The organism is Streptomyces sp. NPDC003248, assembly GCF_055563235.1.
Genome location: NZ_JBVHDT010000016.1, coordinates 113562 through 161388, shown reverse-complemented (window position 1 = coordinate 161388; position 47827 = coordinate 113562). Strand labels below are relative to the sequence as shown.

Sequence of the window (47827 nt, the reverse complement as noted above, 5' to 3'; positions counted from 1 at the left end):
GCCGCCTTCGCGATCTCCTTGACCTTGTCGTCGAACTGCTTGATGTTGCCGGGATTGACCCGCACCGCCGCACAGCCCGCCTCGATCGCCGCGAACACGTACTTCGGCTGGAAGTGGATGTCGGCGATGACCGGGATCTGCGACTTGCGGGCGATCGTCGACAGCGCGTCGGCGTCGTCCTGCGTGGGGCACGCCACCCGCACGATCTGGCAGCCCGACGCGGTCAGCTCGGCGATCTGCTGGAGCGTGGCACCGATGTCCGACGTACGGGTCGTCGTCATCGACTGCACGGACACCGGGGCGTCCCCGCCGACCGCCACCGAGCCGACCTGGATCTGCCGGCTCTTCCGGCGCTCGGCGAGCTTGGTCGGAACGGACGGCATGCCGAGAGAAATCGCAGTCATCTGCTGTGCAACCCCAAGTCGTGGATCAAGGTCCGGTCCCGTGAGCAGCGGGCTCCGGCCTCCGAGATTACGGCACGGGCACTGGCCGGAGCACATCCCGCCGGTCAAACCCACTCGATGGAGGCCGCCGGTGCCGGAACGGCGGACGGCCGGGCACCCCAGGGTGCCCGGCCGTCCCGAACAGCGTGTGGCTAGGAGATTCTGACGGGGTTAACCACGTCCGCGATCAGTACCAGGATCGTGAAGCAGACGAAGATACCGGCGACCACGTAGGCCACCGGCATCAGCTTCGCCACGTCGAACGGGCCGGGGTCCGGACGGCGCAGCACCTTCGCGAGGTGGCGCCGCAGGGATTCCCAGAGGGCGCCCGCGATGTGACCGCCGTCGAGCGGCAGCAGCGGCAGCATGTTGAACAGGAACAGGGACAGGTTGAAGCCCGCGACCAGCATCAGCGCCATGGCCAGCTGCTGGGTGGGCGGGATGTCCAGGGTGAAGATCTCGCCGCCGACGCGGGCCGCGCCGACCACGCCCATGGGCGAGTCCGGCTCGCGGGGGGCGCCGTCGAAGGCCGCGTTCCACAGGGCCGGGATCTTGCCGGGCAGGGCCGCGATGGAGTCGACGGCCTCGCCGATGCGGTCGCCCATCCAGGTCAGGGACTCCCCGAAGTCCTGCCGGACGATGCCGGTGGCCGCGCTGAAGCCGAGGAAGCCGGCGGTGACGTACTCGCCCTGCACGATCTGGCCGTCGGCGTCCTTCTTCGCCACCTGGTTGGTGGCGATCGTCGCCTGGAGGGTGAGGTCCTCGCCGTCGCGGGAGACGACGAGGGGGACGGTCTTGTCGGGGTTGGCGCGGATGAGGTCGGACAGCTCGTTCCAGTCGTCCGTGCGGACGCCGTCGAAGGAGACGATCTTGTCGCCGGCCTTCAGGCCCGCTGCCGCGGCCGGGGAGGCCGGGTCCTTCGCGGTGCAGTCGTCGCGGTTCTCGCTCTGCTTGATGACGCACTGGGAGACGGAGCTGACCGTGGTGGTCTGCTGGGAGATGCCGAAGCCCATCAGGACGGTGAGGAACAGTCCCACCGCGAGGACCAGGTTCATGAACGGGCCCGCGAACATCACGATGACCCGCTTCCACGGCTTGCGCGTGTAGAAGAGGCGGTCCTCGTCGCCGGGCCGGAGCTCCTCGAACGCGGCGGAGCGGGCGTCCTCGATCATGCCGCGCCAGGGCGAGGTGGAGCGGGCGGTGATCCGGCCGTCGTCGCCGGGCGGGAACATGCCGATCATGCGGATGTAGCCGCCGAAGGGGATGGCCTTGACGCCGTACTCGGTCTCGCCCTTGCGGCGCGAGAACAGGGTCGGGCCGAAGCCGACCATGTACTGCGGCACGCGGATGCCGAAGAGCTTGGCCGTGGACAGATGCCCCAGCTCGTGCCAGGCGATCGAGAACAGCAGGCCGACCGCGAAGACGACTATGCCGAGGATCATCATCAAGGACGTCATCAACGCGCCTCCGCGGTCGTCGTCTGTGCTGTCAGTTCCCGGGACCGGGCCCGTGCCCAGGTCTCCGCTTCGAGGACGTCCGGCACGGTCAGTGAAGTTCCCGTGACCGGCGTGCCGTGCTCCTCCACCACCCGTGTCACCGTCTCCATGATCCCGTTGAACGGCAGCGCGCCACGGCGGAACGCCTCCACGCACTCCTCGTTGGCGGCATTGAACACCGCCGGGGCCGTCCCCGCGAGCTCCCCCACGTGCCGGGCGAGGCCGACCGAGGGGAAGGCCTCGCCGTCGAGCGGGAAGAACTCCCACGTCGACGCCTTGCTCCAGTCGAAGGCGGGCGCCGCGTCGGGCACCCGTTCGGGCCAGCCCAGGCCGATGGCGATGGGCCCGCGCATGTCGGGGGGCGTCGCCTGCGCCAGGGTCGATCCGTCCGTGAACTCAACCATCGAGTGGACATACGACTGGGGGTGTACGACGACCTCAATGCGGTCGAAGGGAATGTCGTAGAGCAGGTGCGCCTCGATGACCTCCAGGCCCTTGTTGACGAGGGTCGCGGAGTTGATCGTGATCACCGGGCCCATGGCCCAGGTGGGGTGGGCGAGGGCGTCCTCGACGGTGACGTGCGCCAGCTCCTCCCTGGTCCGGCCGCGGAAGGGGCCGCCGGAGGCGGTGACGACGAGCTTGCGCACGTCGGCGCGGGTGCCGGCGGCGAGGGCCTGGAAGAGGGCCGCGTGCTCGGAGTCGACCGGGATGATCTGGCCGGGCTTGGCGAGCGCCTTGACCAGCGGGCCGCCGACGATGAGCGACTCCTTGTTGGCGAGCGCGAGGGTGCGGCCCGCCTCCAGGGCGGCGAGGGTCGGGGCCAGGCCGATGGAGCCCGTGATGCCGTTCAGGACGGTGTGACAGTCGGAGGCGGCCAGCAGGGTGGCCGCCTCGGGTCCGGCGAGGATCTCGGGCAGCGGCTCGCCGGTGCCGTACTCCGAGGCGAGCGCCTCGCGCAGGGCCGGGACGACGTCCTCGCGGGCCACGGCGACGGTCCGTACCCGCAGCCGGCGGGCCTGCTCGGCGAGGAGCGCGACCCGGCCGCCGTTGGCGGACAGGCCGGTCACCCGGAAGCGGTGCGGGTTGCGCAGCACGAGGTCGACGGCCTGGGTGCCGATCGATCCGGTGGAGCCGAGGATCACCACGTCCTTGGGGCCGTCGCCCGCGACGGGGTCGTAGACGAGGTGCGGGTCGGCGAGTGGGGCTGGACTGTCGCTCATTCCCCCATTGTGGCCGGAACGGCTGTGCCGGTGGACAGGGTGTCCCCCGGGAAGGTGCGGCGCCCGCCCGCACCGCCCGGCGCACGGGGCGCGCACAGGGGCGGGGCGGGGCGTGCGGGGCGCGCCTCCCGCCCCAGGGGGCGGGAGGCGCCGCAGGGCCGTGCGGTCGGGTCACCTGATCGGACGGTGGACGTTCTCCCGGGCGCTGGGGCCGGGGGTCGCGTCGGCGATCCACGGGCCGTCGCCCGAGGGGTCGACGACGCCCTGCTCCAGCCACTCGTACGTCCCGGCGAGGACGCCCTCGACGACCTTGCGGTCCAGGTCGTCGGTGTTGTCCCACAGGCGGGTGAAGAGGGCGTCCACCCGCAGCCGGGCCTGCCGGCAGAAGGCGTCGGCGAGCTGGTAGGCCTCGCGGCCGTGCTCGCCGCGGGAGCGCAGCAGCTCGGCGCGCACACAGGCCGCGCTCATCGCGAAGAGTTCCGCGCCGATGTCGACGATCCGGCCGAGGAAGCCCTGCTTGGTCTCCATCCGGCCCTGCCAGCGGGACATGGCGTAGAAGGTGGAGCGGGCGAGCTTGCGGGCGTGGCGCTCGACGAAGCGCAGGTGCGGGGAGAGGTCGACGCCGTGCCTGAACTCGGCGTACGAGGTCGGCAGCTGCCCCGGTCCGGCGACCAGCCTGGGCAGCCACTTGGCGTAGAAGACTCCCGCGCTCGCGCCCGCCCTGGCCTTGTCGGGGAGGCTCTTGTCGGGGTCGATGAGGTCGCCGGCGACGGAGAGGTGGGCGTCGACGGCCTCGCGGGCGATCAGCAGGTGCATGATCTCCGTGGAGCCCTCGAAGATGCGGTTGATGCGCAGGTCGCGCAGGAGCTGCTCGGCGGGGACCGCGCGCTCGCCGCGGGCGGCGAGGGACTCGGCGGTCTCGAAGCCGCGGCCGCCGCGGATCTGGACCAGCTCGTCGGCGATCAGACAGGCCATCTCGGAGCCGTAGAGCTTCGCGAGGGCGGCTTCGATGCGGATGTCGTTGCGGTCCTCGTCGGCCATCTGGGAGGAGAGGTCGACGACGGCCTCCAGGGCGAAGGTGGTGGCCGCGATGAAGCTGATCTTGGAGCCGACGGCCTCGTGGAGGGCGACCGGCTTGCCCCACTGCTCGCGGACGGCCGACCACTCGCGGGCGATCTTCAGGGACCACTTCCCGGCGCCGACGCACATCGCGGGCAGGGAGAGCCGGCCGGTGTTGAGCGTCGTCAGGGCGATCTTGAGCCCGGCGCCCTCGGGACCGATCCGGTGGGCGGCGGGGACGCGGACCCGGTGGAAGCGGGTGACGCCGTTCTCCAGGCCGCGCAGGCCCATGAAGGCGTTGCGGTGCTCGACGGTGACGCCCTCGGAGGCGGTCTCGACGACGAAGGCGGTGATGCCGCCCTGGTGGCCCTCGGACTTCGGCACCCGGGCCATGACGACCAGGAGGTCGGCGACGACGCCGTTGGTCGTCCACAGCTTGACCCCGTCGAGGACGTAGTCGTCGCCGTCCGGGACGGCGGTGGTGGCCAGGCGGGCGGGGTCGGAGCCGACGTCGGGCTCGGTCAGCAGGAAGGCCGAGATGTCGGTGCGGGCGCAGCGCGGCAGGAAGAGGTCCTTCTGCTCCTGGGTGCCGAACATCTTCAGCGGCTGCGGTACGCCGATCGACTGGTGGGCGGAGAGCAGCGCGCCGAGCGCCGGGTTCGCGGAACCGACCAGGGCGAGGGCCTTGTTGTAGTAGACCTGCGTCAGGCCCAGACCGCCGTACTTGGGCTCGATCTTCATGCCGAGGGCGCCGAGCTCCTTGAGGCCGTTGACGGTCTCGTCGGGTATGCGGGCCTCGCGTTCGATGCGGGCCGAGTCGACCTGCGTCTCGCAGAAGTCCCGCAGTTTGGCGAGGAAGGCCTCGCCGCGCCGGGCGGCCTCGTCGGCCGGCAGGGGGTGGGGGTGGATGAGGTCGAGCCGGAAGCGGCCGAGGAACAGTTCCTTGGCGAAGCTGGGCTTGCGCCAGTGCTGTTCCCGCGCGGCCTCCGCCACCCGGCGGGCCTCACGTTCGGTGACGGCGGGCCGGGACGGAGACGGGGAGGGGGTGGAGGGTGGTGCGGACATGAGGCTCACCTCGCCGCGAATCGGGATCAGGGACCTTTTTGGTTACCGACGGGTGCTACTCGATCGTTGGTACCCGATCCGGGGCAACCCCACCACCCCTCGCGCGCCGTCCGGCCGCCGGTGACCGCTCGGGGCCCGGTCGCGCGGGCGGCTCCTTGCAGGGGCTTCGCGTCCCGGCGGACGGGGGCGCGGGTGTTGCCCGGGGGAGCCGTCCGAGGGGACCGTTCGGGTAGCGCGCTCCCCCGCCGGCGGGCGGTCGGCGGGGCAGTCGGCGGGCGGTCGGCGGGCGGTCCGCTCCCCCGTTGCCGAACAGCCCGCAGATTGCTGTCGAAGCGCTTCGACAACCTATGGACACCCACCCCCGCTAGAGCTACTGTCGAACCACCCTCACCCGCCCCTGTTCGCAATGCGCACTGTCGAAGCGCTTCACAAAGCTTGGAGAGCTGGATGGTCACCCTCGCCGAGGTCGCCCAGCACGCCGGAGTCTCGGCGAGCACGGTGAGCTATGTCCTCAGCGGCAAGCGGTCCATCTCCGCGACCACCCGGCAGCGGGTCGAGCAGAGCATCCGCGTCCTCGGCTACCACCCCAACGCGGGCGCCCGCGCCCTGGCCAGCAACAGGTCCAACATCATCGCGCTGATGATCCCGCTGCGCACCGACATGTACGTGCCGGTGATGATGGAGATCGCCATCGCGGTCGCCACCACGGCCCGCACGCACGGCTACGACGTCCTGCTGCTGACCGGCGAGGAGGGTCCCGACGCCGTCCGCCGGGTCACCGGCAGCGGGCTCGCCGACGCGATGATCCTGATGGACGTCCAGCTCGACGACGAGCGGCTGCCGCTGCTGCGGGGCACCGACCAGCCGTCCGTCCTGATCGGACTGCCCGCCGACACCACCGGACTGACCTGCGTCGATCTGGACTGGAGCGCGACGGGCGCGCTGAGCGTGGAGCACCTGGCGACGCTCGGCCACCGCGACGTCGCCGTCATCGGCGAGGCGCCCGCGGTCTACGAGCGGCACACCGGCTTCGCCGAGCGCACCCTCGACGGACTGCGGTCCCGTGCGCGGGAGCTGGGGCTGCGGCTGCTGCACCGGCCCTGCGAGGGCGGGTACGACGCGATGGCCGTGACCCTCGCCCGGATCCTCGACGAACGCCCCGGCACGACCGGGTTCGTCGTCCAGAACGAGTCGGCGGTCGAGCCGCTGCTCGCGCTGCTGCGCCAGCAGGGCCGGGCCGTGCCCGAGGACGTGTCGGTGGTCGCGATCTGCCCCGAGCAGGTCGCCGTCCAGGCCTCGGTGCGGCTGACGTCGGTCGCCATCCCCGCGCCCGACATGGGACGGCACGCCGTGGAACACCTCGTCGCCAAGCTCGACGGCCGGGGCGAGGACGACGTGGTGCTGCTGGCACCCGCGTTGACGGTCCGGGCGAGCACCGGCCCGGCGCCGGCCGCCTCCTGACGAACCCCTTCACCCGCACTGCCCCCGCTCCGGCGCGGGGCGGCCCTTGTCTGCACTCCTCCAGGAGCCAGGGAGCACCCCACGTGAATCAGCCTGCCGAAAACCAGACCGGTCTCAGCACCGTGAGCCTCGCGCAGTCCTCCCCCACCGTCGGCACCTTCCGTGAGCGGGACGGCGCCCTGGAGTGGAGCGGCCGTCAGGAGACCCTGCGCATCGAGCCGTGGGGTCCGGACGCGGTCCGGGTCCGGGCGCGGCTCGGCGGTCCCGTCCTCGACGGTCTGCCGGGGGCGCTGCTCGCGGACGCCCCGCCGGCCACCGCCACCGTCAAGATCGAGGACGGCCGGGGCCGGCTGACCGTCGGGGCGCTCACCGTCGAGGTGGACGCCGAGGGCACGGTCCGCTTCCTGCGCACGGACGACCTCGGTGAGCTGCTCGCCGAGGAGCGCGCCCACTTCTGGTGGCCCGGACCGCGCCTGTACACGGCGGTCGGCAACGGCCACCACCGGCTGGAGCAGCGGTTCGCCGCCTACGACGACGAGAAGCTGTACGGCCTGGGCCAGCACCAGCACGGCCGGCTGGACCAGAAGGGGCTGGTCCTCGACCTGATCCAGCGCAACGCCGAGGTCGGCATCCCGGTGCTCACCTCCAGCCGCGGCTACACCCTGCTGTGGAACAACCCGGCGATCGGCCGGGTGGAGCTGGCCGGCAACGGCACGCGCTGGGTGGCGGACTCGGCCCGTCAGATCGACTACTGGATCACCGCGGGCGCCCCGGCCGAGGCGCAGCGCCGCTACAGCGCGGTGACCGGCCGCACGCCGATGCTGCCGGAGTGGGCGGCGGGCTTCTGGCAGTGCAAGCTGCGCTACCGCACGCAGGACGAACTCCTCGCCGTGGCGCGGGAGTACAAGCGGCGGGGGCTGCCGCTCGACGTGATCGTCTGCGACTTCTTCCACTGGACGCACCTGGGCGAGTGGAAGTTCGACCCGAAGGAGTGGCCGGACCCGGCCGCGATGGTCCGCGAGCTGGACGAGCTGGGCGTGAAGCTGGTGGTGAGCGTCTGGCCGTCGGTGTCGCCGCTGAGCGAGAACCACCCGGTGATGGAGCAGCGCGGCTACTTCATCGGCACCCAGTACGGGCCGCTGGCGCACGCCGACTGGCCGGACAAGGAGGTCGCGTCGACGGTCCAGGTGGCCTTCTACGACGCCACCAACCCCGAGGCCCGTGATTTCGTGTGGTCGCGCGTCCGCGACAACTACCTGGCCCCGTACGGCATCAAGGCGTTCTGGCTGGACGCCTGCGAGCCCGAGCTGAAGCCGGGCTTCCAGGAGAACCTGCGCTACTGGGCGGGTCCGGGCCTGGAGGTCGGCAACCTCTACCCGGCCGACAACTCCCGCACCTTCTACGAGGGTCTGCGCGCGTCCGGCGAGGACGAGATCATCACCCTCAACCGGTCGGCGTGGGCGGGCAGCCAGCGCTACGGCGCCGCCCTGTGGTCCGGTGACATCGGCACCGACTTCGCGACCCTGCGCCGCCAGATCGCGGCCGGCCTCAACACCGCGCTGTCGGGCATCCCGTGGTGGAACACCGACATCGGCGGCTTCCACGGCGGCGACCCGGACGACCCGGCCTACCGCGAGGTGATGGTCCGCTGGTTCCAGTTCGGCGCGCTGTCGCCGCTGATGCGCCTGCACGGCTTCCGCGACCCGGGCATGCCGCTGGGCCCGGAGATGACCGGCGGCCCGAACGAGGTGTGGTCCTACGGCGAGGAGGCCGGGGCGATCCTGGAGCGCTACCTGCGGCTGCGGGAGCGGCTCAAGCCGTACGTGCTGGACGTCATGCGGGAGGCGCACGAGGAGGGCCTGCCGGTCATGCGGCCGCTGTTCCTGGAGTTCCCCGACGACCCGGCGGCCTGGGCGGTGGACGACGCCTACCTCTTCGGCCGGGACCTGCTGGTCGCCCCGGTGCTGGCGGCGGGCGCCACGGACCGTACGGCGTACCTGCCGGCGGGCGCGTGGTGGACGGACGCGTGGACGGGTGAGACGTACGAGGGCGGTGCGGCCGTGACGGTCGACGCCCCGCTGGACCGGATCCCGCTGTTCCTGCGGGACGGGGCGCGGCTGCCCGTGGCGGAGGAGCCGCTCCGGTGAGACGGGTGCGGCCGGTCCCCCGGGGAGGGACCGGCCGCACCGTGCGCCGGATCAGCTGCTGCTGACCGTCAGGTTGTTGGTGACGAAGTCCAGGCCGCCGGCCGACGAGGTGATCTCGTAGCCGAACTGCACGTCACCGATGGTCTCGTTGCCGAACCAGCCCTTGGTGTCCTTGATCCACGTAAGGATCGGCAGGATGTTCACCGTGCCGGAGCTGGAGTCGGAGGTGCGCAGGAACGAGTAGACCTCGTTGGCGCCGTTGTTGCCCTTGTAGACGGTCCAGGTGTGGCCGCCGAGGGTGACGTTGCCCTGCGAGGTGCCGAGCGGGCCGACCGCGCCGTTGTAGTTGACCCAGAGCATGATCTCGTAGTCGTAGTCCGTGTCCCAGATGTCGTACGACGTGTTGTACGCGCCCGAGGACGGGACCGTGACGTTGTAGCTGCTGGTGAGCGAGGCGATGGAGGTGATCGTCTTGTTGATCACCTTCTTGCTGTTGGGGTACGACTTGATGCCGCCGGTGTCGGGGTGGTCGGCCCAGACGCCCCAGTTGGTGCCGGAGTTGGCCCAGGTGCACTGGCTGCCGGCGCCGGAGCCCCAGATGTTGTTGTAGAGCGTGTAGCCGTTCAGGGTCGTGTTGCCCCACTGGTCGCAGGTGCTCCAGACCGCGGCGGAGGCGGGGGCGGAGGCGAGGCCGACCGTGGCGCCGAGCGCCAGGGCGGGGGCCAGCAGGACCTTGGCGAGCCTGCTCAGGGTGCGTGTTGCCATGGTGTCCCTTCCATGGGTGGGGGGGAGGTGCGGGGAGTCACCACGCCTCCAGACGGAGGACGTGGTCTTCTCCGGCGACGAGGTCGAGCGGCTGTGCGCCGGAGGAAGTCCGGACGTCGACGCGGTGGCTGCGCGTGGGGCGGATCACCGCGGTGGCGCCGTCGGGGTTCCAGGTGAGGTCGATCTCGGCTCCGAACCGGGTACGGACGCCCCGCAGCCGCCCCCGCCGGTACGCCGCCGGCAGCGCGGGCAGCAGGACCAGGCGGTCCGGGGTGGACTGCACGAGCATCTCGATCAGCACGCCGGGCAGGGTGTGCGCGGCGTCCGCGTTGTAGACGTCCCGGTCCGGGTAGTGCGCGCTCATCAGCGAGGCGTGGAAGAAGTCGCCGTCGAGGACCTGGCCGAGGGCGTGCGCGACCCGTTCGCCGTCGCGCAGCCGGGCCGCGACGAGGGCGTGGTGGAGGTGGCCGTGGGCCGAGTCGTTCTCGGCGCCGCGCAGTTCCAGGGCGCGGTGGGCGGCGGCCGCGAGGTCCGGGGTGTCGTAGGGATTGATCTCGTCGAGGGGCCAGACCGCGTAGAGGTGGCTGAGGTGGCGGTGGTCGTAGGTGTCGCCGAGGCCGGGCCAGGCCCATTCGGCGAGGGCGCCGTCGGCGTTGGTCCGGTGCGCGGGGAGCCGGTCGGCGAGGGCGCGCAGCCGGGCGGCGTCGGCCGGGTGGTAGCGGGCGGCGGTGAGCAGCGCGTGGCGGGCCGCGGAGAGGTCCATGGCCGCGTTGAGGGCGCCCCAGCTCGCGTTCGCGGGCCGGTTCTCCGGCGAGTAGGAGGGGACCACGACGAGCCGCCCGTCCTCGTCGGTGCGGGTGAGGAAGTCCTCGTAGAAGGCGGCGACCTCGGCGAGCGCGGCGGCGGTGCGCGGATCGCGCTCGCCGCGGGTGTCGTCGTGGTCGACGAGCGGCGCCAGCAGCCAGTCGGCGCCGGCGGTCCACAGGTGCAGCGGGTACTCGCGGCTGAAGTGGTACGTCAGCCCGGACTCGCCGTCGGTGTGCGGCGGGGCGACGACGCCCCGGGCGCCGAAGATCGCGCGGGCGTTCTCCCTCCAGTCGGGGAGCTGGCCGTGGATCAGGGAGGCGAGCGCCTCGGTCACCTCGGGCAGGGCGGCGGCGGCCGCGGACGCCGTCTGGAGGTTGACGTTGGCGTCCGTGGTGAACGCGCCCGCCCAGGCGGTGTCCCAGTCGCCCGTCCACAGGCCGGTGAGCCGGGGCGGGAACAGGCCGCTGGCGCTGAGCAGGTGGTAGCGGCCGGCCGCGAAGAGCCGCTCCAGCAGGGCCGCTCCGGGCGGCCGTTCCAGCAGCTCCGAGCCGGGCAGGGCGCGTTCCCCGGCGTCGCCGCCGAGGTCGAGCGTGACCCGTTCGTAGGCGGTGCGGTGCTGTGCGGTGTGGCGGTCGAGCAGGTCGTCGTACGTGTGCTCCGCGAGGAGGGCCCGCAGGGCGCGGGTCTCCTCGGTGACGTCGCCCTCGCCGGTGTGGCGGCGGACCCGGGTGAGGAGGAGGACGGCGCCGGCGCCCTCGACGCGGGCGCCCGGCGCGGCGAGGGACACCCGGCCGCCGGTGACCGCGAGGACGGTGACGCCGGTGTAGGCGCGGTCGCTGTCCGGGTAGCGGGCGCGCAGGGTGAGCACGGCGCCCTCGGGGGTGAGGAGGGTGCCGTGGCCGACGGCCAGTCCGGCCGGTGCGCCGGGGAGCCGGTGGTCCAGGGTGAGGTCGAGGGTGAGGTCGCTGCCGGTGACGTACTGGACGATCACGTCGTCCGCGCGGGAGACGAAGACGCGGCTGGTCCGGTCGCCGTGGCCGGCGGTGTACTCGGCGGTGGTCTCGCCGGTGGCGAAGTCGACGGCACGGCGGTAGCCGGTCCGGTCCTCGGGCGGGCGGCGCAGACGGGTCTGGAAGGCGGGGTGGAAGGGCTGCACCCACTGGAGCGGCCGGCCGTCCGTGAAGCCCTCGGCGGCCGTGAGGTCTCCGGCGAGCAGCCGGTCCTGGAGGGCGCGCAGGCCGGCGGCGAGCTCCGGGGGCCTGGCGTGTTCGCCGCCGTTGGGGCGGACCAGGGTGTGGTGCGTGACGACGACACGGTCGTCGTCCGGGTCTCCGAACACAAGGGCGCCGTGCCGGCCGTTGCCGCTCAGGAAGCCGTCCTCCCAGCGGGCGGCGGGGTGGCGCTCCCAGGTGCCGTGGACGGGGCCGGCGTGAGGGCCGGGGCCGGACGCCGGGCCGGCTTGAGGCGTCGCGGGCGGGGCGGGCGTCGCGGGTCTCGTGGGGCTGGTGGGTCTGGTGGGTCTGGTTGGTCTGGTGGGTCTCGTGGGTGTCATGGGCGCAGTACCGCCGCTCCGTAGCGGCCGAGGGTGAGGGTGTCGGTGACCGTGGTGCCGCTGAGGAGGTCGGTGTGGGTGCCGGGCACCTCGACCGTGACCGGCTCGCGTCCGTGGTGCAGGAGGAACAGCAGCTCCCCGCGGCGTACGGCCTCGACGTCCGCCGGGAGGCCGTCGAGCACGGGGCGGACGCCCGTCCCGGCGGCGATCCGGGCGAGCAGGGCGCGCAGGGTGTCCGGCTCCGGCAGCGTGGAGAGGTACCAGGCGCGGCCGGTGCGCAGGACGGCGGGCAGTCCGTCGAGTTCGCCGCCCTTGTAGGGGATCGTCTCGTCGACGGTGTCCTCGTCGGCCTCGATCTCCTCCGACCACAGGGTGCCGGTGAAGCCGTCGCAGGCGACGGTCTCCCCCTGCTCCAGCGGCCACCACTCGTGCAGGGTGCGGATGCCGAACAGCTCGCGCAGCCGGGCGTCCATGCCGCCGGTGCGGACCCGGTCGTCCTCGTCGGCGACGCCGGTCAGGAAGCCGCTGACGAGGGTGCCGCCGCCCCGGACGTAGGCGAGGAGGTTGTCGATCGCGGTGTCGGTGAGGAGGTAGAGCTGCGGGACGACGACCAGCCGGTATCCGCTGAGGTCGTGTTCGGGGTGGGCGAAGTCGGTGGTGAGGTCCGCCTCCCACAGGGCGCGGTGCCAGGCGTGCAGGACGACCGGGTGGTCCACGCGGTCGGAGAGGCGGCCGGGCTGGGAGCTCGCCCACCAGGCGTGCCAGTCGTGCAGCACGGCGATGTCCGCGCGGACGCCGGCGCCCGCCGCCTCCGGGCCGATCCGGGCGAGGTCGGCGCCGAGCTGCCGGGTCTCCTGGTAGGTGCGGCCCCGCTCCCCCGCGTGGCCGACCATCCCGGAGTGGAACTTCTCCGCTCCCTGGCGGGACTGGCGCCACTGGAAGTAGCAGACGGCGTCGGCGCCGCGGGCGACGGCCTGGAGGGACCACAGGCGGTTCAGGCCGCGCGGCTTGGGGTGGTTCACGGGGCGCCAGTCGACCGCGCCGGCGGCCTGTTCCATCAGCATCCAGGGTCCGCGGGCCTGCGAGCGGGTGAGGTCCTGGACGAGGGCACCGTGCTGGGGGCCGAGCGGGTCGCGCGGGTCGGGGTAGAGGTCGACGGAGACGACGTCCTCCTCCTCGGCCCAGCGCCAGGCGTCAACGCCGAAGAACAGCGGCATGAAGTTGGTGGTGACCGGGATGTGCGGGGTGTGCCGGGCCACGATGTCGCGTTCGGCGGTGTAGCACTCCAGCAGCATGTCGGAGGTGAAGCGCCGGAAGTCCAGCACCTGGGTGGGGTTGCTCAGGTAGTGCGGGGTGCGCGGGGGCAGGACGCCGTCCCAGGTGTCATAGCCCTGGCTCCAGAAGGCGGTGCCCCAGGCGGTGTTGAGGGCGTCGAGGGTGCCGTACCGGTCGCGCAGCCAGCGGCGGAAGGCGGCGGCGGCCTCGTCGCCGTAGTCGTAGGTGCAGTACTCGTTGTTGATGTGCCACAGGGTGAGGGCGGGGTGGGCGCCGTAGCGGGCGGCCAGGTCCTCGGTGATGGCGGCGGCGTACCTGCGGTAGGTGGCGCTGGAGTGCGAGAAGTGCTGGCGGCCGCCCCACCACTCGGTGCGGCCGTCCTCGGTGCGGGGCAGGGTGTCGGGGTGGAGCCGGCCCATCCACGGGGGCGGGGAGGAGGTGGGGGTGGCGAGGACGACGCCGATGCCGTTGTCGTGCATCAGGTCCATCAGCCGGTCCAGCCAGCCGAACTCGCGTGCTCCGGGCGTCGGTTCCAGCTTCGCCCAGGAGAAGACGCCGAGGGTGACGGAGGTGACGGAGGCGTCCCGCATCAGGCGGACGTCCTCGTGCCAGGTCTCCTCCGGCCACTGCTCGGGGTTGTAGTCGCCGCCGAAGAGGACGCGGCCCCGGGTGGTGTCGTGCAGCGTCGGCCTGTTCTCGGATGTCATCGCACGGGCTCCCCGTACTGGATGCCGCGCCCGTTGGTGGCCAGGTAGACCCGGCCGTACACGCGCGGGTCGCCGGTGATCGTCTCGCCGGTCCAGCCCCACTGGTGGGCGTCGTCGTTGACGCGCACCCAGCTCTGCGCCGCGTCGTCGGAGCGGTAGACGGCGGTGACGGTCTCCGTCGATCCGACCTGGTAGAGCGCCGGGTACGCGGCGCCGTCGGCGGCCTTGCCGAAGCCCAGGGTGTAGGAGGCCCAGCAGCTGTCGACCTTCGCGAAGGTGACGCCGCCGTCGGTGGACCGGTACAGGCCGTTCCACTTGGCGCTCAGCCACAGGTCACCGGACCTGCCGGGGGCCGCGACCACCTTGAACTGGCTGTCGCCGGAGGGCAGTCCGGTCGCCCGCGCCGTGAAGGTGCGGCCGCCGTCGGTGCTGGCGAGGAGCGTTCCGGTGTCGGTGTCGTACGCGTAGAAGAGCGCCGGGTCCGCCGGGTCGGCGACCGGTGTGGCGCCCTTCGGGAAGGAGGGGACCTCGGCCCAGGTCGTGCCGTCGTCCGTGGAGCGGTGGGCGGCGTACTTCGTGCCGTCCCAGTGCACGAAGGACCACAGCAGCGCGCTGCCGTCGGCGTTGGTGGCGATCGGCCCCGGAGCGTCCTTGGCCAGGGCGGGCTGCGCGGCGAAGGGCGCCCAGGTCCGGCCGCCGTCGTTCGAGAAGGCGCCGTTGCCGTGGTCGCCCCAGCCGGCGCGGACGACGTACGACGGTCTGGCCGCGGCCTGCGCCAGTCCCGTCGCCGACCCGGTCACGGGGTTGGTGGCCATGCCGCGGGACGGGGACGCGGTGAGCCGCTCGTGGTACATCACGCCGATGTCCCGCGAGCCGCTGATCAGGTGTGCCTCCCCGGCCGGGGGTGACAGCAGCTGGACCACGGACGCCTCCTCCAGGCCGCGGATCCACGGGGCCCAGTTCCTCAGGTCGCGGGTGCCGTAGAGGGTGGCGCCGGTGCCGTACACGAGGTGCCGGGAGTCGTAGGGGTCGACGGCGAGGGCCTGGATCCACCAGCCGAACTTCGGCCGGTCCTCCCCCCACTTCAGGTAGGGCGTCTCCGACACGTCGAGGACGGCGGTGTCCTTCAGGGACGTCCAGGTGCGGCCGCCGTCGGTGGTGCGGTACAGGGTGTCGACCGCCGCCCAGCGGTTGTTGGTGGAGACGACCACGGTGCCGGGGCGGCGGGCGTCGACGGCGACGCCGCCGTAGCCGAAGGAGTCGGTCCCGCCGTCGGCCGTGGTCCCGCCGGGCCGCACGGGCGTGACCTCGGTCCAGGTGCCGGTGCCCGTGGCCAGCCGGTGCACGCTGCCGTCGGACTGGCCGTTGGGGCCGGGCGCGTCGGCGTACGTCACGTACAGCGCGCCGGTGTGCCGGTCGTACGCGGCGCGGACCGGGACCTGGGCCGCGGTGCCGGCGGGCTGCCCGGGGACGGCCTCCCAGGTGGTGCCGTCCGTGGTGCGGAAGAGGTTCACGGAGGCGCCGTCCCCGTCGCCCCAGCCGGCGTAGACGGCCCGGCCCGCGGCGACGAGGAGGGTGACGCCCTGGCCGCCGGCGCTCGCGCCGGCGGGGAAGCCGGGGACGGCGGCCCATGTCGCGCCCCGGTCCGTCGACCGGAGGAGCCCGTCGTGCCGGGTGCCCAGCCACAGGGTGTCGCTGTCGCGCGGGTCGACGAGCAGGCGCTCGCCGCAGCCCCGGCCGTCCTCGTTGGCGCCGAGCTTCACGGTGAGGTCGGTGCGGGTCCAGGTGGCGCCCCGGTCCTCCGACCGCAGGACCGCGCCGTTGCCGGCCCAGGACTGGGCGTAGGTGCCGACGGCGAGGTAGAGGCGGTCGGGGTGCGCCGGGTCGACGGCGAGGGCCTCGACGCCGAGGAGGTTCCAGTCGTCCCAGCCGAGGTGGTCGGTCAGCGGGGTCCAGCGGGCCGCGCGGTCGTCCCAGCGGTAGGCGCCGCCGATGTCGGTGCGGGCGTAGGCGAGGCCCTGGACGGCCGGGTGGAAGAGGACGCCGGTGATGAAGCCGGTGCCGCCGATGACGGCGTTGCGCCAGCGGTAGGGCACCGGGTCGCCGGCTGCGTGGGCACTCCCCTGCCCCACCGGGAGCGTGGTGAGCGCGGCGGCGGCTGCCGTGCCGGCGAGGACGGTGCGGCGGCTGAGCATGGGGGTTACCTCGCAGGGGTCGGGGTCGGGGTCGGTAGTTGTCGGGGGCGGGGTGCTGGTGCCGGGGGGTGGGGTGCGCGGCCCGGCGCTTGCGGGGTGCTGGTGCCGGGGGGGCGCGGCCCGGCGCTTGCGGGGTGCCTCCCCCACTCTCGGCTTCGCTCGAGCGAGGGGACCCCCATCGCCCACCCGTGCCGCCCTGCGGCACGACTGCCCGCGGCTGCGGCTGCGGCTGCGGCTGCGGCTGCGGCTGCGGCTGCGGCTGCGGCTGCGGCTGCGGCTGCGGGGAGCGTGACTGCACCCCCTAGGGGCGCGGGGAACTGCGCGACCGGCCACCGACGGCCCGCGGCCGTACGCCGACCCGCACCCCCCGCCACCGCAGACGAGGGCGTCAGCCCTTCACCGCGCCCGTCAGCATCCCCTTCTTAAAGTGCTTCTGCACGAACGGCGACAGCACCGCCACCGGCAGCAGCGCCATCACCATGACGGCCATCTGCACGGCCAGCCCGGACAGTTCACCGGTCTTGATGGCCTGGCCCAGGCCGACCGGGGCCTCCTGCTTCTGCACGAGCTGGATCATGACGTTCTGCAACGGCATCATGTCCTGGTCGTTGAGGTAGATCGAGGCGTTGAACCAGGCGCTCCAGTAGCCGACGGCGTAGAAGAGGGTGATGACCGCGAGGACCGCACGGGACAGCGGCATCACGATCTGCCACAGGATCCGGACGTCCCCCGCCCCGTCGATCCGCGCGCTGTCGATCAGCTCCTGCGAGATCCCCATGAAGAACCCGCGCAGGACGAGGATGTTGAAGACGCTGATCGCGCTCGGCAGGATCAGCGCGAGGTAGGTGTCGGTCAGGCCCAGCGACTGCACCAGCAGATAGGTGGGGATCAGGCCGGCGCTGAAGAACATCGTGGCCAGCAGGATCATCAGCAGCCAGCGGTGGCCGAGCGAGCCCGTGCGGGAGAGCCCGTAGGCGCACAGCACGGACACCGTCATCGAGAACGCCGTACCGACGACCGTGATCAGGATGCTGATCACCGCCGCGCGGGTCACCTGGCCGCCGCTGAGCAGTTCCTGGTAGGCGACGAAGGTGATGCCCTTGGGGATCATCACCAGGCCGCCCGCCTCGTCGATCGTCCGGCGGGAGGAGAGGCTGGTGACGACGACGATCCAGAGCGGGAAGAGGATGGCGAAGCAGGCCAGTCCCAGGACCAGTCCCTTGCCCGCCAGGCCCACGCGGGTGGGTTTCTCCTCCCACACCGGCCGCGGCGGTGCGGCCCAGCGGCCGGGCCCGGCCGCCGGCTCGTCCAGCGGCTTGTCGATCACGGCACTCACTTCTTGTACACCCCCTGCTCGCCCATCAGATGGGCCACCTTGTTCGCGGCCAGGACCAGTCCGAGGCTCACCACGCCCTTGATCAGCCCGGCGGCGGCCGCGTAGCCGAAGTCCTGGTTGCGCACGCCGTTCCACCAGACGAAGGTGTCGAGGACCTCCGCCGCGCCCGGTCCGACGGCGTCGCGCTGGAGGAGGATCTGTTCGAAGCCGACGGTGAGGGCGTCGCCGACGCGCAGCACCAGCAGCAGGGCGATCACCGGGCGCAGCGCGGGCAGGGTGACGTGCCACATCCGGCGCCAGCGGTTCGCGCCGTCCATCGCGGCGGCCTCGTACAGGTCCGGGGGGACCGAGGCGAGCGCGGCGAGGAAGACGATGATCCCCCAGCCGGCGTCCTTCCACACGCTCTGCGCGGTGACCAGGAACTTGAAGGTCTCGGGGTCGGTCATGATGGCGAGACCGTCGTAGCCGTGCTGGCGCAGCAGCTGGGAGAGCAGGCCGGCGCCGCCGAACAGCTGCTGGAAGACGGCGATGACGAGCACCCACGAGAAGAAGTGCGGCAGGTAGAGGATCGCCTGCGAGATCGCCCGCACCCGGGGCCTGACCACGCTGTTGATGAGCAGCGCGAGGAGGATCGGGATGGGGAAGTACAGCACCAGCTGGAGGACGAAGAGCACCAGGGTGTTGCGCAGGGCGTCCCAGAAGGCGGAGTCCTCGAAGATCCGCTGGAAGTTCTCCAGGCCCACCCAGGGGCTGTTCAGGATGGAGACGACCCCGTTGTCGCTGATGTAGGGGTCGTACTCCTGGAAGGCCACGACGTTGCCGAGGATCGGCACGTAGTTGAAGAGCAGGACCAGCAGGACGGCCGGCAGGGACATCAGGATCAGGACGCGGTCACGTCTGAACCTGAGCCGCAGGCCGAGCTTTCCCTGTGGTCGGTTGCGCCGGAGGCCGGTGGCGCCGCCGGACGCCACCGGTGTCTCGTCGCCGGTCTTCTCCGGTGTGCTGGCCTCGGTCCCGCTCCGGGGCACCGTGCTGTGCGACACGGCCGTTCTCCTTGCCTCGGTGCCTCGGTCAGCTCGCCGACGAGCCGTTGTCGTCGAGCAGCTTCTGGTACCAGTCGCGCAGCTTGTCGCCGCCCTTGCTCTTCCAGTCGGACACGGCCTGCTGCATGTCGGAGATCTTCTTGCGGCCGCGGATGATGTCGTCCTCGAGCTGCTCGAAGTCGTTCATGAGGTTGGTGTAGCGGGCGGGCTCGGTGATCTGCATGCCGTAGAAGGAGGACTTCTTGGTGTGGGCGCCGACCCTCTGCTGCCACTCGACCTGTCCCTTGGCGACCTCGGGGAAGTCGGGGTGGGCGAGGGTCGAGGCGGGGCTGGCGATCATCACGTAGGCGTTCAGCACGTCGATGTTGCCCTGGTCGTTCTTGACCGGGACGCCGTCCTTGAGGGTGTAGTGGGTGCCCTCGACGCCGTAGTTGGTCATCATGAACTCCTTGGTGCCGTACGGCGCGGCAGTGACGTTGGCGACGGCCAGCGCGTCACGGACGACCGCCTCGGACGCCTTCTTGTTGACGAAGGCGAAGATGCTGGCCGGGTTCTTGGCCCAGAAGGTGGGGGTGCCCCCGTCGTGGGCGAAGAGGTCCATGCCCCACACCTGGAACTCCGGGTTCTGGGCGGCCTGTTCGGCGGTGCGGCTGTACCACTGCGAGATGTCCTGGTTGTAGATGAGGAACTCGCCGGCCGCGAACTTCGGTCCCGGGTCGGTGGCGTTGCTCTTGCCCAGTTCGGCGTCGGGGTGCACGAGTTCGTCGGCGAACAGCTTGCGCGTCCACTCGATCGCCTCCAGGTACTCCTGGGTCTCGATGCGGTTGATCAGCTTGCCGTCGACGACGTTCCAGCCGAGCGCCTTCTCGTCGCCGGAGAGGACGCCGAACATGTTCCAGGCGGTCCACTTCATGTCGAGGCAGGCCCACCGCTTGGCCTTGGCGTTGGTGATCTCCTTGGCCAGGGCGTAGAACTCGGCGGCGGTGGTGGGGACCGCGTACCCCTCCTTGTCGAAGATGTCCTTGCGGTAGAGGGGAACGATGTTGGAGACGTACGACGACGGCATCGGCAGGCCGCGCAGCGCGCCGCCGAAGAGGGAGCGCTGCCAGGCGTCGGTGGGGATCGCGGCGAGGTTCGGGTACTCCTTGACGGCGTCGCCCGAGAGGTAGGGGCCCAGGTCGGCGAACTTGCTGATGATCGCGCTGGGTATCTTGCCGGTCATGTTCCAGCCGGGGACGACCACGACGTCCGGCACGTCGCTGGAGGCGAGGACCGCGCCCAGCTTCTGGTCGTAGGTGTTGCCGTCCTGGTTCTGCCAGACGACGTCGACGCCGATCAGGTCGTTCATCGACGTGTAGTAGGCGTTGTCGGCCTTCGGCGGCGAGCCCCAGAACGGCGACATGACGGTGACCTTGCCGCCCTTGCCCAGCTTCTTCGGCACCGAGGTCTTGAGGTTCGCCAGGTCCAGCTTGCTGGTGAAGCCGATCGAGGAGCCGTTCTTGGACGGGATGTCGGGCGTCACCACGTGGGAGGCGACGTAGGCCGGCAGGAGCTTCTTGGCGTCCTTGCCCGAGGTGGTGCCGTCGCGCGACCCGCTGTCCGTGCCGCCGCAGGCGGCGAGCAACGGCATCCCTCCGGCCACCGCTGCGGTGGCGACCGCCGTGGAGGCGAGGAAGCTTCTCCGGCTGGGCCCGGAAGGACCAGAAGAGGGGGAAGCGGCGTTCGGCGTCATTGCGTCAACCCTTCATGGCGCACCAGGACACCCGGCGGTGGCCGTCGGCTGCGGTGTCTCGAGTGGAACTGGCTGAGCTGAAGCGGTCCCCGTCCCCGGTCGTCGGAGGATTACCCGCCCCGTGGCGGCGACCCCGTACACCGGAAGAATCGTCGAAGCGCTTCGATGTTGCTGCGAGGTTAAGTGAAGGGATGGGGGTGCACAAGGGTCGCTTCCAAGATTCCTCCGAGGTGTGCGGGTTCGGTGCACACTCATGTACGGCTTGAAATGCAGCCTATGAGTCGGAGTTGTTGCCGAGGGATGTCTTGACACCCGCCCTGCCCCCGAATGAGCATCGAAGCGCTTCGAAAGCGACTGCTCGCTCCAGTGCAAAGGGATCACCACGTGACCGCACCCACGCCGCCCACGCCGCCTTTCCGCGATCCGCACCTGCCGTTCGCGAAGCGCATCGACGATCTGCTGTCGCGGCTGACCCTGGACGAGAAGGTCTCCTTCCTGCACCAGTTCGCCCCGGCCGTGGAGCGGCTCGGCCTCGCCGGGTTCCGCACCGGCCAGGAGGCGCTGCACGGCGTGGCGTGGATGGGCCCGGCGACCGTGTTCCCGCAGGCCGTGGGGCTGGGCGCGACCTGGAACCCGGAGCTGGTGCGCCGGGTCGGCGAGGCCGTCTCCCGGGAGGTGCGCGCGATGCGGGCCCGGGACGAGCGCGTCGGCCTCAACATCTGGGCGCCCACGGTCAACCTGCTGCGCCACCCCCTGTGGGGCCGCAACGAGGAGGGCTACTCGGAGGACCCGAAGCTCACCTCCGCCATCGCCACCGCCTACACGCACGGTCTGCGCGGCGGACATCCGACGTACTGGCGCACGGCCCCGGTCCTCAAGCACTGGCTGGCCCACAACAACGAGACCGGCCGGGACGTCACGTCCTCCTCGGTCCGCCCTCGCGTGCTGCACGAGTACGACCTGCGCGCCTTCCGGGAGACGGTCGAGGCGGGCGCGGTGGCCGGCGTGATGCCCGCGTACAACCTGGTCAACGGCCGCCCCAACCACGTCTCCCCCTACCTGCGGGAGCAGCTGCGGACCTGGACGGAGGAGGAGCTGCTGGTCTGCTCGGACGCGGGCGCCCCCTCCAACCTGGTCGACTCCGAGCACTACTTCGACACCCACGAGGAGGCGACGGCGGCCTCGCTGACCGCCGGCGTGGACAGCTTCACCGACCACGGCACGGACGGCTCGAAGATCACCGCGCGGGTGCGGGGCGCCCTGGAGCGGGGCCTGCTGACCGAGGCCGACGTCGACACGGCGGTCCGCCGCCAGCTCTCGGTCCGCTTCCGGCTCGGCGAGTTCGACCCGGGCGAGGACCCGCACGCGGGCACCGGCGCGTTCGACACCCCGGACCATCGGGCCCTCGCCCGGGAGGCCGCCGAGCAGGCCGTGGTGCTGCTGCGCAACGACGGCGTGCTGCCGCTGGCCGCCGGCACCCGGCTCGCCGTGGTCGGCCTGCTCGCCGACGAGTGCAAGCTCGACTGGTACAGCGGCACCCTGATCCACCGCTCCACCCCGCTGGAGGGGCTGTACGAGCGGTTCGGCGCCGAGCGGGTGGAGTTCGCCGAGGGCGTCGACCGGGTCCTGCTGAGGACCGCCGCGGGAGCCTTCCTGGCGGTGCCGCCCGCCCCCGAGGCCGCCGACGCGGCGCGCGGCGCCGAGGGCGCCCTGGACCCGGCGCTGCTCGCCGGCCGCACCGACCTGCCCCCGCTCACCACCGACGCCTCCGGCACCGAGCTGGCGCTGGCCGACTGGGGGGAGGGCGTCCTCACCCTGCGCGCGCCCGACGGCCGGTACCTCTCGGTCGCCGACGACGGCTTCCTGCGCGCCTCCGCCGACCAGCCCGGCGGCTGGGTGGTGCAGGAGACGTTCCGCCTCGAAGCCCATGGGAACGGTCACCTCCTGCGGCACCTGGGAACGGGTCGCCACGTCTCTGTCACCGCCGACGGCGTGAAGGTTGCCGAGGAGGATCCCGAGGTCTTCGAGATCGTCGTCGTCGAGAGCGGCGAGGACGCGGTGACCCGGGTCACCGCCGAGGCCGACGTGGTCGTGGTGGTGGCGGGCAACGACCCGCACATCAACGGCCGGGAGACCGAGGACCGTACGACCCTGCGGCTGCCGCCGCACCAGGAGCGCCTGCTGGCGGCGGCCCGCGCCGCGAACCCGCGCACGGTGCTGGTGCTGACGTCGGCGTACCCGTACGCGGTCGAGCCGGAGCACCTGTCCGCGGTGGTGTGGACCGCGCACGGCGGGCAGGCCGCGGGGACCGCCCTGGCGCGGGTGCTGGCCGGTGACGTCTCCCCGGCGGGCCGGCTGCCGCAGACCTGGTACGCCGACGACGCGGACCTGCCCGACCTGCTCGACTACGACGTGATCGGCTCCCGCCAGACGTACCTGTACTTCGAGGGCACCCCGCTGTTCCCGTTCGGGCACGGCCTGTCCTACGCGTCCTTCGCCTACGCCGGCCTGGCGGTGGCCGTCGGCGAGGACGCGGCGCGGGTCTCCTTCACGGTGACCAACACGGGGGAGGTGACCGCCGACGAGGTCGCCCAGCTCTACGTCCGCGCGGTGGAGCCGTCGGTCCCCCGCCCGCGCCGTGAGCTGCTGGACCACCGCCGGCTCACGCTGGCCCCGGGCGAGCGGCGGGAGGTCTCCTTCGAGGTGCCGCTGTCCGCCTTCGCGTTCTTCGACGTGGCCCGGGGCGGTCCGCGCCTCGAACCGGGCCCGTACGACCTGCTGGTCGGCGCGTCCAGCGAGGACGTCCGGCTGCGGGCGACGGTGACGCTCGACGGCGAGGCGGGCGCCCCGCGTCCCGTCCTGCGCGAGGGGCTGGCCGCCGTCGGCTTCGACGAGCAGAGCGGGACCGAGATCGTGGACCGGTCCAAGACGGCGGGGGACGCGGTGACGCCGACGGCCGGCGGCACGGGCGAGCTGCTCTACCGCGCCTGCGACTTCGGGAGCGGCACCACGGCGGTGAGCGTGGAGGTGGCCGGCGAGGGCACGGTCGAGGTCTTCCTGGACGGCGGTACGGCCCCGGCGGTGCTGACGCTCGGCACGCCCACGCCGGGCCCGTACGACTACACCACCCTCGACGCCCCGTTCACCGCGGACGGGGTGCGCGATCTGCGGATCAGGCTGCGCGGCCCGCTGCGGCTCGCGCTCGTCGGCTTCTCCGGTTGAGGGTCCGGACCAGGCCGACGCGGAGAAGGGGCCCGGCACCGGAGTTCTCCGGTGCCGGGCCCCTTCGGGGCTTCGTCGAGCGGGCTAGAGGGCGAGCCCGGTGAGGACCAGAACGCGCTCGTAGGTGTAGTCGTCCATGGCGAACCGCACGCCCTCGCGGCCCACCCCGGACTGCTTGGCGCCGCCGTACGGCATCTGGTCGGCGCGGTAGGACGGGACGTCGCCGATCACGACACCGCCGACCTCCAGCGCGCGGTGGGCGCGGAAGGCGACCTGGAGGTCGTGGGTGAACACGCCCGCCTGGAGGCCGTACTTGGAGTCGTTGACGGCGTCGAACGCCTCGGCCTCGCCGTCCACCCTGCGCACGGTGAGGACCGGCCCGAAGACCTCCTCGCAGGCGATGGTGACGTCCGCCGGTACGTCGGTGAGGACGGTCGGCGCGTAGGAGGCTCCGTCGCGCTTGCCGCCGGTGAGCAGGGTCGCGCCCGCGGCGACGGCCTCGTCCACCCAGGTCTCGACGCGCTTGGCCGCGTCCTCGCTGACCAGCGGGCCGACGTCGGTGCCGTCGTCGGACGGGTCGCCGGTGGCCTGCGCCTCGACGGCGGCGACGATGCGCGGCAGCAGCCGGTCGTACACCGACGCGTCGGCGATCACCCGCTGCACGGAGATGCAGGACTGGCCGCCCTGGTAGTTGGAGAACGTGGCGATGCGGGTGGCGGCCCAGTCGAGGTCGGCGTCGCTCGCCCAGTCGCCGAGGACGACGGCCGCGCCGTTGCCGCCCAGCTCCAGGGTGCAGTGCTTGCGCGGCACCGAGTCCATGATCGCGTAGCCGACCTTCTCGGAGCCGGTGAAGGAGATGACCGGCAGCCGCTCGTCCTGGACCAGGGCGGGCATGCGGTCGTTGGCGACCGGCAGGATGCTCCAGGAGCCGGCGGGCAGCTCGGTCTCGGCGAGCAGCTCACCGATGACCAGACCGGACAGCGGGGTGGCGGGGGCCGGCTTCAGGATGATCGGCGCGCCCGCCGCGATCGCCGGGGCGACCTTGTGGGCGCACAGGTTCAGCGGGAAGTTGAACGGCGCGATGCCGAGCACGACGCCCTTGGGGAAGCGCCGGGTGAGGGCGAGACGGCCCTGGCCGCCGGCGTCGGTGTCGAGCCGCTGGGCCTCGCCGCCGTTGAACCGGCGGGCCTCCTCGGCGGCGAACCGGAAGACGGAGACCGCCCGGCCGACCTCGCCGCGCGCCCACTTGATCGGCTTGCCGTTCTCGGCGGAGATCAGCTGCGCGATCTCCTCGGTGCGCTCGACGAGCCGCTTGCTGACGTGGTCCAGGGCGGCGGCACGGACGTGGGCCGGGGTGGCGGCGAACTCGTCCCGCACGGCGTACGCGGCGGCCACGGCCTCCTCGACCTGCGCGTCCGTCGGCACGCTGACCCGGCCGACGAGACGGCCGTCCCACGGCGAGGTGACGTCGAAGCTGTCCTCGCCGGTGGCCTGGCGGCCGGCGAGCCAGAAGGCGTGGGTGGAAGTCATAGTCGAGTCCCGGCCCTTCCGCGTAGGGGGTGTGCTGGTTTTCCTCGTCCACCGTAGGGGCGGGGAGGCGGAAGGGCGTTTGTCCGGGACGTAGTGGTACGGGCCGTGGATGCGCCGCTTTGGCATGGTCGGCGGGGCACGGCCGACCGTGTGACGCGGGTACCGCGCCGGGTGCCGAGCCCCTCCTGCGCCGGGACTGCACCGCCTCGACGCGGTCAGGGGAGGCGCCCAGGGCGCGCGCACGGCCGGGACAAGTGCCGGGCACGGCCGGGACAGGTACCGGGTACGGTCCGCCCACGGCTGGACGCGGTCGTCCGGCAACCGGACGGCCGCGGAGGGGCCCGGCGCGGCGGCTCGGCACCGGGGCCCGGCGCACGGCTCGACACGGACACATCCCCCGCGCCCGGGGCGACGCGGAGGCCCGGTCGGCGGCTCGGCGCGGTCGCTCGCCCGCCGGTGGGCGGAGCGCGCCCCGGGCGGGCCGGGGTGCGCGCCCGGACGGGCCAGGCTGCTCGCACGGACGAGCCGGGGTGCTGACCGGCCGGGGTGCCCGCCCAGACGAGCCAGGGTGCGCGCACGGACGGCGGGCGCACCGCCCGGCACGCGCCGCTCACCGCGGATACCCCGACCGGTGGCCCGGCGTGCGGGCATGCGGGCATGCGGTTACCGTGCGAGGCGTCGCAGCAGCAGCCACAGGGCGCCCAGCAGCGCCACGCCGAGGCACCAGCTGGCCACCACGTCCAGCGGCCAGTGGTAGCCCTGGCGGACCAGCCCGAAGGAGACGGCGGCGACGAGGGCGGCGGCCGTGGCGGCGACCGCGCGGCGCGCGAGCGCGGTGACCAGCCAGGGCAGCAGGACCAGGGCGGCGGAGCCGTAGGCGAGGGCCGCCGTCGCCGTGTGCCCGGAGGGGTAGTAGCCGGTGGCCGGCGGCACGGCGGGCGTGCCCGGCCGGTCCGTCCACTCCTTCAGCGGGAGCACGATCAGCGGCAGCAGCGCCATCAGCACCGCCACGCCGACGGGCGGCAGCCACCAGCGCCCGACGCCCGCGGCCCTCCCCCTCCGGGCGGTGTACCAGACGACCAGTACCAGCACGGGCACCGCGACCGACACGTTGCCCAGGTCGGCGAGGAGTTCGCAGACCCGGTCCCGGTGGACGAGCGCCCGGCTGAGGCGTTCGTCCGCCCGCAGCAGCGGGCCATCGGCGACGACCTGCCAGGTGAGCAGCGTGAAGAGAAGGGCGGGCAGACCGAACAGGAGGGCGAGGAGGCCGGGGCGCGGAGCCGGAGTCCCGGCGTCCGGCGACGCGGACGCGTGCTCGGTCCGCCGGCGGAGGCGGGTCGACATGGAGCCCAGCTTGCCAGGCGGGGGCGGGAAGGGCTGCCGGGAGCCGCGGGCCGCCCCGGAGGCATGACGAAGACCCCGGAGCGCGTCCGGGGTCGGTCTTCCGTGGTCTGTACCGGAGAAGGAGGTCGGCCACCCCGGAACAGGGGGGATGGTTCCGAGGTGGCCGTCCGGACCGGGGCGCCGGCCGCCCCGGGGGGTCTGGGGCGGACGACTGTCCGATCGGTGAGGAGATCCGGAGCCAGAGGCTCCGTCGGTGTGCGCGAGGCACGACCAGGTCGAAGCTGGGGAGGCTCCGGCCCGGGTCCACCCGTGGTCGCCCGCGGGTGGGGTGTATCTCTCATCTGGGGAGAACCTACGGCAGTGACTGCCGGGACGACAGGGCGATCCGGCACCCGCCATCCACCTCGCACACCTTCTTCACACGCTCTGCCCGGCCCGGAATTCCGTGGCTCCCGGACCGGGCGCACAGGGCCCGCTCAGATACCGGCGAAGGCCTGCTCGATGATGTCGAGCCCCTCGCCCAGCAGGTCGTCGCCGATCACCAGCGGCGGCAGGAAGCGCAGCACGTTGCCGTAGGTGCCACAGGTCAGGACCAGCAGTCCCTCCTGGTGGCAGGCCTTGGCGAGCGCGGCGGTCGCCTCGGGGTTCGGCTCCTTGGTCGTACGGTCCTTGACCAGCTCGATGGCGATCATCGCGCCGCGGCCGCGCACGTCGCCGATGACGTCGAACTTCTCGGCCATGGCGGTGAGGCGGCCCTTCATGATCGCCTCGATGTTCTTCGCCCGGGCGTTGAGGTCCAGCTCCTTCATCGTCTCGATCGAGCCGAGCGCGCCCGCGCAGGCCACCGGGTTGCCGCCGTAGGTGCCGCCCAGGCCGCCCGCGTGGGCGGCGTCCATGATCTCGGCGCGGCCGGTGACGGCGGCGAGCGGCAGACCGCCCGCGATGCCCTTGGCGGTGGTGATCAGGTCGGGGACGATGCCCTCGTCCTCGCAGGCGAACCACTGGCCGGTGCGGCAGAAGCCGGACTGGATCTCGTCGGCGACGAAGACGATGCCGTTGTCCGCGGCGAACTGCCGGATCGCCGGCAGGAAGCCCTTGGCCGGCTCGATGAAGCCGCCCTCGCCGAGCACCGGCTCGATGATGATCGCGGCCACGTTGTCCGCGCCGACCTGCTTGGTGATCTGGTCGATGGCCTGCGCGGCGGCCTCCGGGCCGGCGTTCTCGGCACCGGTCGGCCAGCGGTAGCCGTAGGCGACCGGGACGCGGTAGACCTCGGGCGCGAACGGGCCGAAGCCGTGCTTGTACGGCATGTTCTTCGCCGTCAGCGCCATGGTGAGGTTGGTCCGGCCGTGGTAGCCGTGGTCGAACACGACGACCGCCTGCCGCTTGGTGTACGCGCGGGCGATCTTCACGGCGTTCTCGACGGCCTCGGCGCCGCTGTTGAACAGCGCGGACTTCTTGGCGTGGTCACCCGGGGTGAGTTCGGCGAGGGCCTCGGCGACCTCCACGTAGCCCTCGTAGGGGGTGACCATGAAACAGGTGTGGGTGAAGTCGGCGAGCTGCGCGGAGGCACGGCGTACGACGGCCTCGGCGGACGCGCCCACGCTGGTCACCGCGATGCCGGAGCCGAAGTCGATGAGGCGGTTGCCGTCGACGTCCTCGATGATGCCGCCGCCCGCGCGCGCGGTGAACACCGGCAGCACGGAACCCACGCCCTGCGCGACCACGGCGGTACGCCGGGCCTGCAACTCCTGCGACTTCGGGCCGGGGATGGCGGTGACGACGCGGCGCTCCTGCGGAAGTGCGGTCATGGGGTGCTCCCTGATGGTCTTGCGTACCGGGTGGTCCGGGATGGTCTTGCGTACCGGGTGGTCCGGCGGGGTGCGCGGTCCGGGGTTCTCCGGAGGTGCGTGCGGCGGACACAGTGCTCTCTTCTCGCAGGCTAGGGCGACGGACGGAGGGTCGGCATGCTCCATGTGGGCGTTGTCGGCGGTGCCGGTTGTCCGCGGTGGACATAGTCGCCCGGCAGGCCCCCGCCCCCGCCGGGCGGCCGCCCCGGCCGTGTGAACGGTGGACTCTTCCTGCCGGGGCGTTAGATTGACTCGGCGATGACGGACGGAGCGGCTGGTCAGGGGGCAAGGGCGATGGACAGCGACGGGACGCAGGACGCACGGGGTACGCACGCGAATCCTGTGCCGCGTCCGGCGGGGCCGCCTCAGCGCCCCGCGGGGGCGCCGCCGGAGCCCCCGGCCGGGCCGACGGGACGCCCGGCGACACCGCCGGGACCTCCGGCAGTACCCCCGGCGACACCACCGGGACCCCCGGCAGTACCCCCGGCGACACCACCGGGACTCCCGGGGACGCGGCCGGAGCCGCCCGTGGTGCCGCCGCGGCCGTCCGGTCCGCCGGGTGCGGCGCCACGGACGGCGGCCGGGTGGACCGGCGCGGCCGAGCCGGACCGGCGCGGCCCGTGGGGCCAGGAGGCCGGGCGGGCCGGGCAGGGTGCGCACGCCGCACAGGCCGCGCACGCCGCGCAGCCGTCCTCGCCCCACTCGCCTCCCACTCCTCCCTCGCCGCCCTCTCCTCCCTCGCCGCCCTCGCCGCCCTCCTCCGCCGTGGCCGCCTGGCTGAACGAGGAGCGGCCGGCCGCGCGGCCCGGTGTCTGGCGGTTCGGGTACCGGCTGCCGAAGGCCGCGCGGGCGGCGGAGCGGCTGGCGCCCGTCACGGTCGTCGGCATGCTGATCCCGCTGGTGGTCGCCCTGGTGCTGTGGTCGCTGTGGCGGCGCGGCGCCGTCCCGTACCAGTTCTCGCTGCTGCGCGTGTTCACACCGGACGACTGGTGGTGGGGCGGCACGATCGCCTCCGCGCGCACCATGGAGGGCGCCGAGGCCCGGGTGGTCTACGACGGGGTGTTCTTCGCCGTCCTGCTGTGGGTGATGGGCCGGCTGGGCGGCTGGGCGGCCGCCGCGCGCCATGTCGTCGGACGGCGGCCGCAGCCGGTCCGGGCGCTGCTCGGCCTGCTGTGCGCGCTGGCCGCGCTGAGCCTCGTCTTCCCCGACGCGTTCCCCGGGGTCGGCTGGGACGCCCTGCCGGTCGTCGAGCCGCTGTTCTCGCTGATCGTCCTGGTCTCCGGCAGCTACGAGCTGTTCGCCTCCCCCACCTTCACCGACTTCCTGTACACGGTGATCACGCTGCTGGTGGTGTGGCCGTTCGCGGTGCTCGGCGGCTGGTGGCCGTACCTGAAGGGGCGGCTCGCCGCCCGCCGCACGGCCCCCGGCGGCACCGCGCCCGCGGGTGTGGAGCGGCCGCGCGCGCAGTGGCCCGAGCTGCGGGACGCCGGCGAGTACGAGGCGGCGGACGTCCTGACCGCCGAGGTCGCGGCCGGGCGGATGAACGACGTGGACTGCGCGCGCGTCACGCGCGCGTGGGCGGCGCGGCGGCCGGACTTCCGGCAGACGGTCCTGCGGGAGGGGGGCGCCGCCTGGACGCACCCCTCCGGCGACCGCGACCTGCCCCGGCGCGGCGCCCGCCACGACCTGCTGGCCGGCCAGGTGCGCATCGGCCGCTGGGTCGCCGCCGAGCGCGCCCCCCTCCCCTACCACGACGCGGGCGCCGCGCTCGGGCCGGAGGCGCTGGGCACCTCGCTGCTGGCGGTCGGACCGTCCGGCTCGGGCAAGACGCGGACGCTCGTCGAGCCGCTGACCGAGGCGCTGGCCCTCCAGGCGCTGACCGGGAGCTGCGCGCTCGTCGCGGTCTCCTCCCCGGGGAGCCCGCTCGGCTCCGACTCCGCGTTCGACGTGATCGTACGGATCGGGGATCCCTCGTCCGTCCACGACCTGGACCCGTACGCGGAGTGCGACGACCCCGACGAGGCGGCCGCCGTGCTCGCCGAGGCGCTGGTGGGCGACCTCGACACGGTGAACGGCCAGAGCGCGGCCACCGCGCTCGCCCAGCTGCTCGGCCCCTACCGGGCCGCGTACGGCCGCTTCCCCGCCCTGCCGGTCCTGCGCGAGCTGCTGGAGGGCGAGCCGGCGACGCTGTCGGCGCTGCGGGAGGCCGTGGCCGGTGACGAGGTCATGCGCCGCGAACTGGACGCGCGGGTACGGCAGACCGGCGTGCCCGGCGACGCGGGCCGCGCGCTCGCCGACCGGCTCGCGCTGCTGAACCGGCCGGTGTTCGCCGGCTTCTTCGGCGGCGGGACCGGCGGTCCGGGCGGGGCGGAGGCCGGCGCGCACCGGCCGTTCTCGCTCCGCGCCGTCGCCCACCACCCGCTGCGGGTCCGGATCGACCTGCCCGAGCGCGGCCACGAGGAGGCCGCCCGGCTGCTCACCCGGCTCGTCCTCGCCCAGTTCCAGGCCGTCGTGCGGGAGGGGCGGCGGGCGCACTTCGCCTGCCTGGTCCTCGACGACGCGACGGGGACGGTCACCGCGGACTCGGTGCGCCGGATCCAGCGGCTGCGGGCACGGAACGCGGGCGTGGTGCTGACGCTGCGGACCGTCGCCGACGTCCCCGAGGCGCTGCACGGGCCGCTGTACGCGGCGGTGGGCTGCCGGATGGCGTTCTCCGGCATCACCACCTGGGACGGCAGCCGGTTCGCGCAGACCTGGGGCACCGAGTGGGTGGAGACGACGGAGGTCGCCCGGCACACCGTCTTCGCGGACCAGCCGATGACCCGCGCGATCCACGCCCTGCGCAAGCTGGTCACGGGCAAGGCCGTGACCACGGACGCGGTGACGGTGCGCCAGGTCGAGCGGGAGCGGTGGTCGGCGTCGCAGCTGGCGCACGAGGTGCCGCCGGGGCACGCGGTGCTGTCCCTGACGACCGTCGGGGGCGAGCACGCGCCGCCGCTGCTGGTGGACCTGCGGAGCTGAGCCCGGGGACCCGCGGGGCCGGGCCCGACGACCTGCGGGGCCGGGCCCGGGTCCCTGCGGGGCTGACAGGAGACGCGGGACACTCCTCCAGTGAGGCAGAATCGACCCAGGCCCTTCATACGAAGCGGCCAAAAGATCGCGCGGTCGACGGGGAGGATTCCGCAGGGGATCACGCGCACGACGCGGAGCATCCCCGTACCGGGCGGATCCTCCTCGCACGACGCGGAGGATCCCGCCGACGACCGCCCCGCAGACCTGAAGGCCCCATGCCCCCGACGCTCGCCTCGCTCGTCCACCACTCCGCGCTGAAGCTGACCGTGCGGGCGGGCGAGGACCGCCTGGACGTCCCGGTGCGCTGGGCCCACGTCAGTGAGCTCGCCGATCCCGTGCCGTACATGGAGGGCGGGGAGCTGCTGCTGATCACCGCGCTGAAGCTGGACGCGGAGGACCCCCAGGCCATGCGGCGCTATGTGAAGCGCCTGGCCGGGGCGGGCGTGGTGGGGCTCGGTTTCGCCGTCGGCGTCGCCTACGAGGAGACCCCGAAGGCGCTCGTGGACGCCGCCGAGGAGGTGGGCATGCCCCTGCTGGAGGTACCCCGCCGCACGCCCTTCCTCGCGATCAGCAAGGCGGTGTCGGCGGCGATCGCGGCCGACCAGTACCGGGCGGTGACGGCGGGGTTCGCGGCCCAGCGCGAGCTGACCAGGCAGGCGCTGACGGACGGGCCCGAGGGGCTGCTGGCCTCGCTCGCCACCCACGTCGACGGGTGGGCCGCGCTGTACGACGCCTCGGGAGCCGTCGTCGCGGCCGCGCCCGAGTGGGCGGGGCGGCGCGCGGCGCGGCTCACGGCCGAGGTGGAACGGCTGCGGGAGCGTCCGGCGCCCGCCTCGGTGGTGGCCGGCGGACCGGAGTTCTCCGACCACGACGACCGGGTCGAACTGCACTCCCTGGGCACCGGCCGCCGGCCGCGCGCCGCCCTCGCGGTCGGGACGGCGTCGGCGCTCGGCACGGCGGAGCGGTACGCCGTGCACTCGGCGATCGCCCTGCTCACCCTCACCACGGAACGCTCCCGCTCGCTGCACGCGGCCGAGCAGCGCATCGGCGCGGCGGTGCTGCGCATGCTCCTGGCGGGCGAGCCGGACCACGCCCGGGCTGTCGCCGGGGACCTGTACGGCCGTCTGCTCGACGCCCCCTTCCGGGTGATCGTGGCCGAGCCGGCGCACGCACGCGCGGCGGCCGGCGCCGGGGAGGCGGCCGGGGACCTCGCGGAGGTCGTGGAGTCGGCGGCCGCCCGGTCCGGGGAGGCCGTGCTGGTCGTGCCCGAGGGCGACCGGCTGGTGGCGCTGGCCGCGGACGGCGGCGCGGCCGTGGCGGCGTGCCTGCGGTACGCGGCCGCCCTGGAGAACGCCCGGTCCTCGGCGGGCGGGCGCGACGGCGACGACGACGAGCCGGTCGTCGGCCTGTCCGCGCCGTCCGGTCCGATCGCCGCGGCCGGGGCGTACAAGCAGGCCGAGCAGGCCCTGTCGGTGGCCCGCCGCCGCGGCCGGGTCCTCGTCGAGCACGAGCGGCTCGCGGCGGGCTCGGTCCTCCCCCTCCTCGCGGACGACGCGGTGCGGGCCTTCGCCGACGGTCTGCTGCGCTCCCTCCACGAACACGACGCGACCGGCCGGGGCGACCTGGTCGCCTCCCTGCGCGCCTGGCTCTCCCGCCACGGCCAGTGGGACGCCGCGGCGGCCGACCTGGGCGTCCACCGCCACACCCTCCGCTACCGCATGCGCCGCGTGGAGGAGATCCTCGGCCGCTCCCTGGACGACCCGGACGTACGGATGGAACTGTGGCTGGCCCTGAAGGCCACGACCACCGAGTAACCCGGGCGAGCCGCCCGCCGGGCCAGGGAGCCCGAGGGCAGGGGCGGGCCGCCCGCCGGGCCAAGGCCCCCGTCGTCCGGGCCGCAACAACCAGCCCGGACGACGGCCCCCGACCGACGGCCCGGGCAACCGGCCGAAGGGCAAGCGCCACCGAGGACAGGCGAGGGCCGACGGCCCGGCGGGCGGCCCGGACCAACGGCCCGACCGACGACCCACGCGACAAGCCCCAACCCACGACCCGAACAACCCGCCGGAGAGCAAGCGGCGCGGGGTGCCGGCGAGGGCCGATGACCCAGACGACCGGCCCAAGTCGACGGCCCGGGTTGACGGCCCGACCGACGCCCCAGGCAACCCGCCGGAGAGCAAGCGGCACCCAGGACAGGCGAGGGCCGGTCGCCCAGACGACCGGCCCGGGCGGCGGGCCGGGACAGGCCGCCTGGGCGACCGGCCGGGCGACCGACTGGGCGACCGCCCAAGCGACCGGCCGGGCGACCGGCCTGAACCGGCGGCACGGGCAGGGCTCACCTGCCCGGGGCCCCCGGCGGCGGACCCGCCGTCCGGCCCCCCGGCCTCGGATACCCCGCCGGGCCCGCCGCCGCCTCGTGCATGGCCAGTTCGAGGAGGGCCGGGTCGGTCAGGGTGCCGGAGGCGTCCGGGGGGACGAGCCAGCGGACGGTGCCGGTCGTGCGGCCCGGGTGGGGCACGACGATCCAGGTGCCGGCCCCGGCCGCCCTGACACCGGTGCCGATCCAGCGGGCGGCCGTCCCCGGCGGGACGAGGAAGCCCAGCCGGTCGTCGCCGAAGCCGGCCAGTACCGGGCCGGGCCGGCCGAGGAGGCGGGTGAGCACGTCGAGCGTGGGACAGCCGAGTCGGCCCGGCAGGATGAGTACGTCCCAGGCCCTGCCCGCGGGCAGCAGGGCGACCCCTCGGGGGTTGCGCTCCCATTCCCGGCGGCAGGCCCCGGGATCCGGTGCGACGGATGCGAGCCATGCGACGGCCGTCTTCGCCCCAGCCATGAGGAGACCTCCCTTGTCTGTCGTGGACGCGTTCGCGTCACGAGGGAGAGGGAGGTCCCCCGGCGGGCATTACGCGGATCGCGGCCACTCGTTGGGGTGAACCGGCTGGACCACGCGGCGGTGCCCGGAGTCAGAACTCGGCGGTGCCCGGAGCCGTGCCGGGGCGGCGGCCGGAACCGTACCGGGGCGGTGCCCGGAGCCGTACCGCAGCGCTGCCCGGAGCCCGAGCTCGGCGGTGCCCGGAACCGTACCGGGGCGACGCCCGGAGCCGTACCGCGGCGGTGTCCGGAGCCGTACCGGGCGGTGCCCGGAGCCGTACCCGCGGCTGCGCCCGGAGCCACACCCGCCGCCGCGGCCGTCAGCTGTCGAAGCCGAGCCCCAGCCGGTCCATCGTCCGGAGCCACAGGTTGCGCCGCCCGCCGTGCGCGTCCGCCCTCGCCAGCGACCACTTGGTGAGGGCGATGCCGGTCCAGGCGAAGGGCTCGGGCGGGAAGGGCAGCGGCTTCTTGCGGACCATCTCCAGGGAGGTGCGCTCGGTGCTCTCCCCCGCCAGCAGGTCCAGCATCACCTCGGCGCCGAACCGGGTCGCGCCGACGCCGAGCCCGGTGTACCCGGCGGCGTAGGCGACCCTGCCCTGGTGGGCCGTGCCGAAGAACGCCGAGAAGCGCGAGCAGGTGTCGATCGCGCCGCCCCACGCGTGCGTGAAGCGGACGCCCTCCAGCTGCGGGAAGCAGGTGAAGAAGTGCCCGGCGAGCTTGGCGTAGGTCTCCGGCCGGTCGTCGTACTCGGCGCGCACCCGGCCCCCGTAGGGGTAGATCGCGTCGTAGCCGCCCCACAGGATCCGGTTGTCGGCGGACAGCCGGAAGTAGTGGAACTGGTTGGCCGAGTCCCCGAGCCCCTGCCGGTTCTTCCAGCCGACCGAAGCGAGCTGATCGGCGGTCAACGGCTCGGTCATCAGGGCGTAGTCGTAGACCGGGACGGTGTACGACCGCACCCGCCGGACCAGACTGGGGAAGATGTTCGTGCCGAGCGCGACCTGGCGGGCGCGGACCTGCCCGTAGGGGGTGCGCACGGCCAGGCCGGCGCCGTACGGCTTCAGGGTCAGCGCGGGCGTGTGCTCGTGGACGCGGACGCCGAGGCGGACGCAGGCCCGCTTCAGGCCCCAGGCGAGTCTGGCGGGGTGCAGCATGGCCACGCCCCGGCGGTCGTACAGGCCGGCCTCGAAGGTCGGGGAGTTCACCTGCTCGCGGACGGCGTCGGCGTCGAGGAACTCGACCCCGGCGGCCAGGCCCCGGCGTTCGAGTTCCTCGTACCAGTCCCGCAGTTCCCACGCCTGGTAGGTCTCGGTGGCGACGTCGATCTCGCCGGTGCGTTCGAAGTCGCAGTCGATGCCGTGGCGGGCGATCGCCGCCTCGATCTCGTCGAGGTTGCGCTCGCCGAGCTCCTGGAGCCGGTGGATCTCGTCCGGCCAGCGGGCGAGCCCGTTGGCCAGGCCGTGGGTGAGGGAGGCCGCGCAGAAGCCTCCGTTGCGGCCCGAGGCGGCCCAGCCCACCTCGCGGCCCTCCAGCAGCACGACGTCCCGCTGGGGATCGCGCTCCTTGGCGATGAGCGCGGTCCACAGGCCGCTGTAGCCGCCGCCCACGACCAGCAGGTCGCAGGTCTCGGCGCCGGTGAGCGCGGGCTCCGGGCGGGGCCTGCCGGGGTCTTCCAGCCAGTACGGGACCGGCTGGGCTTCGGAGAGGGACTTCGTCCAGTTGGTGTTTTCGCCACTGCTCATGGCGCTCGGGGCCATGATTTCAACTCCCTACGGGGTTTATGCCTGCTGCTTGCCGCGGCGGTTGCCGACGGCCGTGGAGGCCAGCACCAGCAGGACGGCGACGAGGAACATCGCCGTGCCGATGACGTTGATCTGGACGGGCGTTCCGCGCTGTGCCGAGCCCCAGACGAACATGGGGAAGGTGACGGCCGAGCCCGCGTTGAAGTTGGTGATGATGAAATCGTCGAAGGAGAGCGCGAAGGCGAGCAGCGCGCCCGCGGCGATCCCGGGGGCCGCGATCGGCAGGGTGACGCGCCAGAACGTCTGGAACGGTCCGGCGTACAGGTCCTGCGCCGCCTGCTCCAGCCTGGGGTCCATGGACATGACGCGCGCCTTGACCGCCGTCACGACGAAGCTGAGGCAGAACATGATGTGGGCGATCAGGATCGTCCAGAAGCCGAGCTGCGCGCCCATGTTGAGGAAGAGGGTGAGCAGCGAGGCCGCCATGACGACCTCGGGCATCGCCATGGGCAGGAAGATCAGCGAGTTGACGGCGCCGCGCGCGCGGAAGCGGTAGCGGACGAGCGCGAAGGCGATCATCGCGCCGAGGGCGGTGGCGCCGAGCGTCGCCCAGAAGGCGATCTGGAGGCTGAGCGACAGCGAGCCGCACATCCCGGCGACGCCGCAGGGGTCCTGCCAGGCGTCCGTGGAGAACTGCTGCCACGCGTAGTTGAAGCGCCCCTTCGGCTTGTTGAAGGAGAACACGGTGACGACGACGTTCGGCAGCAGGAGGTAGGCGAGTGTCAGGAGTCCCGCGAGGACGACGAGGTTTCTCCTGAGCCAGGTGACGAAGGGCATCAGACCAGGTCCTCCGTCCCGGACCGGCGGATGTAGAAGGTGACCATGAGGAGGATCGCCGCCATGAGGATGAACGACAGGGCGGCCGCCGTCGGATAGTCCAGGATCCGCAGGAACTGGGTCTGGATGACGTTTCCGATCATGCGGGTGTCGGTGGAGCCGAGGAGTTCGGCGTTGACGTAGTCGCCGGCCGCCGGGATGAAGGTCAGCAGCGTGCCGGAGACCACGCCCGGCATCGACAGCGGGAAGGTGACCTTCCGGAAGGTCGTGAGGGGCTTGGCGTACAGGTCGCCGGCCGCCTCGTGCAGCCGTCCGTCGATGCGCTCCAGCGAGGTGTACAGCGGCAGGATCATGAACGGCAGGAAGTTGTACGTCAGACCGCACACCACCGCCAGCGGGGTGGCCAGCACCCGGTCGCCGGAGGTCCAGCCGAGCCAGCCGGTGACGTCCAGGACGTGCAGCGCGTCGAGCGCGCCGACCACCGGGCCGCCGTCCGAGAGGATCGTCTTCCAGGCGAGGGTGCGGATCAGGAAGCTGGTGAAGAACGGCGCGATCACCAGGATCATGATCAGGTTCCGCCAGCGTCCCGCGCGGAAGGCGATCAGGTAGGCCAGCGGGTAGCCGAGCACCAGGCACAGCACGGTCGCGGCGGCCGCGTAGGCCACCGAGCGCAGGAACTGCGGCCAGTACTCGCCGAGCGCGTCCCAGTAGGTCGCGACGTGCCAGGTGACCCGGTAGCCCTCCTCCAGGGAGCCCGTCTGCACGGACGTGGAGGCCTGGTAGATCATCGGCAGCGCGAAGAACACGACCAGCCAGAGCAGGCCGGGCAGCAGCAGCCAGTACGGCGTCCAGCGCCCGCGCCGGCGGGGCGGCTTCGCCTTCACGGGTGCCGGGGACAGGGGCGGGGGCGCCTCGGTGAGCGTCGCCATCAGAGCGCTGCCTCTTCCTCGGTGCCGGCGTCGATGTCCTGGGCGGCGTCCAGACCGAAGGTGTGGGCGGGGTTCCAGTGCAGGACGACCTCGGCGCCGGGGGCGAGACGGGGGTCGCGGTCGACGTTCTGGACGTAGACCTCGAACCCGGGGCAGACCGAGCTGTCGACGACGTACTGCGTGGAGACGCCGATGAACGACGTGGCGGCGATGGTGCCGGTGATGCGGTTGCGGCCCTCGGGGACCTCGCCCGCGTCGTCGGCGGGGGTGAGGGAGATCTTCTCGGGGCGGACGCCGACCAGGACCTTGCCGCCGGTCGTCGTGGGCGCGGAACATCGCGCCTCGGGCAGGACCAGCTTGCCGTCCCCCGCCTTGAGCACGAGGTCGTCGCCGCTGCGGGAGTCGACCTCGGCCTCGATGAGGTTGGAGGTGCCGAGGAAGTTGGCGACGAACGTCGTCCCGGGGTTCTCGTAGAGGTCGGCGGGCGAGCCGAGCTGCTCGACGCGGCCCGCGTTCATCACGGCGACCGTGTCGGCCATGGTCATGGCCTCCTCCTGGTCGTGCGTGACGTGGACGAAGGTGATGCCGACCTCGGTCTGGATGCGCTTGAGCTCCAGCTGCATCTGGCGGCGCAGCTTGAGGTCGAGGGCGCCGAGGGGCTCGTCGAGGAGGAGCACCTTGGGGTGGTTGATGAGCGCGCGGGCGACGGCCACCCGCTGCTGCTGGCCGCCGGAGAGCTGGTGCGGCTTCTTGCGCGCCTGCTCGCCGAGCTGCACGAGGTCGAGCATCTCCTCGACCTGCTTCTTCACCGACTTGATGCCGCGCCGGCGCAGGCCGAAGGCGACGTTCTCGAAGATGTCGAGGTGCGGGAAGAGGGCGTAGGACTGGAAGACGGTGTTCACCGGCCGCTTGTAGGGCGGCAGCGCCGTCACGTCCTGGTCGCCGAGGTGCACGGTGCCGGAGGAAGGTTCCTCCAGTCCGGCGATCATGCGCAGGGTGGTGGTCTTGCCGCAGCCGGAGGCGCCGAGCAGGGCGAAGAACGAGCCCTGCGGGACGGTCAGGTCGAGCGGCTGGACGGCGGTGAAGGCGCCGTAGGTCTTGCTGATGCCGGAGAGGCGGACGTCGCCGCCGCTGTCTGTGGTCTTCATCGTCGTCACGCCCCAGTGAGCTTCGCGAACTTCGCCTCGTAGGCCGTCTCTTCCTTCGAGCTCAGGGAGCGGAAGGCGTGGGACTTGGCCTGCATGGCCTGGTCGGGGATGATCAGCGGATTGTCCGCCGCGTCCTCGTCGATCTTCGCGAGCTCGGCCTGCACACCGTCGACGGGACAGACGTAGTTGATGTAGGCGGCGAGCTCGGCGGCGGGCTGCGGCTCGTAGTAGTAGTCGATGAGCCGCTCGGCGTTCGTCTTGTGCCGCGCCTTGTTGGGGATCAGCAGGGCGTCGGTGGACGTCATGTAGCCGCTGTCGGGGATGACGAAGTCGATGTCGGGACTGTCCGCCTTGAGCTGTACGACGTCGCCGGCCCAGGCGATGCAGGCGGCGAAGTCGCCGCTGGAGAGGTCCGAGGTGTAGTCGTTGCCGGTGAAACGGCGGATCTGGCCGCTGTCCACGGCCTTCTGGAGGCGGGCGATGGCCGCGTCGTAGTCGTCGTCGGTGAAGTCGGCCGGGTCCTTGCCCATGTCGAGCAGCGTCATGCCGACGCTGTCGCGCATCTCGGTGAGGAAGCCGACGCGGCCCTTGAGCCTGGGGTTGTCGAGCAGATCGGAGACCGACGTCACCTCGACGCCGTCGAGGGCCTTCTTGTTGTAGGCGATGACGGTCGAGATGCCCTGCCAGGGGTAGGAGTAGGCGCGTCCCGGGTCCCAGTCGGGGCTGCGGAACTGGCTCGACAGGTTGGCGTAGGCGTGCGGGAGGTGGGAGGGGTCGAGCTTCTGGACCCAGCCCAGGCGGATGAGGCGGGCGGCGAGCCAGTCGGTGAGGACGACGAGGTCGCGGCCGGTGTCCTGGCCCGCGGCGAGCTGCGGCTTGATCTTGCCGAAGAACTCGTTGTTGTCGTTGATGTCCTCGGTGTACGTGACCTTGATGCCGGTCCTCTTCGTGAACGCCTCCAGCGTGGGGTGGCGTTTGCCGCTGTCGTCGACGTCCATGTACTCGGTCCAGTTGGAGAAGCTGACGGTCTTCTCCTGGGCCGAGTGGTCCTCGGCGGACGTGCCGCCCTCGGTCTTCCCGGCCGCGGGGATCCCGCAGCCGCCGAGCGCGCCGGCGCCGCCCAGCACCAGGGCGCCGCCCGCGGAGGCGCGCAGCAGGGACCGGCGGGTGAGGGCCGCCCTGCCGTTGCGGAGGCTGCGCCGGATCGCGGCCGCTTGGACCGGTGACAGGGGGTCGGGCTCGTACTGCTCCATGCGCGTGGTGCCCTTTCGGGAGGTCGGCCGCGGTCGGCGGCCGGTCGTGGCTAACAGTCCCCGAAGACGGTGCGGTGCCAGGCCTTCCGGGCCACCGCGGTGTTGTCGAACATAACGTGCTTGATCTGCGTGTACTCCTCGAACGAATACGCCGACATGTCCTTGCCGAAGCCGGACGCCTTGTATCCGCCGTGGGGCATCTCGCTGATGATCGGGATGTGGTCGTTGACCCACACGCATCCGGCCTTGATCTCGCGCGTCGCCCGGTTCGCCCGGTAGACGTCCCGGCTCCACGCGGAGGCGGCCAGACCGTAGGGCGTGTCGTTGGCCAGCCGGATCCCCTCGTCGTCGCTGTCGAAGGGGAGGACGACCAGGACCGGGCCGAAGATCTCGGCCTGCACGACCTCGCTGTCCTGCGCCGCGTCCGCGATGAGAGTGGGGAGATAGTACGCGCCGTTCCCGAGCTCTCCCAGGGGGGCCTCGCCTCCGGTCACCACGCGCGCGTAGGCGCGCGCCCGGTCGACGACGGCGGCCACCCGGTCGCGCTGGACGTGCGAGATCAGCGGCCCGAGGTCGGTGCCCGGGGCGAACGGGTCCCCGAGCCGGACGGTCTCCATGAGCGCGGCGGTCCGCTCCACGAACGCCTCGTAGAGGGGCCGCTGCACGTACGCGCGCGTGGCGGCCGTGCAGTCCTGCCCGGTGTTGATGAGGGCGCCCGCGACGGCGCCCTGGACGGCGGCCTCCAGGTCGGCGTCGTCGAAGACCACGAACGGGGCCTTCCCGCCGAGCTCCAGGTGCAGCCGCTTCACCGAGGCGGTGGCGATCTCGGCGACGCGCCGGCCGACGGCGGTGGAGCCGGTGAACGACGTCATGGCCACGTCCGGATGGCCGACGAGGTGCTCACCGGCCTCCTTCCCGGTCCCGGTGACGATGTTGACGACCCCGTCCGGGATGCCGGCGTCGGTGGCGGCCCGCGCGAACAGCAGCGAGGTCAGCGGGGTGAGCTCGGCGGGCTTGAGCACGACGGTGTTGCCCGCGGCGATCGCCGGGAGGATCTTCCAGGCGGCCATCTGGAGCGGGTAGTTCCAGGGCGCGATGGAGCCGACGACCCCGATGGGCTCGCGCCGTACGTACGAGGTGTGGTCCCCCGAGTACTCCCCCGCGGACTGCCCCGCGAGGTGCCGGGCCGCGCCCGCGAAGAAGGCCGTGTTGTCGATGGTGCCCGGGACGTCGAACTCCCGGGTCAGCTTCAGCGGCTTGCCGCACTGGAGGGACTCGGCGCGGGCGAAGTCCTCCGCGCGCTCGGCGAGCACGGCGGCGAAACGGTGCAGGGCGTCGGAGCGCTCGCCCGGGGTGGCGCCCGCCCACGCGGGGAAGGCGGCGCGGGCCGCCGCGACGGCCTCGTCGACGTCCGCGGTGGAGGCCAGTTCGTAGGAGTGGACCACTTCCCCGGAGGACGGATCGACCACGGCGTGGGTCCGTCCGGACGTGCCCTTCCTGAGGCTCCCCGCGATGTACTGGGCGCCCTCCGCGAAGCGTTCCCGCGCGGGGAACCGGTCGGACCGGTCCGGGGTGGCGGTGCCCGGGTTCTGCATGTCGCTCTCCTCCGCCTTCGCCCCGCTTCTCCGCGAGGCCGGGTGGCGTAGCTCCAGCTCGATTTGAGTGCCGATCCTGACAGAGGCACCCCATGCCAACAAGTGATTCCGTTGTTGCCTTTTGGTTACGCGACGGAATCTGTCGACCAGGTGTCGAGTCGAGCCGGAAAAGGAAGGACGGACTGTCCGTGGCGCGTGCCACAGTGGCGTGCATGACGGAGATCGATTCCTGGGAGTCCCTGGTCAGCGAGGTCCGTGCGGGGGCGCCCGTCAAGTACGTCCACTTCTGGGGCCACCGGCCGCAGCCCGACGGCCGGGTCGGCGCGAGCTGCCTGAGCCAGTGGTGGCCGTCCCCCTTCACGGTGGACGGGACGGCCTACGCGACGGCCGAGCACTGGATGATGGCGGGCAAGGCCCGTCTGTTCGGGGACCCGGAGGCGGAGCGGCGCGCGCTGGCCGCCGAGCACCCCGCCGAGGCCAAGAAGGCCGGGCGTCTGGTCCGCGGCTTCGACGAGGCGACCTGGGAGCGCGAGCGGTTCCGGATCGTCGTCGAGGGCAGCGTCCACAAGTTCTCGGCCCACCCCGAGCTGCGCGCGTACCTGCTGCGTACGGGCGGTCGGGTCCTGGTGGAGGCGAGCCCCGTCGACCGGGTGTGGGGCATCGGCCTCGCCGCGGACGACGAGGCCGCCGCCGATCCGCGGCGGTGGAGAGGCCCCAACCTGCTGGGATTCGCGCTGATGGAGGCGCGCCGGCGCCTGCGGGGCGCGTGAGGCGTCCGGCTCAGGGAGCCACGAACAGCAGGACCAGCATCCCGATCCCGAGGGCGGCTCCGGCCGCGCCGCAGATGATGCCGGCCAGGGCCTGACCGCCGTTCGAGGCCTGGCCGCGGTTCGCCTTGCCGCGCCCGATCGCACCGAAGACGACCGCGAGGATCCCCATCACGATGGCGGCCGGCCACATGCAGAAGCCGCCGGCCGCCACGATGCCCAGCACCATGGCGGCCACGCCCATCCCGTTCTCCATCGGGCGCATCGCGGACCAGCCGTAGTAGCCCGGCACCCCGCCGTGACCGCCCGGCACGCCGTACCCGGCCGGCACACCGCCGTACCCCGCGGCCGGCCCGCCGCCGTAACCGGCCGGAGAGCCGCCGTAGCCGCCCGGTGCGCCGCCGTACGCGGCGGGGCCGGGGTGTCCGAGGTGACCGGGATAGCCGTACGGGACCTGCCCGGGACCGTCCGGCGCGATCGGCGGCGGGGGCACGGCCCCGTCCTGGGGGACGGCGAAGGGATGGGGCGGCGGAGGCACGGCGGGCGCGTCCTGGGGAACGGCGAAGGGGCTCGGCGGCGACGGAGGCACGACGGCCGCGTCCTGGGCGTCCCGGGGGACGGCGAAGGGGTTCGGCGGCGGGCCGGAGGGCTGGGGTTCCGCGGGCAGCGAGGCGACCGTGAGCTGATCGTGCACCCACGGGGGCGGCGTCCGGTCGTCGCCCTTGCCCAACGACACCTCGGCCCGCGCACCCGGCGACGCCTCGGCCGGCGCATCCTGCGGCACCTCGGTCGGTGCGTCCTGCGGCACCTCGGCCCGCGCGTCCTGCGGACCGGCGTCCACGGGGCCCGCGTACTGCGGCCCCTCCACCCCTTCGGGGACGGAACCGGGCGCGGCCCACGGATCCCGTCCCGCGTCCCGGTCCGTACCGTCTCCCCCCGTACCCTCTCCGTCCGTTCCCCATCCGCCCGTACCCTCCGGCACGTGCGGCCTCGACGCGTCGTCGGACATGGCGCGGCCCCCTCTGTCGTACGTGCCGCCATGCTAAGGCCCCGGAGCGGGGGGCCGGGGCGGTCCGCGCGGCCGGTCCGGGCGGCCGGATCGCACGCGCCCCGCGCTTCCGCGTTCCGTCCGCCCGCGCCGAGTCCGCCTACGATGGCCCCGACCCACCGATCAGCCGATCACGGGAAGGCCCCGTTGACCACCCACCTGCACTCCTTCATCGCCGGTCTGCCCAAGGCCGAACTGCACGTCCACCACGTCGGCTCCGCGTCCCCGCGGATCGTCTCCGAACTGGCCGCCCGGCACCCGGACTCCAAGGTCCCCACCGACCCCGAGGCCCTGGTCGACTACTTCACCTTCACGGACTTCGCGCACTTCATCGAGGTGTACCTGTCCGTGGTGGACCTCGTCCGCACCCCGGAGGACGTCCGGCTCCTCACCTACGAGGTGGCCCGCGACCTGGCCCGCCAGCAGGTCAGGTACGCCGAGCTGACGATCACCCCCTTCTCCTCCACCCGGCGGGGCATCGACGAACGCGCCTTCATGGACGCGATCGAGGACGCCCGCAAGGCGGCGGAGGCCGAGTTCGGCACCGTCCTGCGCTGGTGCTTCGACATCCCCGGCGAGGCCGGCGGCCAGGCCGCCGAGGAGACCGCCCGCCTCGCCACCGACGACCGCGTCCGCCCCGAGGGGCTGGTCTCCTTCGGCCTCGGCGGGCCGGAGATCGGCGTGGCGCGCCCCCAGTTCAAGCCGTACTTCGACCGGGCGATCGCCGCGGGCCTGCACTCGGTGCCGCACGCCGGGGAGACGACCGGCCCGCAGACCGTCTGGGACGCCCTCACCCACCTGCGCGCCGAGCGCATCGGGCACGGCACCAGCTCCGCCCAGGACGACAAGCTCCTCGCCCACCTCGCCGAGCACCGCATCGCGCTGGAGGTGTGCCCGACCTCCAACATCGCCACGCGCGCGGTCCGCACCCTCGACGAGCACCCCGTCAGGGAGTTCGTGAAGGCGGGCGTCCTGGTCACCATCAACTCCGACGACCCGCCCATGTTCGGCACGGACCTCAACAACGAGTACGCGGTCGCGGCCGGCCTGCTCGACCTGGACGAGCGGGGTGTGGCCGAGCTGGCGAAGAACGCGGTGGAGGCGTCGTTCCTGGACGAGCCGGGCAAGGCGCGGCTCAGGACGGAGATCGACACCTACACCACCGGGTGGCTCGCCCGCTGACGACAATGGCCCCCATGCGCTCCGATTCCGTGACGGCCGTGGCTCACCGCGGCGCCCCCTACCGCTTCCGCGAGAACACCCTCGACTCGCTGCGTTCCGCCCTCTCGCTGGGCGCGGACGCGGTCGAGATCGACGTACGCCTCACCCGGGACGGCGTGCCCGTGCTGCTGCACGACGAGACGCTGAAGCGGTTGTGGGAGCGGGAGCGGCCGTTGCTGTCGCTGACGGCGGCGGAGGTGCGCGAGCTGACGGGGGGCGGGGTGCCGACCCTGGTGGAGGCGCTGGCCGCGACCGGGGACCGCAGGGTGATGCTCGATCTGCCGGGCACGCGGGACGTGCGGACGGCGCGCCGGGTCGTGGACGTCGTGCGGGAGGCGGGGGCGGCGGACCGCGTGTACTACTGCGCGGACGCCGCCGCGATGCTGGCCGTGCGCGCCGTCGACCCGGCGGCCGAGATCGCCCTGACCCGCACGACCCTGGCGCCCGCGCGCCCGGCGCTGCTGGAGGCGGTGCGGCCGCGCTGGCTCAACTACCGCTTCTCCCTGGTCGGCCGCGACCTGGTCGCCCGGGTGCACGACGACGGCTACCTGCTGTCGGTCTGGACCCCCGACACCCGCCGTTCCCTGCGGCGCCTGCTGGACCTGGGCGTCGACTCCATCACGACGAACCGGGTCGACCTGCTCTGCGGACTGCGCGGGACCTGACCGGCGGACACCGGCCCCAGCGGACACGGCATCAGCACGGCATCCGGCACCGGCACCGGCACCGGATCCCGCACCGCACGGCACCCCACGCCACGGCACGGCACGGCACGGCACCGGGAAGTCAGGGTCCGACCCTGACGACTCCCCCACCGGGAAGGGCGTTCGGCCCAGGGTTGCTCCAGGGTCGGCCGCCCTCCTCGGTGACGATCCGGCCGGGCGGCGACCGACCGAGGATGATCACGTCCGCGTCCTCCGCATCCCTCGGGAGCCCCCGTATGCGTGCTCGTCGCCGCACCGCCGTCCGCGCCACGGCCCTGGCCGCCGCCCTCGTCCTCGCCCTCGGCGCGGGCCCGCTCGCCGCCCCCGCGGTCGCCGCGGCCGCCTCGTCCGCGCCCGCCGCCGTCGCGTCCGGGGCGTACGGCCCGGACGCGACGGCCCTGCGGGCCGCGCTCGACGGCCTTCCCGACCAGGACGCGACGGCCGCCCTGGTGCGGGTGGGCGGGACCGACGGCCGCTGGCGGGGCAGCGCGGGCGTGCACGACCTGGCGAGCGGCCGCCCGGCGGACCCGGACGCCCGGTTCCGGGCCGGTTCGACGACGAAGGTGGTCACCGCGGCGGCGGTCCTGAGACTGGCGGCGCGGGGCGAGATCGACCTGGACCGGCCGGTCCAGCGGTATCTGCCCGGCCTCCTCGGCGAGGACTTCCGGCCGGTCACCGTACGGCAGTTGCTGAACCACACCAGCGGCATCCCGGCGGGCGACGGCCTCGGGTCCACGTTCGAGGAGCTGTACGCGCACCGCTACGAGACGCTCTCCCCGCGGGAGGTGGTGGCGTCGGCGGCGGCGAAGGGGCCGGAGTTCCGCCCCGGCAGCGCGCAGCACTACCTGAACATCAACTACACGGTCCTCGGCCTGCTGATCGAGAAGGTGACCGGGCGGCCGTACGCCACGGCGGCCGGCGAGCTGGTCCTGGCGCCCGCCGGCATGCGGGACACGTACTTCCCGGGCGCCGATCCCCGCATCCTCGGCCCGCACCACCACGGCTACCAGGCGGTGGAGAAGGCGGACGGGACGACCGGACTGGTCGACGTCACCGACTGGGTGCCGGCCGACGAGGCGGCGGGCGGCATGATCTCGACGACGGCCGACCTGGAGCGGCTGCTGACACGGCTGTTCCGCGGGGACCTGGTGCCCGCCCCGCAGTTGGAGGAGATGTTCACCGTGCCGGCGGGGATCGCCGGGGCGACCTACAGCGCGGGCCTCCAGCGCTACGTGTACGAGGGCACGGTGTACTGGCTCAAGACGGGTGCCCGGTACGGCTACAGCACGGTGATCGCCGGGACCCGGGACCTGAGCCGCACCCTCGTGCTGTCCGTCAACTCGACGGACGCGAAGGGCGAGGGCATGAATCCGGTGGTCCAGCGGATCGCGATGGCCGCCCTCAAGTAGCTGCCACGGCAGGGGTGTTGGGGGCGGCGAGCGCCTCCAGCGCCTCCAGCCGCTTGATCCGGCGGCGGACGGCGTACAGCGGGATCACCCCGAACACCCCGAAGGACAGGTCGATGACGGTCCACCAGAAGGGGATGCCCCTGACCGGTCCGCAGATCAGGGCGAGCGGGACGACACCGGCGCAGGCGATCATGCCGAACTCGACGACCCAGACGTTGCGGACGGGGTCGCGGTACGGGCCGTAGAACGCGACGGCGATGACGAGGTGGGCGAAGGCCAGCCAGTCGGTGCCGTAGAGGACGAAGGGGTACTCGGCGTCGGCGGTGTCGAGTCCCCGCCGTACGCGCTCGATCCACTCCATGAGGGCGGGCAGGTGGTCGGGGACGGACAGGGCGCGCAACGCGTCCTCGGTCCAGCGCAGTTCGTGCACCAGGGGGAAGGCCGTGGCGCCGCTGAGCGCCAGGCACACGACGAAGAAGACCAGCCAGGCGCGGATGCCCCTCAGAAGGGCGGCTCTGTCGCTCATGGCGGCAGCGTACGCCTGCATTTGAACATGTTCAAAACATGTTTCCGGCTCCGGCGGGCGGCCGCCGGGGAGACGGGGCGGACGGGGCGCGCCCCTCAGCCCAAGGGCTCCTCCAGCGGCACGTGCCGTACCCCGGGCAGGTGTCCGTCCAGTTCGCCGGGCTCGAACCGGCACATGCCCACCGCGTGCCAGAACTCGCCCGTGACGTCGCCCTCGAACTTGTAGCCGCCGGACGGCGACAGCGCCGCCCAGCCGCCGGGCAGTCCGACGAGGGTGGCGCGCAGGGAGGCCGGGGCGCCGCCGGGGACGTTCCACAGCCGTACCGTGCCGTCCTCGCCGCCGCTGGCGAGCAGGGAGCCGTCGGGGCTGAACGCGACCGCCAGCACGCGGCCGGTGTGGCCGGTCAGGACGGCGGTGGCGCGTCCGGTGCTCGGGTCCCACAGGCGGACCGTCCGGTCGTCG

Annotated in this window: 33 protein-coding genes (1 of these 33 running past the window's edge); 9 read left to right on the top strand and 24 right to left on the bottom strand. The window is 73.1% G+C overall.

The genetic code is table 11. The features are described from left to right. The 4 genes from ACZ3KJ_RS29840 to ACZ3KJ_RS29825 form a co-directional block, all read right to left on the bottom strand. The coding region (locus ACZ3KJ_RS29840) for a flavodoxin-dependent (E)-4-hydroxy-3-methylbut-2-enyl-diphosphate synthase (RefSeq protein ID WP_467531506.1) at positions 1-404 on the bottom strand (404 nt) is incomplete at its 3' end. 191 nt (positions 405-595) lie between these two features. Continuing rightward, positions 596-1888, bottom strand: a complete 1293-nt coding sequence (locus ACZ3KJ_RS29835) for a M50 family metallopeptidase (protein WP_467531515.1) — start codon at positions 1886-1888, stop codon at positions 596-598. An 11-nt stretch (positions 1889-1899) separates the two neighbouring features. Then, positions 1900-3159, bottom strand: a complete 1260-nt coding sequence (gene dxr / locus ACZ3KJ_RS29830) for a 1-deoxy-D-xylulose-5-phosphate reductoisomerase (RefSeq protein ID WP_467531504.1) — start codon at positions 3157-3159, stop codon at positions 1900-1902. Positions 3160-3330: 171 nt separating this feature from the next. Beyond that, on the bottom strand, positions 3331-5283 hold the full coding sequence (locus ACZ3KJ_RS29825) for an acyl-CoA dehydrogenase family protein (protein WP_467531502.1): 1953 nt from the start codon (positions 5281-5283) through the stop codon (positions 3331-3333). Positions 5284-5730: 447 nt separating this feature from the next. On the opposite strand from ACZ3KJ_RS29825, the gene ACZ3KJ_RS29820 reads away from it, so the two are divergent. Then, positions 5731-6744, top strand: coding sequence for a LacI family DNA-binding transcriptional regulator (locus ACZ3KJ_RS29820; protein WP_467531501.1), 1014 nt, complete (start codon positions 5731-5733; stop codon positions 6742-6744). Between the two features lie 83 nt (positions 6745-6827). Next, on the top strand, positions 6828-8891 hold the full coding sequence (locus ACZ3KJ_RS29815; RefSeq protein WP_467531500.1) for a glycoside hydrolase family 31 protein: 2064 nt from the start codon (positions 6828-6830) through the stop codon (positions 8889-8891). 51 nt (positions 8892-8942) lie between these two features. Here ACZ3KJ_RS29815 and ACZ3KJ_RS29810 read toward each other — a convergent pair whose 3' ends face one another. From ACZ3KJ_RS29810 to ACZ3KJ_RS29780, 7 genes are all read right to left on the bottom strand, one after another. Next, complete coding sequence (locus tag ACZ3KJ_RS29810; protein ID WP_467531499.1) at positions 8943-9656, bottom strand: glycoside hydrolase family 12 protein; 714 nt, start codon at positions 9654-9656, stop codon at positions 8943-8945. Between the two features lie 37 nt (positions 9657-9693). Next, positions 9694-11832, bottom strand: coding sequence for a glycosyl hydrolase family 95 catalytic domain-containing protein (locus ACZ3KJ_RS29805; protein ID WP_467531513.1), 2139 nt, complete (start codon positions 11830-11832; stop codon positions 9694-9696). Between the two features lie 179 nt (positions 11833-12011). Then, complete coding sequence (locus ACZ3KJ_RS29800; protein WP_467531498.1) at positions 12012-13997, bottom strand: beta-galactosidase; 1986 nt, start codon at positions 13995-13997, stop codon at positions 12012-12014. After that, on the bottom strand, positions 13994-16192 hold the full coding sequence (locus ACZ3KJ_RS29795) for a 1,4-beta-glucanase (protein WP_467531496.1): 2199 nt from the start codon (positions 16190-16192) through the stop codon (positions 13994-13996). The genes ACZ3KJ_RS29800 and ACZ3KJ_RS29795 overlap by 4 nt, the downstream gene beginning before the upstream one ends. Positions 16193-16580: 388 nt before the next feature. Then, complete coding sequence (locus tag ACZ3KJ_RS29790; protein ID WP_467531494.1) at positions 16581-17528, bottom strand: carbohydrate ABC transporter permease; 948 nt, start codon at positions 17526-17528, stop codon at positions 16581-16583. Continuing rightward, a complete protein-coding gene (locus ACZ3KJ_RS29785; RefSeq protein WP_467531492.1) occupies positions 17525-18571 on the bottom strand; it encodes an ABC transporter permease in 1047 nt (348 codons plus the stop codon). The genes ACZ3KJ_RS29790 and ACZ3KJ_RS29785 overlap by 4 nt, the downstream gene beginning before the upstream one ends. 28 nt (positions 18572-18599) lie before the next feature. Next, positions 18600-20303: an extracellular solute-binding protein gene (locus ACZ3KJ_RS29780; RefSeq protein WP_467531490.1), complete on the bottom strand. Its 1704-nt coding sequence runs from the start codon at positions 20301-20303 to the stop codon at positions 18600-18602. A 384-nt stretch (positions 20304-20687) separates the two neighbouring features. Here ACZ3KJ_RS29780 and ACZ3KJ_RS29775 point away from each other — a divergent pair, with 384 nt between their 5' ends. Then, on the top strand, positions 20688-23525 hold the full coding sequence (locus ACZ3KJ_RS29775) for a glycoside hydrolase family 3 C-terminal domain-containing protein (RefSeq protein WP_467531488.1): 2838 nt from the start codon (positions 20688-20690) through the stop codon (positions 23523-23525). A gap of 84 nt (positions 23526-23609) precedes the next feature. On the opposite strand, the gene ACZ3KJ_RS29770 is transcribed toward ACZ3KJ_RS29775, so the two are convergent. From ACZ3KJ_RS29770 to gabT, 3 genes are all read right to left on the bottom strand, one after another. Further along, positions 23610-25055, bottom strand: a complete 1446-nt coding sequence (locus tag ACZ3KJ_RS29770) for an aldehyde dehydrogenase family protein (protein ID WP_389520173.1) — start codon at positions 25053-25055, stop codon at positions 23610-23612. 663 nt (positions 25056-25718) lie between these two features. Next, positions 25719-26399, bottom strand: a complete 681-nt coding sequence (locus tag ACZ3KJ_RS29765) for a phosphatase PAP2 family protein (RefSeq protein ID WP_467531486.1) — start codon at positions 26397-26399, stop codon at positions 25719-25721. Between the two features lie 476 nt (positions 26400-26875). After that, on the bottom strand, positions 26876-28210 hold the full coding sequence (gene gabT, locus ACZ3KJ_RS29760) for a 4-aminobutyrate--2-oxoglutarate transaminase (RefSeq protein WP_389520177.1): 1335 nt from the start codon (positions 28208-28210) through the stop codon (positions 26876-26878). Positions 28211-29014: 804 nt separating this feature from the next. Between gabT and ACZ3KJ_RS29755 the strand changes: the two genes are divergently transcribed. Both ACZ3KJ_RS29755 and ACZ3KJ_RS29750 read left to right on the top strand, forming a co-directional pair. Then, positions 29015-31270: an ATP/GTP-binding protein gene (locus ACZ3KJ_RS29755; RefSeq protein WP_467531484.1), complete on the top strand. Its 2256-nt coding sequence runs from the start codon at positions 29015-29017 to the stop codon at positions 31268-31270. A gap of 266 nt (positions 31271-31536) precedes the next feature. Continuing rightward, the gene (locus tag ACZ3KJ_RS29750) at positions 31537-33135 is read left to right on the top strand and encodes a PucR family transcriptional regulator (RefSeq protein ID WP_467531482.1); all 1599 of its coding nucleotides are present in this window, start codon (positions 31537-31539) and stop codon (positions 33133-33135) included. A 521-nt stretch (positions 33136-33656) separates the two neighbouring features. Here the strand turns inward: ACZ3KJ_RS29750 and ACZ3KJ_RS29745 are convergent. From ACZ3KJ_RS29745 to ACZ3KJ_RS29715, 7 genes are all read right to left on the bottom strand, one after another. After that, entirely contained in the window at positions 33657-34151 is a 495-nt protein-coding gene (locus ACZ3KJ_RS29745; RefSeq protein WP_467531480.1) for a hypothetical protein, read from the bottom strand. A gap of 358 nt (positions 34152-34509) precedes the next feature. After that, on the bottom strand, positions 34510-35943 hold the full coding sequence (locus ACZ3KJ_RS29740; protein ID WP_467531478.1) for an NAD(P)/FAD-dependent oxidoreductase: 1434 nt from the start codon (positions 35941-35943) through the stop codon (positions 34510-34512). Positions 35944-35964: 21 nt separating this feature from the next. Beyond that, positions 35965-36765: an ABC transporter permease gene (locus ACZ3KJ_RS29735; RefSeq protein ID WP_467531476.1), complete on the bottom strand. Its 801-nt coding sequence runs from the start codon at positions 36763-36765 to the stop codon at positions 35965-35967. After that, on the bottom strand, positions 36765-37694 hold the full coding sequence (locus ACZ3KJ_RS29730; protein WP_467531474.1) for an ABC transporter permease: 930 nt from the start codon (positions 37692-37694) through the stop codon (positions 36765-36767). The genes ACZ3KJ_RS29735 and ACZ3KJ_RS29730 overlap by 1 nt, the downstream gene beginning before the upstream one ends. Continuing rightward, positions 37694-38851, bottom strand: a complete 1158-nt coding sequence (locus ACZ3KJ_RS29725) for an ABC transporter ATP-binding protein (protein WP_467531472.1) — start codon at positions 38849-38851, stop codon at positions 37694-37696. Before ACZ3KJ_RS29725 ends, ACZ3KJ_RS29730 begins: the two co-directional genes overlap by 1 nt. Next, entirely contained in the window at positions 38848-40095 is a 1248-nt protein-coding gene (locus tag ACZ3KJ_RS29720; protein WP_467531471.1) for a polyamine ABC transporter substrate-binding protein, read from the bottom strand. Before ACZ3KJ_RS29720 ends, ACZ3KJ_RS29725 begins: the two co-directional genes overlap by 4 nt. A gap of 50 nt (positions 40096-40145) precedes the next feature. Continuing rightward, positions 40146-41690 carry a gamma-aminobutyraldehyde dehydrogenase gene (locus ACZ3KJ_RS29715; RefSeq protein WP_467531470.1) on the bottom strand — a complete coding sequence of 515 codons (1545 nt, stop codon included), beginning with the start codon at positions 41688-41690 and terminating at the stop codon, positions 40146-40148. A 212-nt stretch (positions 41691-41902) separates the two neighbouring features. On the opposite strand from ACZ3KJ_RS29715, the gene ACZ3KJ_RS29710 reads away from it, so the two are divergent. Beyond that, on the top strand, positions 41903-42460 hold the full coding sequence (locus ACZ3KJ_RS29710) for an NADAR family protein (protein ID WP_467531468.1): 558 nt from the start codon (positions 41903-41905) through the stop codon (positions 42458-42460). Between the two features lie 10 nt (positions 42461-42470). On the opposite strand, the gene ACZ3KJ_RS29705 is transcribed toward ACZ3KJ_RS29710, so the two are convergent. Then, positions 42471-43298: a DUF4190 domain-containing protein gene (locus tag ACZ3KJ_RS29705; RefSeq protein WP_467531466.1), complete on the bottom strand. Its 828-nt coding sequence runs from the start codon at positions 43296-43298 to the stop codon at positions 42471-42473. Between the two features lie 312 nt (positions 43299-43610). Between ACZ3KJ_RS29705 and ACZ3KJ_RS29700 the strand changes: the two genes are divergently transcribed. The 3 genes from ACZ3KJ_RS29700 to ACZ3KJ_RS29690 all read left to right on the top strand — a co-directional run bounded on the left by ACZ3KJ_RS29700 (position 43611) and on the right by ACZ3KJ_RS29690 (position 46839). Next, complete coding sequence (locus ACZ3KJ_RS29700; RefSeq protein WP_467531464.1) at positions 43611-44687, top strand: adenosine deaminase; 1077 nt, start codon at positions 43611-43613, stop codon at positions 44685-44687. Between the two features lie 14 nt (positions 44688-44701). Further along, a complete protein-coding gene (locus ACZ3KJ_RS29695) occupies positions 44702-45391 on the top strand; it encodes a glycerophosphodiester phosphodiesterase (protein WP_467531462.1) in 690 nt (229 codons plus the stop codon). Between the two features lie 275 nt (positions 45392-45666). Then, positions 45667-46839 carry a serine hydrolase domain-containing protein gene (locus ACZ3KJ_RS29690; protein ID WP_467531460.1) on the top strand — a complete coding sequence of 391 codons (1173 nt, stop codon included), beginning with the start codon at positions 45667-45669 and terminating at the stop codon, positions 46837-46839. Here ACZ3KJ_RS29690 and ACZ3KJ_RS29685 read toward each other — a convergent pair. Next, complete coding sequence (locus tag ACZ3KJ_RS29685) at positions 46832-47365, bottom strand: hypothetical protein (RefSeq protein WP_467531458.1); 534 nt, start codon at positions 47363-47365, stop codon at positions 46832-46834. The two genes, ACZ3KJ_RS29690 and ACZ3KJ_RS29685, sit on opposite strands and share 8 nt — an antisense overlap. A gap of 95 nt (positions 47366-47460) precedes the next feature. Continuing rightward, positions 47461-47827, bottom strand: partial view of a WD40 domain-containing protein gene (locus tag ACZ3KJ_RS29680; RefSeq protein ID WP_467531456.1) — the 3' portion only. Its footprint extends 5447 nt past the window's final position; only the last 367 of its 5814 coding nucleotides appear in the window; its start codon lies beyond the right edge, outside the window; its stop codon occupies positions 47461-47463.

Excerpts from the sequence above, each read along its gene's own strand:
- ACZ3KJ_RS29700 (WP_467531464.1), top strand. The coding sequence starts at position 43,611 with ATGGCCCCGACCCACCGATCAGCCGATCACGGGAAGGCCCCGTTGACC.
- dxr (WP_467531504.1), bottom strand. The coding sequence starts at position 3,159 with ATGAGCGACAGTCCAGCCCCACTCGCCGACCCGCACCTCGTCTACGAC.
- ACZ3KJ_RS29740 (WP_467531478.1), bottom strand. The coding sequence starts at position 35,943 with ATGGCCCCGAGCGCCATGAGCAGTGGCGAAAACACCAACTGGACGAAG.
- ACZ3KJ_RS29770 (WP_389520173.1), bottom strand. The coding sequence starts at position 25,055 with ATGACTTCCACCCACGCCTTCTGGCTCGCCGGCCGCCAGGCCACCGGC.
- ACZ3KJ_RS29745 (WP_467531480.1), bottom strand. The coding sequence starts at position 34,151 with ATGGCTGGGGCGAAGACGGCCGTCGCATGGCTCGCATCCGTCGCACCG.
- ACZ3KJ_RS29800 (WP_467531498.1), bottom strand. The coding sequence starts at position 13,997 with ATGACATCCGAGAACAGGCCGACGCTGCACGACACCACCCGGGGCCGC.
- ACZ3KJ_RS29750 (WP_467531482.1), top strand. The coding sequence starts at position 31,537 with ATGCCCCCGACGCTCGCCTCGCTCGTCCACCACTCCGCGCTGAAGCTG.
- ACZ3KJ_RS29735 (WP_467531476.1), bottom strand. The coding sequence starts at position 36,765 with ATGCCCTTCGTCACCTGGCTCAGGAGAAACCTCGTCGTCCTCGCGGGA.
- ACZ3KJ_RS29810 (WP_467531499.1), bottom strand. The coding sequence starts at position 9,656 with ATGGCAACACGCACCCTGAGCAGGCTCGCCAAGGTCCTGCTGGCCCCC.
- ACZ3KJ_RS29720 (WP_467531471.1), bottom strand. The coding sequence starts at position 40,095 with ATGGAGCAGTACGAGCCCGACCCCCTGTCACCGGTCCAAGCGGCCGCG.
- ACZ3KJ_RS29695 (WP_467531462.1), top strand. The coding sequence starts at position 44,702 with ATGCGCTCCGATTCCGTGACGGCCGTGGCTCACCGCGGCGCCCCCTAC.
- ACZ3KJ_RS29730 (WP_467531474.1), bottom strand. The coding sequence starts at position 37,694 with ATGGCGACGCTCACCGAGGCGCCCCCGCCCCTGTCCCCGGCACCCGTG.
- ACZ3KJ_RS29825 (WP_467531502.1), bottom strand. The coding sequence starts at position 5,283 with ATGTCCGCACCACCCTCCACCCCCTCCCCGTCTCCGTCCCGGCCCGCC.
- ACZ3KJ_RS29795 (WP_467531496.1), bottom strand. The coding sequence starts at position 16,192 with ATGCTCAGCCGCCGCACCGTCCTCGCCGGCACGGCAGCCGCCGCCGCG.
- ACZ3KJ_RS29710 (WP_467531468.1), top strand. The coding sequence starts at position 41,903 with ATGACGGAGATCGATTCCTGGGAGTCCCTGGTCAGCGAGGTCCGTGCG.
- ACZ3KJ_RS29765 (WP_467531486.1), bottom strand. The coding sequence starts at position 26,399 with ATGTCGACCCGCCTCCGCCGGCGGACCGAGCACGCGTCCGCGTCGCCG.
- ACZ3KJ_RS29715 (WP_467531470.1), bottom strand. The coding sequence starts at position 41,690 with ATGCAGAACCCGGGCACCGCCACCCCGGACCGGTCCGACCGGTTCCCC.
- ACZ3KJ_RS29685 (WP_467531458.1), bottom strand. The coding sequence starts at position 47,365 with ATGAGCGACAGAGCCGCCCTTCTGAGGGGCATCCGCGCCTGGCTGGTC.
- ACZ3KJ_RS29690 (WP_467531460.1), top strand. The coding sequence starts at position 45,667 with ATGCGTGCTCGTCGCCGCACCGCCGTCCGCGCCACGGCCCTGGCCGCC.
- gabT (WP_389520177.1), bottom strand. The coding sequence starts at position 28,210 with ATGACCGCACTTCCGCAGGAGCGCCGCGTCGTCACCGCCATCCCCGGC.
- ACZ3KJ_RS29835 (WP_467531515.1), bottom strand. The coding sequence starts at position 1,888 with ATGATGATCCTCGGCATAGTCGTCTTCGCGGTCGGCCTGCTGTTCTCG.
- ACZ3KJ_RS29780 (WP_467531490.1), bottom strand. The coding sequence starts at position 20,303 with ATGACGCCGAACGCCGCTTCCCCCTCTTCTGGTCCTTCCGGGCCCAGC.
- ACZ3KJ_RS29820 (WP_467531501.1), top strand. The coding sequence starts at position 5,731 with ATGGTCACCCTCGCCGAGGTCGCCCAGCACGCCGGAGTCTCGGCGAGC.